Consider the following 57,671-nt stretch of genomic DNA (forward strand, 5'->3'; position numbering starts at 1 on the left):
AGGGGGAGCTGGTTGTGCGTGTCCATCAGCTCGTGGATCTGCCGCAGGCCGTCGGCCAGCTCCCGGACGTGTTCGGTGCGGTCCGCGCCCGAGCGGTGCAGTTCGGCGACGACGTGGCCGAGCGCATCGGGTTCGGTGGCCGGCGGCTGGAGGCTGGTGAGCAGCATGCGGCGGGCGATCAGCAGGTCCAGCAGGGCCCGGGTAGTGGCGGTGTCGAGGTCGGGAAGCTCGGCGGTGAGCTTGCGGACCACGTCCTGGTACGGCACGGGTGTGGCCGTGAGCTGGATGGCGGCACGCACCGCGGCCGTACGGCGCAGGGAGACCTCGTGTACAGCGGTGCCGACGGCATCCGGGCGGCGGGGTTGCCAGGGCAGGACCAGGCGTTCGCCGCGGATCTGTAAGACGTTGTTGGCCACCACCCGCAGCCGCTGCCGGACGTCTGCCATCTCTTCCATCTGCTGGATGAGGTCGGCCAGCCATGCGCCTTCGGCCCGCACGACCGCTCGGTGACCGGTGCCCCAGCGCGTGTGGGTCCGTTCGCCGAACGCGCCCTGGTTCACCCCGGCGAACAGACCGAAGGGCGTGGGCCGGTGCAACAAGCGCAGGGTGTAGCCGATGAGCGGGAGGAGCACCCGGCGGGCGGCCGCCGCGGAGGGCGAGGTGTCGTTGGCGACGAGGCGATCGAGATCGCGCCCCAGCGCCGGGCTCGCGTGCCGGATCGCGTCGGCCACTTCCGGGATGCCCCAGACCTCCCGCGTCCAGGCGCACCAGGCCCGTACGCCCGTCGGCGTGGCGTCGGCAGTGTTCGGCCATGCTGGGAGCTGCACCCCGGTGTGGTGCACAGCGCGCAGCATGACGTTGGGTTGGGCGCTGTATCGCGGTCGGCCGGAGCCCATTTCTCTCCTTCTCAGCGGGCAGGCTGGGCTGCTGGTGGTTGTTCGCGGGTTCAAGGGGAGCCGAAGAAGATCCCGAAGGCATTTGCCGTTCCGGGCACCTCGACTTCCTGCACGTCCAGCGCGTGGTCCAGGGAGTGGAGGGCTTCTGCGTCGGCTCGCGCCTCGTCGCGTGCAGGACCAACCGCGGGGGGAGGCGGCTTCACCGGAATCTCCTGCCGGAGGCGGCCGAGGGCCTGTATCGGACGACGGCCGCCCCGGGGGCAGCAGAGGGCCGCCACGATCGGGTGGAGCATCAGCGGCGGGGTGAGCAGATGCCCGTCACTGCGGCTCCGTACCCACCCAGTCCCACTACCGGACGTATCCCGTGTCAGGCACGAGGGCGGCAGGGTCACCTGGGAACCGGAACGGAGGTACTGGACGCGCGCGGGCCAGGGCGGGACATCGGACTCCGGCGGCAGGAAGAACCCCCAAACGCCATGAATGGCGAAGACGGCGCCCACCGGGTTAGTAGATAGCGCATCGAGAGCCAGAACGGCCCGGCGGGCTACCTGTTCGGGCACCAGGACCACGTCCCAGCCAGGGCCCACCTCCCGCTGCCAGGGGGCGTCGTGGAGGTCCACGGTCGGCGCACGCAGGACCTTAGGCGCGCTTCGAGGGGAGACAGGGCCGTTGCTCATGAGGCTGTTCCCCGCTCGCAGGCGTGTGCAGCGGCGTTCATGGACACGCTCGGCCCGCGAGGGCCGAGTTCGGCAGCGATCGGCACCTGTCCCCATCCGCGCAATAGGTTGTTCAGTACGCGGACCGGCTCTCCGGAGATGGTGAGGTGGGTGCAGCGCGTGGCGAGCGCGCGCAGGACGGCGCGGGCCTGGAGTTCGGCCAGGGGGATACCGGCGCACAGGTGCGGTCCGCCGCCAAAGGCGAGGTGGCGGTCGACGCGGCGTCGGCGGATGTCGAAGGCGTCGGCGTCCGCCCCCCACTCGCGCGGATCCCGGCCGGCCGAACCGTAGAGCAGCCAGATCTGCTCGCCGGGTTCGATGCGCACGCCGGCCACGTCGGTGGGCCGTGCGACGAGCCGCCCGAATGCCTGGATCGGGGCCTCCAGCCGCAGTGCCTCGTGGAATGCCGCGGTGGCCCTGGTGGGCTCGCGGCGCAGCAGTTCCCACTGCCGGGGGTGCCGGGCGAGCTGGGAGATGGCTTCGGTGATGCCGAGGATCGTGGTGTCCATGCTCGCGGCCGTGTAGGCGGAGGCGAGGGGGATCGCGTCGCTCTCGTCGAGGTGGCCGTCGTCGACCGCTTGGAAGATTGCTCCCATCCAGGACTCGGTGGCGACGGTCTCGCGGGTGACGGTCTGGTGGAGGAACTCGACCATCCGGCTGGCGACGGGCAAGGCGCGCTGGAAGCGGGCGTTGTCGGGCCCGAAGGCGTCGAAGGTGGGGGCGGCTCCGGTGAGCAGGGGCTCGCGCGCCTCCTCCGGAAGACGCATTTGCTCCATGACGGTGTCGCTGACCATCCGCCGGGCCAGGACCGCGGCGTCGAACTGGCCCGCTTCGAGGATCTCGTTCACCAGTCGTTGCGCGCGGGTGGTGACGGTGCCGACGATGTGCCGTATGGCGCGGGGAGCGAGCTGTGCGGACAGCACACGGCGCAACTGCGTGTGCTTGTCTCCGTCCGAGGCCAGTACGGTGCCGGCGAGGATCTGGCTGTTGGCCAGTTCCGTCAGGGCAACGCCACCCTCCGAGGGGTAGATGTTCGGGGTGTGCAAGATCTCCTTCACCTCGCGGTGGCGCGGGATTGCCCATACCCCGTACCTCTGAAGGCGGATGGCGGGGCCGACGGCGCGCAGGGCCTCGTAGGTGGGGTAGGGGTCGCGCAGGGCGGCATCGGTGAACAGATCGACGCTGGAGGAGGGAGCGACACCGGCTGTGTGGGACACGGGAGATTGGCCTTTCTACGCGTGGGCGGGCTGTGACCGGTCGATGAGGCGGTCCAGGAAGGCGAGCAGCACGTTGCGGACCTCCTCGCGTTTGCGGGCGTCGACCATCAGCACCGGGATGGCGGGGTCGATGTCCAGGGCGGAGGCGATCTGCTCCTTGGTGTAGTCCTGCTGGCCGTCGAAGCAGTTGGATGCGATGACGTAGGGCAGGCCGTGCTTATCGAAGAAGTCGACGGCGGCGAAGGACCGCTCGAGGCGCCGGGTGTCGACCAGGACGATTGCGCCCACGGCTCCTTGGATCAGGTCTTCCCACATGAACCAGAAGCGCTCCTGCCCGGGAGTCCCGAACAACAGCAGCTGGGCGGCGTCCAGCGTGATCCGGCCGAAGTCCATCGCCACCGTTGTGGCGCTCTTGTCCGGGGTGCCGGTCAGGTCGTCGACACCGACTCCGGCCGCGGTCAGCATCTCCTCGGTGCGCAGCGGCTTGATCTCGCTGATGGCACCGACGAGGGTCGTCTTCCCGACGCCGAAGCCTCCGGCTATGAGGATCTTGAGCGTAGGGGGCGGTGCGGCGGCTTCCGCGCCTGCTTCAGATTTGCGCAAGACCGTTCCTGACTCTCCAGAGCAATTTGACGTCTGCCGACTCGTTGGCGGACATGGACGGCTGGTGGGTGACCAGCCCATGGGCCCGCAGCTCGGTGAGCATCACCGTGGTCGGCGTGAGCCTCATGTGCAGGCGGGCGCTGATCTCCGCCACGGCGATGCCGGTCCCGGTGCACCACCGCAGGACCGTCTGCCACTCCTCCGGGATGCTCCCGGCGGCTTCGACGGGAACAGCTGCGCAGATCAGGGATTGCATCGTGATGCGCTCCCCGGCCCCTTGGCCGCCCTGGACCGCCGCCTGCGCGGCGGTAAGGGCGAAGGTCCGCGTTCGGCGCGGCCGCGGGCCGGTCATCACTGCGCCTGGGCGTCCGGGCGGTGGCCGGTGCTCAGCTGCGGGCCGAAGGCGCGGGCGACGCGGACGGTCTCACGGATGCTCACGCCGATGGCACCGTTCGGCTTGATGTAGGCGACGAGGTTGCTGCCCTCGCCGCAGGCGGTGACGACGACGTGCGCGTGCTCCAGGGTCACGTTGGTGTGCGTCACCGCTCCTCCCTCCACGGGGAGAGAGAGGCCCTTGCCGAGGCTGGCCAAGCCGGAACAGGCGGCCGCGACCGTCTGCACCTCGGCCAGGGAGAGGCCGTAGCCGCACTGGGCGATGCCGTCGTTGGACAGCAGCACCAGCGCGAATACGTCGGGCACGTCGTCGAAGCGGTCGCGGAGGCTGTCGTATGTGGCGGCCCACCCGGGCGTCTCGGCGGTGATGACGTTGGTCAGCTGCTTGAGGCTCATCGGGTCTCTCCGTTGAGGGTGTGCGTGATGTCGTCGAGGGCGCTGAAGATGTCTTCGATCTCCTCCAGCGGGCGTGTGTCAACGGCCTGCCGGGACGTTTCCGGCGTGGTGGTGTCGGCCCGCAGCTGCTCCACCAGGTGGGTGCCGCGTCGGCGCTGCGGCAGCCTGGGAGGAGCTTTCGCGCCGGGCACGGACTCGGCCGTGGGTGGTGATGTCTGAACCGTCGGCGGGGCGGGAGGTTCCCGGCGTCCGGACTCCTGCGGGGCGGGGGACGCGGGCGGCTGCTGAGGAGCGCCGCGGGAGGGCATGCGCTTGACCAGACCGCTGGCGGTGGTCGTCGCCTCCGGCACCGGCTGGCGGCGCTCCGGGCCTTCACCGGCCGTGCGGGTGGCGGGCATCTGCTCCAACGGCTCGGGCGCTTGTGTCAGCAGGGCGTAGGGCACCAGAACGGTGACCAGGACGCCGCGGTAGCGCGACTCGCTCAGGGTGACGGTCACGCCGAGCCGCTGGGCAAGGTGGCCGACCACGAACAGACCCAGCTGGTGCGAAGCCCGCGCAAGTGTGCCGTAGAGGGGAAGTTCGCGCAGGCGGGCGTTCAGCTCGGCCAGCTGTGCGGGCCGGACCGGCTGCCCGCGGTCCTCGACCTCGATGGCCACCCCGGCGGACGCCTGAACCGAACGGACGGTGATTTCGTACGGTTCGGGGCAGAAGGTAGTGGCGTTGTCGATCAATTCGGCCAGCAGGTGTGTCAGCTCCCCGGCCGCTTCCGGGGCGAGCCAGGCTTCGACCCGGAAGTCCTTCACGACACGCTTGAAGCCGATCGACTCGCCCGCCGCGTCCATGAGGAGATTGGCGACGTGGACCGGCCGCTCGTGGGGGTGTTCGAGCTGGCCGCCCGAGAGGATCTGGAGGTTCTCGATCAGCCTCCGCAGGCGCACGGTGTGGTGGTCGAAATCGTAGAGGTGGCCCAGGAGCTGGGGGTCATCGCCGTAGGTTTGCTGTAGCTGGTCCAGGAGCGGAAGGAGCTTGTGGCCGACGATGACAACGGCCCGGGCGCTGACGCCCTCGGTGAACGCGGCGAAACCGCGCCGCTCGTCGTAGACGGTCTCCGCCGCATCGACAGCCTGTTGCGCGAGGAGAGCAACCGCGTTGGTGACGTGGTCGAACTCATCGCGCGTGTGCGGCTGCGGTTGCGGCAAGGGGGAGCGATCGGCCCGCTGGCCGTGTTGAAGGGCCCGCACGATGCCCGGCAGCAGGTCCTGGGCGACGGTCAGGGCGCTGGTGCTGACCTCGCTGGTGCGGCGGATGACGGTGCGGATGATCCCGACGATGAGCACGGCCAGCGCGATCACGATGGCCAACGAGATGCCCAGCTGCACGTACACCTGAGTGCGGATCTCGTCCGCGCGCTCGTACCCGTGGGCCAGCAGGCCCTGCGTCCGCGAAAGGTTCAGCCCGGCGACCTGCCGAGCCACCGTCCCGTAGGCGGCGTCCCACTGTTCCACCGAGCGCGGCAGCGTCTCGATGGAACCGGTGCTGTTGCTGGTGGGGGCGCTGATCAAGTCCTGCTCGATGCGCTGCACGGTGCGCCACGCCTTGCTGGAGACGATCCGGTCGTAGGTGGCGCGGTCCTTCTCGGGCAGGTACGGAGCGATCCACCGCCGGTACATCACCCGCTGCGAGCCATACGCCTCGGCGATCGCGCGGCGGTGTTCCGCACTCATCCCGCCGGCGGCCCGGGCCTGCGCCACCAGTGCGTCCTCCTGGCTGGCCCCCTCCGACGCCCAGAACAGCCCCACCAGCGGCCGGGTCTCCTGCGTGAGCCCGGCGTCATCCATCGCGCTCAGCGCCTGGTAGAACTCGACCATCGTGGACAGCAGGTCCGTGTAGTACCCAACAGCGGCGTCCGGATCGCCGCTGCCCAGGTCGACTGCCCGGCGGTTCTCGCGCAGAGCGTCGAGCTTGGAGTAGACCCGCTCCACGTACTCCCACTTGTGGCGACGGCTGGTCTCCAGCTCGGTGCCGGACAGGTGGCGGAAGGAGGCAACGCCCCGGTCGGTTGCGGCGCGCTGCTTGCCGAGCGCCTTCTTCGCGGCCGTCGTGGGATGGGCCAAGTAGGCGGCTGTCAGCCGTCGTTCAGCCTGCGCTCCGACGAAGAGCGGAAGGCTGGCTTCTCCTCCCAGCTCGCCCGTCGCCGAGTCGTTACGCAGCCGGGTCTGCTGCTGCCAGTCCCCCCACGCGTCCACCGCCACGAAGCCGAGAAGGGCCGTGATGGAGACGCCCGCGACGAGCATGAGGCGGGTTCGTACGGTTGGCCGACGGCGCGGTGCCCGGTGAACGGCGCGGTGTGCGGAAGTCATGGATCCTCGAAGATCGAATGCGGAAGGTGGGAGCTGGGGCGGTGGACCGGCCCCCGCGGGATCTCTTGGGACCCGCGGGGGCCGGGAGGGCACAGCCCGGAGGCTGCTCCTCACCCGGGGCCCCGGGGCCGCACGGCGCCTGGTGGCGCCAGCCCCCGGGGGATAAAGGGAGCCCCGAGCCCACGAACGGACGTCGTACAGCGAACCGGAGGAACCGGGACGCCATCGACGGGATTGTTTCGCGCCTAGGTAGCGGGAGGTCTCTGGTCGAGCCGGGCGCCGAAGGTGGTCTGGACGACGCGCGCGAGGCGGTCGACCCTGTGGCGTAGAGCAGGCACCCGGGCTCCTCCGGAATCGGCAGTGGGCGGGGGCGGCCGATGTGCCGGGGGAGGAAACGGCGTCGCGGGGGCAGGTTCGTCCACCACGTGGTTCGGCGCAGCGGGGATCGAGAGAGCACCCTGAGCTGTCGCGAGGAGGTCCTGCGCCACTTCCGCCAACCGGACCACGAAAACGCAGCAAGGGATGTACTTGGCCGGTATCGGGGTGCGCCCCAGCTTGTCCGACTGCCGCAGGAGGCGATGACCAACCGGGATGTCACCGTCAGTCGTAGCCTGGACGGCCGCCTGCGCGAGCGGCTGGAGCTGGTGGCGGAGCACCACCGCGAGGGCCTTCAGTTCGCCCTGGTCGCGAGGCAGGGGCGTCGTGATGCATTCGATGTCCAGGACACGGTGGATCAGGACGCGAATCTCATGCTCACTCCCGACCGCCTGTCGCGGCCGCCACCAAACCGGCGTCGCTGCGCCGTCGGCAGGTGGAGACTGCCGGACCGGAGGTGCGGGTGCTTGGGTCGGTGACACGAGGCGGTCTCCAAAGGTGGCGGCGTAGTGGTAGCGGCGTGGCCCGGACGCTCCGGAACCGAGTGCCACGGACACTCCGTGGGGGGAGGAACTCGACGCTCTTCTCCTGCGGTTGGGGAGCGGAGGAATATCGTCTTGACCAGCGAACCGTGAATCGCGGCGTGGGGGCATCCTGTAGCGGGCGTGGATGCCGTCAAAGCCGTCAAAGATCATTTCGGGATTGGGGGGGCGCATCATGGCGCGCACACGCAACACCGCGCTCGCGGCCGTCATCAAGGAAACGGGCTGGCCGCAGACCCAGGTGGCCGCCCACTTCGTCCGGGTGGCCGCCGAGCACGGCGCGGACGAACTGTTGTCGGTGACGCGCTCGCATATCGCGATGTGGATCAGCGGGACACGCCCCGAGGGCTGGGCAACCCATATCTTGTGCGAGACGCTCTCGCGCCGCCTTGGGCGCGTCGTCACGCCGACGCAGATCGGGCTTGCACCGGTTGAGGCGGCGGTGGCCGCTCGCGGTTGGGACGTCGGCATGGACACAGTGGCCGCGCTGGTGGATCTCGGGGACGCATACATGGACATGAACCGCCGACAGGCGCTGAAGACCTCTGCCTACTCGCTCGCGGGAGCCGCACTTCCGCCGGATCGCTGGTGGGGCGAGTCCCTCGACAGGGCGCGGGCACGCAAAGCTGTCTCCCGGCTCACCGTCACCGACGCCCACGTTGAAGGCGTCCGCGCGGCAATGCGGTTCTACAGCCGCCAGGACCAGCGGCTGGGAGGCCGGGCGGGCCGCGACGCGCTCATCGCATACATACGCTCCGACGTCGCGTCCTACATGGGCGCGCGCTTCCCGAACGATCAGCTTCGCCAGGACTTCGTGGCCGCTGCCGCCGAGCTGGTGTACTTGGCGGCGTGGATGGCCTTCGACTCCTCCGAGCACGCCATCGCCCAGCGCACCTTCGCCCTCGCCCTGCGGCTGGCCGCCGAGGCAGGCGACGCCCCTCTGGCCGGGCACATACTGCGTGCCGCCGCCCACCAGGCCGTCGACCTCGGGCACCCGGCACGGGCGATGGAGCTGGCCGACGGCTCGATGGACAGCCAGCGGTACTCGCTGGCCAGCCCACGGGAGAAGGCATTGCTGGGCGTGGTTCACGCCCGGGCCCTGGCCGCCGACCGGCAGAAGACCGCAGCGCTGGCCGCGCTCCGGCGCGCCGAGGACGACCTCAGCCACGCTGACGGCACGGAGGAACCAGCCCGCGTCTTCTTCTTCGGCGAAGCCTCGCTCGCCCACGAGACGGCCTGCACCCTCCGAGACCTGGGCGACTTGAAGGGCGCCGAGGCCGAGTTCAAGCGCAGCGTGCGCACCCGGGCCCTGCCCATCGCGGCACGGACCCACGCGGTCACCCTGGGCTACCTGGGCGATGTACAAGTGCGGCAGGGGCACCTCGACCTCGCCTGCGCCACCTGGTCCACGGCCCTGGACACCATGACCGGCATCCAGTCCGGCCGCGCGCGCGACACCGTCGTCCGGATGCGCCGAGCGCTCTCTCCCGTACGCCTTCGGGGAGGCAGCACCGCGGCTGTGCTGGACGAGCGAGCACGGGAAATACTCCGCGGCATAGGCTGACGCGACCAGGATGACGGGGCGGCGCGCACAAGACCGTGCCGCGCTCCACCTGCAACAGGAGATGAGGGACAGCTTGTGAGCGAGCAGGTCATCACGGTGCCCGTGATCGGTACGGTCGTCGGCGGTCACACGGGTCGCCTGGACGACTACAAGGGCGGCGTGGAGTCGATCATCCGGCTCGCTCCCGAGTACCCGCTGGAGACGCTCCAGGGCATCGAAGCATTCAGCCACCTCCAGGTGACCTGGTTCTTCAGCGCGGGCTCGCCCGACGATGTAGCCCTGCACGCCCGGTCCCCCCGAGACAATCCCAACTGGCCTGCCACGGGGACCTTCGTCCACCACAACCATCGTCGGCCGGCCCGAATCGCCACCTCGTTCCCGAGGCTGCTCGGCGTGGACGGACGCGACCTGCGCGTCACCGATCTCGACGCCGACGTCGGCACCCCGGTCATCGACCTCGTGGCCGCCTTCCGGGAGATGCTTCCGCGCGGCCCCGTGACCCAGCCATCTTGGCCGACAGAGATGCTCGCGCACTACTGGGCCGACGCCAGCGAGCGCCCCCACGAGGGGTAACCGCAGACCGGGGCTAGCAGCAGCACTGCGTTGGGGCCGGGCGTTCAGCGACAGCCGACCGGCCTTCTCGCCACGGCGGACGATGAAGCATCCTGCGGTGTTCATCGCGCCTCTCCTGCGGGGACGGCGATGGTTGCCCAGGTCGTCCTCCCATCGCGGCTGACCCCCCAGCCCTCGGAGATCATGGCAACGAGCCTCAGCCCGCGGCCGTGCTCGTCGGTCTCGTCCGCCTTCCGCATCAGGGCCGGAGCCGAGTTGTCGTCGGTGACCTCGATGCGTAGTGCGTGAACCTCATAGATCACCTTCAGCGCCACCGACCCGCGGCCATGCTGAATGGCGTTGGTGACCAGCTCGGAGACGATGAGTGTGGCGCTGTCGACGAGCATCGCCAGACCCCAGTGCCGAAGCCGAGCTGTGGTGATCCGCCGCATCTGCGGAACGCGACGAACCTCCGGGGGGAAGTCCTCCTCGAAACAGCGCGGCACAGCCTGGTGTGCAGCTGAGGGCACGGCTGGTGTGGCGGTCATCGGTAGCCTCCCATGCGGTTCGCGAAGGCCGCGGAGGCACCCCGGGGGTGCTGCGGCTCCTGCTCTTCGACAGCACGTGGATGCATACGTACGCGCGGCACCCGGCACCCGGGGCGTAACTCCGCGTCGAATGCGCACCCTTGGTCCGTCCAGGTAGTCGATGTCCTGCGGGCGGTGCTCTCGCGCATTCTGGCCTCAGCTTCGTCAGAAGGGTGCCTACCCCGCCGTCCGTGACCGGGGCCCGGACGGGAGTCGCGGCCGAGTGGGGGCTCGACCGCACAGCCGACGGACACCAAGCGGGTGGTGAGCCCGGTCACAACCCGTCGGACCCTCAGCTTGCTCCTTTTGGCGGTTGTCGCGCAACCATGAGGGTGAGATTCACAAAAAGAGGAACAGGAGTGCGCATCGCGAACAGAGTCGACGACGTGCAAAACTGCGTCCATGACGCAGAAGCGCGCGACCTCGACTATCTGGAGGCGCAGAGTTGGCGCTCAGCTCCGTCGCTGGCGCGGCCCGGTGATGAAGTCGGGCGACGCAGCGACGGCAATGGGCTGGGACAAGACCCACCTCAGCCGGGTGGAGACGGGTCAGTACCGAATCTCCGCGGACGATGTCCAAACGCTCTGCGCCCACCTCGGAGTTGACGACCAAGCCGCAGTGGATGAAGTGGCACGCGTGGCCGAGAAGCCTCTCGGGGGAGGTTGGTGGGCGCCGTACGCGGGACGGATCAGCGACGAGTACCTCGACTTCATCGAGCTAGAGGCCGAGGCAAGCTCAATTCGCATCCACCATCCCGTCGTCATCCCCGCACCACTGCAATCAGCAGGCTACGTTCGAGAGATTCTGACCCGTGCGGGGACCAACCTGACCCTGGACCGGGCCGAGATGCTGGTATCCATTCGTATGGCACGCCAGGAAATCCTCACACGTGTCGAGAGGCCGGCGGAGCTGCACGTCTTGGTTCCGGAGCCCGCTCTCCACGCGACGTTCGACAGCGGCCGGACGGTCATGCGGGATCAGATCCGCAAGCTCATCGACGCCACTGAGATGCCAAACGTGAAGCTGCAGCTCGTGCCGCTCACAGCGCACCCGGCGTTCGTAACCAAGGGCCCGCTCACCCTGCTGTCGTTCCGCCATCCATGGGTGCCGGTCGGAAGCGTCGACAACCCCATGGGCGGCACCCATACCGAGGAACCGGAGAAGGTCTCCTGGATGGAGGAGGAGTTCGACCTCATCTCCTCCATCGCCCTCCCCGTGGACGAGTCACGGGGACGCCTCAACGAGTACCTGGAAGGACTATACGCGTGACCACACCCACTCATTTGATGGCACGTCAGCTCAAAGGCGCTGTCTGGCGGAAGTCGAGCTACAGCGGAAGTAGTGAGGGACAGTGTGTCGAGTGCGCCGACGTCAGTAGCACGCACTCCGGCATCGCCGTTCGTGACTCGAAGGCCCCTGAAGGGCCCGCTCTACTGTTCGCTCCCGAGGGGTTCAATGAGTTCATCACGGCTGTGAAGAGGAGCGAATTCACCCGTCGCTGACCTGGAGTTCATACGACGAGCGGCCCGTCTCTCCCCGCCCGTAACAGGGGGAGACGGGCCACTCGCAATGCAGTACCCAAGGGTTGGGGGATCGTACCCCGTCGACGTCCGCAGCTTCGCTGGGTAGCTATGGCAAGTCGCGTAGGAGGTCCCGAGCGTGCCCCTTGAGGGGTTCGGCGAGCTGTGGGTGGTCGCCGAGACTGATGCGGTGCAGGAGGCGAGCGGTGACGTAGAGCTGGGCGCGGTGTCCATCCGCGGTGTCGAGGACGGGGAAGCGCGCGCGGACCTTCTGCCCGAGGTCGGGGGCGGTGAGGCCGTAGCAGTAGAGGGTGGCCGCGTCGGTTCCGGCGGGGCCTCGGCCCCAGAGTTCCCAGTCGAGGATGGCTAGGGGATTCAGCAGGTTCGCCCAGTGGAGGTCACCGTGAACCGTTTCCCAACGCTGGATACGGCAGTCGACGTGCGCTCCGAAAGCAGCGTGGACGCGGTGGTCGACCTTGGCCTGGTCGGTGCTGACGCGTTCGGTGGGGACGCTCGCTAGGTGCTGGAGGCCCTGTTGGAGGTCCTGCCACCAACGGTCGGGCAGGTTGAGCTCGGGCTGGGCGGTGTCGGTGGGCGAGCAGCGCACACCCGGCACGTGGGTCATGACCTCGGCGCGTTGCCGACGCCAGTCGCCCTCTTGCCATTCGTGGACTCCGAGTACGTGGGGTTTGGGCAGGCCGCTCAGCGTGTTGGCGTCGGCGTTGCCTGTCCATCCTCGCCCGTGCGCCCACTGGGGCTGCTCGGAGACTACCCGGAGCCAGCGCGGTCCTTCCGGGCTGTTCGCCGGGGCGCTGATCGAGCGGTATCGCCAGCCGAAGACTGGCTCGCCGGTGATGCGGAGGTGGAAGTGGTCGGCCGCGTACTCCAGGTTCTGGTGCATCCAAAGGCGGAAGCGGCGATCGGCTTCGGCGACCTCGTCGGAGCCGGGGGCGTCGGTCACTGGACGATGTGGCGCAGGTAAGCGGTTGGGTTGCTCATGTAGCGGCGCCAATGGTCGACCAGCTCCAGGTCCTCCCATTTCACCCGGTGGAAGCCGTCGTCGCCGATCTCGATGATGTCCGCGCCGGGGGTGCTGGCGAGAATGGGGGAGTGGGTGGCACAGATGACCTGGGCTCCGCTCTCCCCAAGCTGGTGCATGGCCCCGACGAGCTGGAGACAGGAGGTGAAGGACAAGGCGGCCTCTGGCTCGTCCATGACGTAGAAACCCGGCGCGGCGAACATGGCGCGGAACATGGCGAGGAAGCCCTCGCCGTGACTCATGCGGCTGGTGTCCTCCTCCCAGTACCCCGGTACGCCGCCGAGGTTCTCGGTCATGTCGAACGCGGTCTCGGCTCGGAGGAAGAAGCCCTTCTTGTTCTTGCGGGGCCCGGCGAGCATCCGTGCCCCGGCCCGGGTGGTGTCCGCCCGCAGGACCTCGCCCAGCGGAGTCTTCGTCGGATCGGGCCGACCGTGGGCCCGGGCCAGGCGACCACCGTAGGCGTCCAGCTTGAAACTCTCCGCGATCGCCTCGACCAGGGTCGACTTGCCTGAACCGTTGTCCCCTACCAGAAAGGTCACCGGCCGGGTGAAAGCCAGGTCCTCTTCGAGGAGCTGGGCTACCGCTGGCACGGTGAACGGCCACCGCTCGCGTTCGCCGCGCCCGGGCATCAGACCCTCCGGCACGTACACCCGGTCGACGAACACGCTGCTCCTAGTCGTAGTTCGGCTGGCAGCCCCCGTTTGGCGTACAAGGGCCCGCTCCTGTTGGCCAGCAGGACGGCGAGCATGCCGGTCCGCACGACGGCCCACACGCGGGATCGCACGGCTTGGGCGGTTTTGGCCTTCCCGCCATGCTCACCTCACGTGCAGTGAAGTCCGCCGCCAGTTCTTCAAGCACCTGGTGGGCTTCAGGGCTGCCCAGGATATCGGCCAGAGCTGCCTCCAGCACGTTCCCCACTGGCAGCCACCGGGAGAAGACGCACGGCCACACCGATCCATCGGGTGACACCGCGATCACTCCGGAGGTGCAGCGACCGCACAGCTGGGACGTGTCTGGACGCTCGTCCCGCACGCCCCGGCCGACCTGCCGCAGCCGGTCCGTGCCAATCTGCCGGACCCCGAGCGTCTCCAGCTCCCGCTGGCCGGCAAGCACCCGCTGGCCCTCCTGCACATTGATGACCCCCGCCCGCAAGGGGATGTCCCGCCGGACGACCTCGGCGATGTTCGCCCTGGTGCGCGCGTGGCTCGGCCGACCGGTGACGGCGGCGTGCTCCGCGGGGTCGTCCGAGTAGTAGCTCGTCGCCAAGGACACGCCGTCCCGCTCCAGCACGGTCCACAGGTCCGGGGGCACATGGACGAGGTTGGAAAACACCTCCACCCGCAGACTCCGGTCGAGCGCAAACCTGATCAGGTCAGCCAGATCGGGGTGGAGCATCGGCTCGCCGCCGATGAACTGAACCATCGCGACGCCCTGCTCGGCAAGCTGCTCGATCACCCGCCGCCAGTCATCTGCCCGCATGGCTCCGTGTGTGCCCTGCGGGCCGGAATCCGCGTAGCAGTGGGCACAGAGCAACTGGCACTTTCCGGTGATCTCCAGCCAGGCGAAGCCGATTTCACGCACAGCGGTACCCCCAAGAGCCGACTGAACACGTCACATGAGGCGCTACCCAGAGCCCGCGTGCGTCACTCTCGGTACCGGACCGAAACAGGAGCAGTTCAAGAGCGCACCTGCCCTGGTCCTCAAGCCCACCTTCGGCAACGAGTGGTGCAGTGACGTATTGCCGGCATCGCGGTCGCCCAGTCCCTTCACTCGGATGAACTTCACCTGGACCACATCGCTTCCGCCGCCATCCCGAGCTATCGACTCGCCAGAATGCTCATTCGGTCTCCCAGTCCTGGCCGTCGAAGTACGCAGCCCCGCCGGTGCGCCGGGCCTCCATCACCAGGCACAGACGCGCGAAATCACGGGACGGCATCAGTGCCTCCCATTCGGCTAGGGGCAGGACGCGGGCCTCGTTGTGTTCGTCTGGGTCCAGCGTGATGCTGTGGATCTGTGCAGCAGTGAGTCGGCCGCCGTCGAAGATCGATCCCATCGTGCTGTAGGGCCATTCGGCGCCGGGCGGGCCGAACACCGTTGCCAGGAGGCGCGGTGGTCCGGTCGGCGTGATGCCGGTCTCCTCCTGGCATTCGCGGACAGCCGTTTGCCACGGGCGCTCGCCGGGCTCCATCGTTCCGCCGACCAGTTGCCAGGGATGGGCAGAGGAGTAGACGGAGTGCAGCTGGAGGGGATGGCCTTCCTCGTTGGTAAAAGAGATGCACGCGAAGCCGGTCATTTTCATCACAGTCTCGGCGTACTGCTCGGGTGGCGCCCAGGAAGGGCCGCCCGCTCGCTCACTCCGCGTGTCCCGGTTTTCGAGGCGTGTCATCCGCATCAGCGCTGGACTTCCCGCGAATCCGAGCTCTTGGTATAGCGGCGCTGCTTCCACGCTGGCATGGAGCTCGAACAGTGTGACGTGCTCGGCGTGGAGGTGGTCGAGTAGCGCGGTCACTGTCGCCCTGGCGTGGCCGCGGCGCCGGAGGTCGGGATGTGTGACCACGGCGTGCACGCGGGCCGCCAGGCCCTTGGGGTAGGCAGGTGCTGGCAGTACGGGGTGGATCAGGCCGAGGGCGCAGGAGGCGAGCGAGCCGTCCGGGGCGTCGATGACGAAGGCCCGCGCGTCCCCTGCCGGGGTCAGCCGCGGCGCCAGCTCGCCGGTGCACCGTTTGATCCACTCCTCGCTCAAGGGCTCAGGCAGGATGTACGCGGAACGCAGTCGGACGATGCCCTCGGCGTCGGCGGGTGTGGCCAGGCGAACCTCCGGTCGCCCGGTCGATACTGGCGTGCCGATCTCGGCGGCGGGCGAGAGGTCACGGTTCACATTGCTTCTCCTCGCGTTGAGCGGTGCGGAGGGGCGGCCGCTCTGCCGGTGACCAGAGGCCGGACGGGAGCGCACCGAGGTCCCAGCGCAGCCGTGGGCTCCGCTATGCGAAGGCCAGCTGGCGGAAGCCGTTGCGGATGTCGGTGAGCGGCTGCCGGTCGCGGGTGTAGTAGAGCTTGTTGGTCAGTAGAACTGCCCACCGGTTCTGGGAGGGGGAGATCCACATGCCGGTGCCGGTGAACCCGTAGTGGACCCATACGTCGGCATCGTGGTGAGTCAGAGGGGCCGGGTGCCAGAACAGGCCGCGCTCGGGCTGGAGGCCGCCGGTGTGGATGGCCAACGAGTGGTCGGTCCACTTCGTGCCGAATCCGGCCCCGGCGGGGGCAGTTGAGGTATCGAGCATGTAGCGCAGGAAGGCCGCGAGGTCGGTGACGTTGGTGAAGGCGCCGGCGATGCCGCACACTCCGCCCAGTAGACGGGCGGAGAAGTCGTGGGCTGTGCCTTTGAGATGAACGTTGGTGTCCTGGTCGAGTTCGGTCGGAGCACACGTGTCGGCGATCGCGGGCGGCAGGGGGCCAAAGCGGGTGGCGTCCATGCCCAGCGGCTGCCAGGTCCGTTCCGCGGCGACCTGGTCCAGGCTCTTTCCACAGAGGTGTTCGGCGAGGTAGCCGAGGATGAGGGCGGCCCGGTCGGTGTACTCGACGGCTTCGCCGGGCTGCCGGTGAAGGGCCTCGTGCAGCACTCCGGCCCGGATGGCGTTCGGGTCGGTGCCGTAGAGGTGTTTCAGCTGGGACCGCAGCGGCACACCGGCGGTGTGGGTCAGCAGCTGCCGGGCAGTCACCGCGCCGAGCGGGTGGTCGGCGACTTCGTCCCAGAAGGTGCCGAGCGGGGTGTCGAGGTCGAGGACACCGTCCTCCCACAGGGCGCCGATGCATGACCACACGGCGAGGATCTTGGTGAGGCTGGCGGCGTCGAAGGTGGTGTCGAGCTGCATCGTCACCTCCGGCTCGTCGGGATCCAAGACGCCTGTCGCTCCGGAGGCGTGAATGTGGGCGGCGTCGCCGACGGCCCATACGGCGCCGGGGTAGACCTTCTCCCGGACACCCTCGTCCAGCAGAGCTTCGATGCGGTCGGTGCGGTACGTCATGGTCTCGTCCTGTTCGCCGTCGGTGTCCCGTTGGGCAGCCTAATGATGCTGACGAGTCCTCACACGCAGTGGCGCGGGGGGGGCCCCCCCCCCCGGGGGGGGGGGGGGGGCCCGCCGCCGGAGGGGTGTTGGAGCCAGCTCTCCGTGGCCATCCACTCCCCTATGACCAGGCCCGCAGCGGCCAGGAGCCGTCAGGGCTGAACGAGAAGGGCTTCGCTCAGGTCAGCTGGCGGCCGAGGTCGGCCAGGGACTGGGCAGTCGCTGAGAGGGCGTAGCGGGCGGCGTTCGCCTGTCCGGCCTGTCGCAGGGCGAGTAGCAGTCCGGGGTCGGATCGCAGCCGCTCGATGTCGCAGGCGAGCGCGGCTGTGTGGGTGAAGTCGGTCGCCATTGCGGAGACGGCCAGGGCCTCGCTGAGACCTGGAACCGGCTGGTAGAGCACAGGCAGACCGCAGGCTTGGGCTTCGAGTGCCACCAGGCCCATGGCCTCCAGCGTGGTCGACGGCATCACCAGCACGTCGTGCTCGGTGAATGCCCGCCACAGCTGCGGGCGGCGCAGCCAGCCGAGGTAGCGGACCTGCACCCCAGCTCGTTGTAGCAGCGGAGCGAACACTTCGAACTGGGCCCTGGGGGCGGCGATGCTCAGTTCGACGCTCGGGTTCGCGGCCATGGTCTCGATCAGACGTTCGGCACCTTTCTCGGCTGTCAGCCGTCCCGCATACAGCAGCCGCAGGTGGCTCATCGCCATGCGGGGCGGCCGGGGCGGTGGGGCGGCCAGCAGATGGTCCGGGATGCCCCACGGGATGTGAGCGATCTTGCGGCGGTCGATGTGCGGGGAGAGCTTGAGCAGCCGGTCGGCCATGGCGTGCGTGGGCACCACGATGGCGTCGGCCGCGCGGGTGCTGTCGTGCAGGATCTGCAACTGGTCGGGGTGGGCCTCGGCGAAGAGCAGGTCCGTGCCGTGGACCAGGGCGATCCGCGGGTGGTCAGGCAGGGCCCTCATCAGGGCCGGGGTGGCGCCGAAGGCGAGATGCTGCAGATGCAGGACACCGATGCGGGCCGGGTCGAGTACTGCGGTGAGGGCCTCGCGGAGGTCGGCGACGTACCGGCCGAAGGCGGGTCCTTCCAGGCACTTGCCCGCGACGGACAGCACCTCCAGTCCGGCCGGAAGGCGGGGGCGGGTACCGGTGGGGGCGAGCATGAACGCGCGGGCAGGGATAAGCGGGCGGTCGCCGGTGTAGAGGTCGAGGAAGAGCTCGACGCTGCCGCCGGGACTGCCGGCAGGAAGATCCAGGAAGGTCGCGGTCAGCGGCCCGGACGGCGGAGTGGCAAGGGGGCTCATCGGGGGCCTCGTGCGATTTCCTCATACAGGCGGGAGATGTCGATGCCGTCCGTGGCCGCGTACTTCGCGGCCTGCTGCTGGTAGCTTTTGGCGGCGCCGAAGGCGGTGAGGAAGACCAGTTTGCCGAACGTCATGCCCGGATAGATCCGCACCGGCTTGGCTGCGCGGATCTCCAGCGTCCAGCGGATCGCGTGCCCCTGATGGCCCAGCGGTGCGGAGACGTGCACCCAGATCCCCAGGCAGCCGGTGGTGCGGTCGCCGTTGAGCAGCTGCGCGTACCGCTCCGACCCGGTCTTCTCCATGGTGACGCCGAGGTAGAGCAGGCCGGGCATGAGATTCAGGCCGTTGTCGGGAATCGTCTGTTCGGTGAACACGGTGGGGGCGGCGGCGTCCAGGCTGCCGTCACAGATGCGGATCGTGTCGCCCAGCCGCCAGTCGTAGGCATTCGGCGAGAGGCGGGCCGGGTCGTACGGGTCGATGGTGATCTCGCCTGCGGCGACGGCCGCGGCGATCGCGGGACCAGTGAGGATCACAAGGCCACCGCTGCCTCGACCCGGGCGGCGTCACGCCAGTAGCGGGAGGGCTGTGGGCCCTGGGCGGCCTGGTACTTGCCGCGGTAGAGATCGATGCCGCCGCAGGCGAGGAAGAACATGATCTGTCCGATCTTCATCCCTGCGTACACCCGCAGCGGACGGATCGGGGAGAGCATGAGCGTCCACTGGCCCAGGAAGCCGATGTCGCCGATCGGGGCCGTGATCTCGACGAACAGGCCGAGCCGGCCGACCGAGGACCGGCCGAACAGCAGCGGCACGAAGGTGTCGGAGCCGACCGCTTCGATGGTGTGGCCGAGGTAGAGCTCCCCGGGCTGCAGCACATACCCGTCCTCGCCAATGTCCACCGTGCGGGTGGGGTTGGGCTGATGGGCGTCGATGACACCGTCGGTGTAAGTCAGCAGGGTCGGTCCGAGCCGGACGTTGTAGCTGTTGGGATTGGCCTGGTCGGGCTCGAACGGGCTGATGGTTAATCGGCCGTCGCGAACGGCGGTGGTGATCTCGGGGCCGGTGAGAATCATCGGCTTTCCCTTTCAGGCTCTGCGGCGGTGAGGGCGCGGCGGACGCATCCGCCGAGCGTGAGTCCCGTCTGGCGGGTGCGTCCGCCGAGGTAGGTGTCGGCGAGGTAGTCGGTGGTCAGCACGCTGACCAAAGGTGCGGGCAGCGGGCTGGGGGCGGAGGTCACCGGGCCGGTCTGCTCGGTCAGGTCGGCGATCAGGCGAGCCGGATCCTGGTCGTACGGTGCGGGGAGGAAAGCGTGGACGAGCCGGTTGTCGAACGGCTCGATGGCCAGCAGGTCGGCCAAGGTGAGCACGTCACCGACGACGGTGGTGCGCAGTGACGTTTCGTTCAGGACGACGCCGGCCCCGAGCCTGGTGTGGAGCCGGCCGGCGAGATCTGTCAGCAGACGGCGCCGGTCCAGCTCGCCGTTGCGGTAGGGCTCCTTGACAGCGCCGAGCGGGTCGGCGAGCCGTCGGCCCAGAGTCGAGATTTGCTCGACCACGCCGACGAGGGGGCCCGGCACGGGGCCGGTAACGGGGAAGGCGTCGGTGTGGGCGGTCCAGCCGGAGTCGGCTGGTTCGGCGACGGCGTATCCGGCGCCGAGCTCGCCGCCCTTGACCACGAGCGTGTCACCGACGGCGACGGGACCGTAGGTGTCACTGTGGCAGTGCCCGGCGAAGACGACGTCGAGGAACGGACAGGCCCTGGCGAGGCCCAGATCCTCGGCGAAACCGGAGTGGGATAGCACCATCCAGGAATCCACGTGATGATGATGTTCCAGCATCAGCTCGCGCAGGGCGGCGGCCGGGTCGATGACGCGGTGTCCGGCTCGCTGGTGGGCGGGGATGCTGTGGAACGCCTGCGGTCCCATGACTGCGGTGACGGCGACGCGGCGGTCCTGTACGTCGACGATGCGCAGACGGTCGAACAGCGGCGTGCCGCTGTCGGCGTCTACGGTGTTCGCGCACACCGTCATCTTGTGCAGGCCGGACTTGAAGTAGTGCGGCCAGCCGTGGTTGCCCGGGGCGAGGATGTCGTAGAGCGTGGTGAGGATCTCCCGCTCGACGTGGCCGCCGCCGAGCCGGTAGTAACCCGTGCCCTCGAAGAAGTCCCCGCAGTCGGCCATCAAACATGTGTCCCGCAGCCGATGCAGGTGGGGCAGCAGACCATCGGCGCGGTCCAGCGCGGAGTGCACATCGGTGGTGGCCACGACCCGGTGGAAGGTCCGTGTGCTCATCGCGTTCCCTCGGCGATGTCGGCGCCGAGCGCGCGGAGCTTGGCAGGCAGGTCGGCGTGTCCGCGGCGCAACTGGTCCAGGCCGGTCACGGTGGTGCTGCCGCGGGCGTTCAGGGCGGCGATCAGCAGAGCAGAGCCGGTGCGGATGTCGGTCGCCCGCACCGTGCCGCCGGTCAGCTGCTGCGGCCCCGTAAGGCGGCACTGAGTGGGGGTGATCTCCTCGACGCGAGTGCCGAGCGCGGCGAGTTGGGGCAGAAGGTTGCCGTGACGGCCGGGGTTGATGGCGTCGGCGAAGTGGTGGGCGCCGGGCAGCGTCAGCGCCAGCGCCATCAGGGGCGGTTCGAAGTCGGCGTCCAGACCGCCGGGGTCCAGAGAGGCCAGGGCTCGAAGCGGCCGCCCAGTGGGCTGGACGGCGCCGTGCACGATGAGGGCATCGGGAGTGAGGGTGACAGGGACGCCGATCCTGGCCAGCACCTCGGTCAGCGCTTCGACGTCCGGGCCGTGGATGCCTTCGATCCGGCCCTCACCACCGCTGGCCGCGATCGCGCAGGCCAGAGTGCCGGCCTCGATCTTGTCGCCTGAAACGGCAAGCGACAGGGGCACCGCGCCATCCGGGAGGTGGGACGGTGGTGCCAGGGTGATCTTCTCCTCGCTCACGTGGGTCTGCCAGCCCGCCGTACGCAAGGCGGCCAGCACCCCGATGGTCTCCGGGGACAGGTTCGGGTTGCCCAGCTCCAGACGGCTGCCCGCGGCAATGGCCCGGAGAATCGCGGCGATGCTCGCGCCACGCGAGCGAAACGGCAGGGTCAGAGCGACAGTGTCGCGGCGGGACCCGGACCGGACACGGTAGCCACCCTCGGTGAGGGTGACGATGTCACCGAACAGCCGGTACACGTTGAAGTGCAGGTCCATCCCGCGCTGGCCGATCCGGCAGCCGCCCGGCCAAGGGAGATCAGCCTGCCCATACACGGCCAGCAGCGGTGTCACCAGGTAGTAGGAGGCCCGGATACGGGCGGCATCCTCCAGATCGCCCGCCGCGGCGCTGCCGTCCTGCGGATGGATGATCACGGCCCGTGGTTCGGTGACCGGATGGGCGACACGGTAGCCGCTGCGCTGCAACAGGCCGAGCATGAGCTGGACGTCCGCGCTGCCGGGGACGTTGGACAGGTGCACGCTGCGGCGCAGCGAAGCGGCGGCAGCCAGCAACGGCAGGGCCGCGTTCTTCGAGCCGTCCACTCGCACCGTGCCGGCCAGCGGGCGGCACGGTCGGACAATGACGGCATCGGTGTCCGACACGTTGAGGGGGGCGAGCGTCATCAACAACCTCCAAGGACGTGCGCAACGAAGCAGTGGCGTGGTCTCGACAGGGCGGGCACCCCAGGGCAACCACCAGGGCACTCCGCGCTGCTGGTCATGCCGGCGCCCCCGGGGCACCGGACCCGCAGAGTCGGTACAAGACATCGGCGTACGCCACGAAACCCAGGCTCAGCGGCTGCGGGTGCTGTCCTTCGTGGGAACGGCAATGTCAGTCAGGAGGTGCAGAAGAAGCAGGTGGATCCTGGTCCCAGGCGGCAGCCCACGCGCCGTAGGCGTGTCAGGACTCTCAACGGGAGCGCTCGGCGACCGGTAGCGCGGCTGACGGACACCAGGAAAGCGGGGTGTCCGCAGAAGAGGGAGGCTCACAAGGGGGGCTGAAAACTCACAAGAGGGCCGACAGGCCCGCCGCTTGTTCTACGCTCGGTGAGGACACGGTGACACCCCATCAGGACGTGAGGATGCTGTGACCCGATCACCCAACACCTCACTGGCCAGCCTCATCACCGCATCCGGTGCCAGCCGCAAGGCCATAGCGCACCGCGTCAACCAGCTGGCCGCTGCAGCTGGCCGACCGACCTCCTACACACACACCAGCGTGGTGAACTGGATCGACGGCATGATCCCGAGACATCCCGTTCCCGCTCTGCTGGCACAGACGTTGGGGGAGCGGCTGGGCCGCGCGGTGGACATCACCGAGATCGGCATGGCCGCCCCCAGCCGAGACGACGCCGGCGGGCTGGAGCTTCCACGTGACCCTGCCGACGCCGCACAGCGGGCGGCCGACTTCTGGAGAGACATGCACCGCCGCTCTTTCATCGGACGGGCGTTCGCCGTCAGCGCCTTCACCGTCCCCGTCACCCGCTGGCTGATCCAGCCGGCCGTCGCCGCCCCCGCCCGCGGGGGCGGCCGACGCGTCGGACAACAGGAGCTCACCGAGCTGTGGGAGCAGGCAGAGCAGGCCCGCCAGTGGGACGCTCGCTACGGCGGAGGGAACTGGCGCACCGGCCAGGTCGTGGACTGTCTCACCACCCGTGCCGCCCCTCTGCTCTCCGGGAGGGCCTCAAAACAGCGGATCGCCGACGGCCTGTATTCGGCCGCCGCCGAACTGTCGCGACTTGCGGGCTGGACGGCGTTCGACGCAGGTGAACACGCCATTGCCCAGGAGCATTTCGTCCAAGCCCTGAGCTTGGCGCGGGCCGGCGGCAACGCCGAGCTGGGCGCCTACGTCTTGGCCACCATGGCGCTCCAGACCATGCGTCGCGGCTACCCGAACGAGGCAATCGACATGGCCCAAGGCGCCTACGAACGGGCCCGTGACGCCGCGCACCCGCGGGTGCTGGCCTTCGCCCGGCTCATCGAGGCCCGAGCTCATGCCCAGGTCGGCGACGAGCGGGCGGCGGCTCGGGCGCTGTCCGGCTGCGAGCGACTGCTGGATGCCGCATGCGAGGTGGAGCCCCCCACCTACATCGCCTACTTCGGCCCCGCCCGCATGGCCAGCGACGCGGTTGAAATCTACCGCGACCTGAGAAAACCGCATGTCGCCGCCGGATGGGACGCCCAATGCACCATGCCCGCCGGACACACCCGGGCCGTCGGGCTGCGGCTGTCCGTCACCGCAACCGCGCACCTCCAGGCCCGAGACCTCGAACAGGGCCTGGCCGTGGGCCGCCGCGCGGTGGACATCCTCGCCGGCGTCGCCTCCGCCCGAGCCCGCGAATACGTCGAGGACATCCACACCGCCCTCGCCCCCTGGGCGCGAGAGCCCCAAGTGCAGGCATGGCAGAGCCGCGCCCGCCGCCAGCTGAACGGTGACATGGGAAGCTGAAACGCCAGGCTGAGGTCGTGCTGCTGGCTACCACCAGATGTCCCACGTTTCAAGGGGCGCAGGTGGAGGAGCCCGCTGCAGGGGTCTTCTTCCCTTCCGTTGGCGAGGAGGAACCCCTGCTTGGTTCATGGTGTCGGCCGACCGGACGGAGGCGCCGAATGCCATGAGTAGCGGCTGGCCCATTTCCATCGCCAGCCGGTCAAGTGCTCTGTCCGCCCGTCAATGCTGCGCCTTCTCGAAAGGGCGAGGTCGCGTTGCGGCTGACGACCATCCGCAAGTGATACTCCTGCCGCTCTCGACTGTCCCTTTTGCTGGGGCCGATACGACTGTGCAACCCCTACATGAGGAGCAGCATGGGAACCCTGAAGATCTTGGCGACTGGAGTGGCGGCAGCGGCGGTTATGGCCGGTACAGTGCCATCCGCGGCAGCGGACCCCGGCCAGACGGTGACAACGACGCTGAGGCAGGCGATCAACGACCTGCCGATCATGGACGAGGATCGAACGGGTTACACCCGCGACAAGTTCCGGCACTGGGTGGATGCGGACCGGGACGGCTGTAATACCCGCGCGAAGGTACTGATCACGGAGGCGATCGTGCCGCCGACAGTAGGCCCTGGGTGCGCGATCAGCGGCGGGCTCTGGCACAGCTATTACGACGACATGCAGCAGACGGTGGCCCGCTCTTTGGACATCGACCATATGGTCCCGTTAGCAGAGGCGTGGGATAGCGGGGCCTCGACATGGACCGCGACGCAACGGCAGGACTACGCCAATGATCTGGGCGACGAGAGGATGCTGGCGGCGGTGACGGCGCGCGAGAACCGGAGCAAGGCGGATCAGGATCCAGCGCAGTGGCTGCCCTCGGACGCCGGGGCGCGCTGTCAGTATGTGGGGGAGTGGGCCGCGGTAAAGACCCGCTGGAAGCTCACGGCGGACTCGAGGGAGGCGAACGCCTTGGCGCAACTCGCGGCCGGGTGCCCGGACGAGCAGATCACCGTCGAACTGGCCCACTGACCCCCGAAGGCAGAAGCCCCTGCCAGTTTCTACGGAGGCCGTAAACCGGGAGCATCGTGGCCGCCGGGCGGCGGCCTTCAATGAGCCTGCAAAGCTCCCAACGGACCGACGACACCATGTGCCGTAATCCCGTGCAACCGGGGCGGCACGAAGCGCGCAGCCGGGGACGCGTCGCTGGAAGAAATAATGTGTCAAGCACCAAGTCAATCAAGGGCAACAGCGTTCCATCAACCCTCGCCAACCAGGACAAGGGGGCGGGTACTTAAGGCGTGACCGCTACACTTCAACCCCCACGCTTAGGGCTTGCCGGGAATCAACACGTTGGTTTGATCATGGTCTTGTCCGGGTCGAGGAATCCGGCGATGTCGGCTGGAGTGCGGAAACGGGCCGTTGAGGCGGGGATGTAGGGGCCGTGGGCTTCCAGGAGGGGGCGGACATCACTGCACGGCTGATGGTCATGGCGGTGGTGTTGAAAAGCTGGCCGAGAAGCTCCTGAAGAGCGTGTTTCCGCAGGTAGAGGATGGTGGCCAGGATCTGGTCGTCGGGAGTGAGGGTAGGTTTGCGGCCCGTGCCGCGGGCGACGCGGCGTGGTCCGCCGCGGGCGGCGTGGCGGACCTGCTCGCAGTGCTCTTCCAGCGCGGGGATCAGGGTGTGGGCCAGGTCCCTGAGTTACTTGCGGGACATACCGGTCAGCTCTGGGTGCTGCAGGTTGTGGAGCGTGAGGGGGGCGAGAGCCGTCGGCTGACCGCCCGCGTTGTCGGGGAAGGTCTGGGCGCGGTTGGTGATCTGCGGGGTGAAAGGTGTAGTTCCAGTCTCCGTGGAAGCGGTGGCGTGTGATCGGCAAGGCGGCGATGGCGTCGTCGCTGATGCGGATGCCGGTGGGGTACTCACCGCTGTCGAGTTCGGAGTGCCCTGTCAGGCCGGTGCGGCTGGTCGTCGTGGAGATGGCCCGAAGCATGACTTCATGGCTGGTCAGGGGCCTGCCGCGCAAGTTCATGGTGATGTGGGAGAAGAGCCTGTGTTCGATCTTGTTCCACTTCGATGTGCCGGGCGGCAGATGGCACACGGTGATCTCCAGGCCGGTCTCGCCGGCGAGGTCGGCCAGGTGGGTCTTCCAGCCGCGGGTGCGGTAGCCGTTAGAGCCTCTGCCATCGGCGGTGATCAGCAGCTGGCGGGCGCGGGGATAGTCGTGCCGGCCGCGGGCCTGCCACCAGCGGCGGATCGAGGCGACGGCGAACGCCGCGGTGCCGTGATCGGTGCCGATGGTGATCCAGCCGGTGTTCGCGGCTATGTCGTAGATCCCGTACGGAATCGCCTTCTCGGCCTGGCCGGGGAAGTCGTGCGTGTTGGCCTCCACGGGCTGCTTGGAGGGCCGCCACTCTCGGGTCGTGGTCCGGCTCCGGATGCGCCGGTACTTCTGCGACCGCAGGCATGCTCCCGCAGGACGTTCGTGGAGTAGCCTGGCGGGCTGACCGAGCGGCACCGCCGCTCCAGTGTCGGGTTGACCGGCTGGCTGCGGTCGATCGCAGTAGAGCTGGGTGGCCGTCCGGCCGTGGGCTGTGCAGCGGCTGCGGCTGGCCGCAGGCCGGACCCGCCTTCTGCGACCGCTGAAGGGGCCAACGGTACCGGATCGAGCCCGGCGGGTACTGGGAGTGGACGACTTCGCCTTCCGCAAGGGCTGCACCTATGGAACCGTGCTGGTCGACGTCGAAGCCGGCCAGGCCGTGGACGTGCTGCCCGACCGCATCTCGGAGACGTAGCGGCCTCGCCGAAGTCGCTGGGGTCAACGCCCGCTTCTATCCTGGGGGTGGAGGAGGAATTGGTTCGTCGTTGATTTTCGTCCAGTGCTGTCCGCTGAACCCGCCGGTCTGGGCAGTGCGCGTCAGTTCGGTGGAGGAGGCGCTGGACGGCGCGTTGAGGGTCAGGGTGCCCTCATTGCGGATGTCTCCCAAGGGCACGTCCGCCCAGCTTCCGGTGAGCTGGTTGCCGTCAAGTACTCCATGGAAGATGTTGCTGAAGGCATGGCCTCGGTCCCGGCTCATGCCGAGCCACCACACTGTTGAGCCCATCTGGCGTACGTAGTAGGTGCCGACATCGGAGCAGGCCCATACCCCTGTCAGGTCAAATGGCGTGCTGTGGGGATCGCGCACGACGTCGATGTTGTAGACCGGGTGCAGTTCTACGTTGTTCTTATTGGCGTTGTTCTCCTCGCAGTCACCGCCATGACAGTCGATGGCCAGGAAACCGGTGATGCGTACGCGGGTGCCGGGAGGCAGGCCCTGGTTGAACACGCGGACTGGGATTGGGCCTGAAGGATAGACGTCGACGTTGCCGTCGATCGGGTGACCGTTCCACAGAACGCTGTTGCCGTCCATCTCCATCCAGCCCGGCAGCAGCGGCGGGACGGCGCCGGGGCAGTTGAGCTTGCCGGCCGGGCGCCCGTACATGATGACCTCGGGGTGGACGAGGTTGCGTTCCCGCGGGGCGGGTTCGTCTTCGTCCTGGTCGCTGTTGTCGTGGTCAAGTTTGGCTCGGATTTGCGCCGGGTCGTTGAGCCACTCGTTCGTCCAGAAGTCGGGTTGCGCGTCCAGGTCAGCGCGGTCGATCACGATGTGGAAGACCAGGTCACCATCGTATTCGTCCTCGTCGAAATTCCCGTCCTCGTTGCACATGAAGTTGGCGTACCGTCGGCTGACGTTGTTGGGCGGGCAGCTGGAGCCGAGTCCGTCGATGACGGTGCCGAACATGACCACGTTGTCCTTGTACATCTTCAGGTGGTCGTGCATGCTGTCCCCGTCGTTGCGCTTCACCCGGCCAAACCTTTCGCCGATGCTGGGTTGAGCAGGCAACGTCGTCCGGCGCCATTCGGTGGTGCCGAAGCCTCCGCTCTGAGCGCGGAGCTTGAGCAGGTCGGGACTGATGATGTCCACATCGACGGTGCCGGAGTTTCGGAACCGTCCGCGTGGGACATCGGCCCAATCGCCTCGCGCAGTACTGTCCTCGAACTGGCCAGCGAATACGTTCGCCCACCTCAAGCCCAACTGGAAGTCATGGCTGCCGCGTGGCGAGGCTGTGCTCACACCGGTCCACCACAGGTGGTTCCCGAGCTGGCGCAGGAAGTACAGACCGTCTTCGCCGGCTGCCCATGTGCCCGTCAGATCCATCTTGCCTCCGTATTCCGCGTTACTCGATGCCCGTTGTTGCGCCGGGGATGGAGGACGACCCGGCGCACCGGGTGGTCCGCCGCCGTCGTACGGTCGGCGACCCGGCCGGTACCGCATGAGCTTGGGAAATAGGGTTCCTGGCCAGCCCGGCTGGAGGTGACCTCGTTATTGGTTGTGCTGGCCCCCGTCATCAGCTTCGTCCCGCCAGACGAGCCATGCAAATCGGGAGGCCGTGTCCAGCGAGCAACGCCCAGGAAACGACGTTTTTCTCATGCCGAACCATGCTGCCCGCGACTCCCGGATCATCAAGAAGTCGCGCTTTGGGCAGGGAAGCAGAGTCGGGGAACGGTGACGGGCCGCCTACCCGTCCCTCGTACGAAAGTCGCTGCAATGCAGCCTTGTTGGCTGGATACCTGCACCCGGCGATGAAGGCCCTTTACCTTCCCCGGGAACGTCGCTGCCTCCGTTGGCCGATGAGGGCGCGCGCGGGGCAGTGAGCGGGGCGAGGAAAGTCAGCGGACGACCCGCGCCGTCTCGAAAGCACTGAAGTCAGCGCGGCGTTCGTCGCTGCCGCCGGAGAGGCCGAAGCAGTTGGTGGCGCGGCACCGGCTCAGAATTCCCTGGGTTCGTCGCTGTCGGAGCGTACTGACGCCCGCCGCCGACATTGACCTGCTGGCGCTGTGTGACTGGCGTCAGGATCCGGAGACCGGCGTGAGGCGGTCGGCGAATCAGTTGGCGGCCAGCGCGTCGCGCTCGGCGGCGTGGTTGTAGAGCGTGTGCTCGCCGTCGGGCCAGGTCCGCAGCACCCTTCGAGTACCGGCTGGCTCGGCGAAGTGGGCCAGGGCCGCGGGGGCGGGGGCGAAGGGAGTGGGGCTCGAATACTCATCGCTGCGCTTCAGGCGGCATACGGGTACTCGTCGGATGGTGTCTGACTTCCGGCTCGGTGAAGCAGACGTTTCTGGGCATTCCCCTGTACTGGCGTCTCTCTGGTGGGTTCTTGTCGGATGTCGCCAAGAGATGCATGATGGAAGTGGAAGCGAAGCTGGCTTTTGGAGGCACTGTCGTGGGGACCATTTGGGGACCACACGATGTGCGCGACCCCGCACAACTCAGGCGTTACCGCACGTATTTCGCCTGCTGGGTAGCGCCGTAATTCCGGGGAATTCGACGTTCGCACTTGACTGGGGGTCAAGGGGTCGCAGGTTCAAATCCTGTCGTCCCGACCAGCGTTTTCGCAGGTCGGAGGCCGTTTGCGCGGGTAGCGGAGGCGGCCTTTGTCGTGTCTGGGCAGGGAGCGATGGGGAGCCCTCTGGGAGCCCTCGTGCTCCCAACTCGCGGACGTGTCAACGGTGTCCGATTCGTCCGTCACCCGATCCGGTAGACCTGCGGTGCCGTACCGAGCCCCTGTGCGCCATCGTCAACCGTAGGCCCCTGAGATCACCCCATTGATCCGGATGCCCTCTGCATCGAGAGGCATAAGAACCCCTTGTCGGCTCCCGACCCTCTTTCGGGGTGGGAGCACGGCACCGTGCTCCCCATGCGACAGGGGTGGGGTGGACTACGAGTGATCTCTCCGGGCCGGTTTCCGCAGGCAGCTCTCGCGCGGGTGTCCTGGCCGTCGTGGAGTGTCTGCGTCAAGGCGCGGCAAAGCCCCTTGGTGTCTGCCGGCAGATAGGGCACTCCCAGGGCGTGAGCGCTGTATCCGGCTCTGGGGCGCCGTAGGGAGACTGTTCGTGGAGGCCTGGCAGGAAGAAAAAGTGTGCCAAGCGAGCGAGAATGATGTCCCCGCTGTGTGTGCGCTTGGCGTGGTGGTCGGGCGAGCACTGCTTGCCTGTGTGTCGCTCGAGTGCGGTTGTAGGTGCCAAGAACTTCGTCCGTGCTGGTCACGCGGCATGTCGGTACTCGTGCAGGAGGCCGCCGAGGCGATCGCGTCGATGGATGTGGAGATGGGTGAGTTGGTCGGGGACGGTGATCGGTTCGGGTAGGGGGTGGAGTGGCGCGGCGCCTGCGAGAGTGCGGTGAGGTCTGTGCTCGTTGTAGAACGCCTCGTACTCGCGCAGTGCGTGGAGGAGATGGCTCTGGTTCCAGATGAGGGTGCGGTCGAGGAGTTCGGTTCGGCATGACCGCACCCAACGCTCCATGATCGCGTTCATGCGCGGCATCCGGACGCCGGTCTGGACGACCTCGATACCCTCGGCTTGTAGGACAGTGTCGAAGGATGCCGGGTAGCGAACGTCCCGGTCCCGGATCAAGAACTTCACTTTGGTGCCTGCGTCGTGGAGGTCCATAGCCATGTTCCGGGCGAGCTGAGTGATCCAGGCGGCGGTGGGATGTGCCGTCGCGCCAAGGATCCGCACGCGGCGGGTGGCGTGCTCGATCACCGCGAGGACGTACAGCGTCGCTCCGTTGAGAGTCTTGGTCTCGAAGAAGTCGGTGGCGAGGATGGCCTGGGCCTGGGAGCGCAGGAAGGTCGCCCAGGCGGTGTGGTGGCGTTCGGGTGCTGGGTCTATGCCGTGCTCCTTGAGGATGTTCCACACGGTGCCGGCGGCGAGCTTGATGCCGAGGGAGGCGAGTTCGCCGTGGATGCGTCGGTAGCCCCAGCTGGAATTTCTCGTGCCAGCCGTAGCACCAGGGCGCGGATGGATCGTACGGTGCGGGGTCGTCCCGGCTGTTTGGGGCGGGAAGCCTTGGCGTGGCGGCGGCGCAGCAGTTCACGGTGCCAGTGCAGCACCGTGTCAGGTGAGACGGTCAGATGTAGTTGGCGAAGACGTACACGGGGGAGGGAATGCAGGAGGGCAGCCAGTAGTGCGCGGTCTGGCCAGGTGAGCTTCGGTTTGTCGGTCTGTCGCTGCAGCACGGTGAGTTGGTGGCGCCAGGATCTCGGCGTCTTTGTCGTGGTCACCCCTCGGTAGGAGCCGTATCAGGGTGAACATGCTCGTCAAGGTCAGGTAGAGCAGTCGCAGCAGCACTCCACCATGCTGGTGGGGGAGAGGCTGGGTCGGCAACGAGGCCGGCGGGCCCACAGCAGCGCTCGCCCATCATGACCAGCACGGATGGGGTTTCTGGCACCTACACGGCTGAGCTTCTCGTCCTCCGGCACGAAAACGCTGTGCTACGACGCCAGATGCAGGGGCGGGTACGGTACGAGCCGGCGGACCGTCTCTGGTTCGCCTCCCTGTCCTCGCCGATCCCTCGCCGCCGCTGGGCCAAGGTCTTCCCGATCACACCGAGCACGCTGCTTGCCTGGCACCGCAGGCTCGTCGCCCGCCGATGGGACTACTCCCGACGATGCCGAGGTCCCGGACGGCCGCCCACGCAGGCCACCGTCAAGAACCTCGTGCTGCGCCTCGCCCGCGAGAACAGCCGATGGGGCCATCGCCGGATCCAGGGTGAACTGGCCCAGCTCGGACACCCGATCGCCGCCTCGACCGTCTGGCAGATCCTCCACACCGCAGGAATCGATCCTGCACCCCGCCGCACTGGCCCAACCTGGCGCGAGTTCCTCTCTACGCAGGCCACCGTCCTCATCGCCTGCGACTTCCTCCACATCGACACCATCAGCCTGCAACGTCTCTACGCTCTGATCTTTCTCGAGCACCGCACCCGGCGCCTGCACGTCGCCGGCGTCACCGCACACCCGACCGCGGCCTGGGCCACCCAGCAAGCCCGCAACCTCGCCACCGACCTGGGCATACGCATGGACTCGCTGCGCTTCCTCATCCGAGACCGCGACAGCAAGTACACCGACGCCTTTGACGCCGTGTTCCAGGCCGAGGACATCGAGATCATCAAGACGCCGATCCGGGCACCAAAGGCCAACGCCTACTGCGAACGCGTGGTCGGCACCCTCCGCCGAGAAGTCCTGGACCACATACTCATCCTCGGCGAAGCCCACGCACGTCAGGTCCTGGCCACGTATCAGAGGCACTACAACGCGCACCGCCCCCACCGCGCCCGATGCCAACTACCTCCCCAAGCTCACGGACACCCACCTCCGGTCCTGGAGCCGACCAGCCGCAAAGTCCTGCGCACCCGTATCCTCGGCGGCGTGATCAACGAGTACAGATATGCCGCTTGACCAGGAGCGATAATTATTCGAGCCTCACACGCGTCGCCCGTCACCAACGCGCCGGGACAGCACAGCTAGGCCTCCGCCCAGGGCGGATGACATTCTCGGCAAGCGCAGCTGTCGCGAGGGTCTCGAGGTTTGTCGTCACAAACGAACCAACGAGACCCTCGCTTCATACGACGGAGGCTTCGGACTTGCTCGTCCAGTCCCTGGCTCTTCAGGTATTCCACCGTGTATTCGAGCAGTCCGGAGCGGGCACCTTCTTCGACGTACCCGCGTGGCTGTCGTTCCACCAGCACATGGTCGATCCGGCGCCGGCCAGGGCCACGGCCGTCACCAGGCCCGCAGGGCCGACTTTATTGCCGACCTTGTTTTTATACGTGCCGGTGGTCAAGGGGTACGGAGGCGTCGCAGGGCGCCTTCGAGGAGGTGCCAGGGGTCGTTGGGCTCCCACTCGCCCTCGGCGACCCGGTCGAACAGCTCGGCGAAGCAGGCCAGGTAAACGCGTTTCCGCTCTGCTGAACCAGTCTCCTGCTCGAGGCGGCGCATCACACCCTCTTGCAACCCGCCGCCGTGGTGGACGGCGATTTTCTTACGCCATGCGATCGACTGCGGAACTCGCGTGCCCATTGCAGTGCGTAGATGGAACTTCTCCCTGCCTTCACGGACCTTGCACTCGGGGGCCGTCTCCAATGCGACGCGCATGACCGGCCAGGACCAGAAGGGGTGGTGGGTAGTAGTGTCGTAGGCCAATGGCATTCGGTTGGCGAGTTCGTTACTGCGTCGGGTGCGGTCGACGGCTCCGATGACTTGATCGATCAACTCGTCGCGGTGGTCGAAGGGCCGATACAGACCTGCGTTGATGAGGTCACTGCCGTAGCCGGTGAGCAGCACTCGATCCTTCGGGATGGATTCGAGACGCTGCACCGACGTGGCGGTCAGAGCGACCTCGATGACCTCTGGGTCAGCCACCCCGAGCCACCGCACGGCATCCGGGATAGACGCGATGATGTCGTCCTCGCTCAGCTGGATCGGAGCTAGGTCGAGGCCTAGCTCGGCGCAGAGCTCGCCAGCGTCGGTGAGCTCGTCGCCCCACGGAGTGGCGACGCTGTACGGGGTGATGTCAAGGTCGGACGTCGCCGCCAGATAGGTAACCGTGCCGGAGTCGATTCCGCCGGACAGAAGCGTGGCGTACGACTTCGTGCGTGGGGTTGTGGCATCGATGCGCGCTATCTCCCCGGCCAGCGCCTCCAGTTGAGCCTCTCCCGCGGCCAGTGGGTCTTCTCGATGGGGGGAGCGGAACGAGCCGAGCGTGTCGTACTCGTCCCGTGTGTCCATCAACCAATGGCCTCCGCTGCGCCGGGTGCAGGCGACGATCCCGTGGCGCAGTCGGTTGACGCCGTGTACGAGCGTGCCCCGTTCATGGGCGGGGCCCCCGTTGATCAATTCGGCCGGTATGCCGAGCGCCGGCAGAACGACTGGTGCGAGGAAGAGGTCGGTGAAGTACGCAAAGGTGCCGCGCATACGGTTTGCAGCGTAGTAGACCGGGTCCTCATTGAGGGCGGAGATCCGGACGGTGACGAGGTCGGGAGCTATCTGCAGGACGGAGCGACCTATTGGACCCGGTGCTGTGCCGCCCGACGCGGCGTCAGTGAGAATCGACAGGGTGCGTACGTCGATGGTGAAGGGTGGCTCCGCCGCGAGCTGTATTTCCTGGGGTCCCCGGTAGTACACCTGCAGTTCGCCGAGGTCTGCGTACTGTGACGGTGATGAGAGGGCGGGAACGGAGACGTTGGCGACCACGCACCACTTGCTGGTCGGCGTCATGGTCAGGCCTTTCCAATGATGCGGCGCATGCGCTGCTGTGCCTCACCGGCCGAGAATGCGGTTCGGTGCGAGCGCTTGCCCTCCTCCTGTACCCGTCGCAGCCCGGCTACGTACGGGCCGTTGACCCGGGCACGGGTCGACTGGACGGCCGCGCTCGTGTAGGACGCGATACGCCGAGCGTGCTTGACCGCGGCGTCCAACAGCGCTGCGGGAGCCGCTACTTCGTGCAACAACCCGTCCCGCAGCGCTCGGTCGGCTTGCCACTCGTCACAGGTGTAAAGCATCTCCTGCATGACGCTGCGCCCCACCACCGTCTCCAGCATGTAGCCGCCGAAGTTGCAGGCGATTCCGACCTGGAATTCGGGCATGACGAGCCGTGCCGCCGTGCTGCCAATGCGGAGGTCGCAGCAGAGGGCTATCTGCAGGCCGACGCCTATCGCGTGCCCGTCAATGGCACCCACCACGGGCTTGGTGATGCCAGCGATGGTGCTGTAAAGGTCCGTGATGTCGTCGACCCAAGCGTCGACCTCGTCGCCCCCGGAGAACTCCGAAACCTCGTTGAAGTCTCCCCCCGCGCCGAAGGAGCGTCCCGCCCCGCCGTAGAGAACGACGGCGCCTACCTCGGGGTTCTGATCCAGGTCGGTCAGCAGGCGGGTCAGCTCCCGCATGCGGGCTCGACTGAACGGGTTCTGGTCGTGGGCATTGGTGAACTCCACAAGGGCGACCGCCTCTTGCAGGACCTCGCACCTCATGCTCGTTGTCGTCGTGCCACTCATCGAAACTCTCCTTTCGCGATCACGGGTGTATGCATATGTATGCATTCCGGAGTCGGTAGGTTGATTCCGTGCCGCAGGTGCATATCGGACATACTTGGGCATTAGTCGAGCTTGAGGGCTCGCGATCACGCCCGGTGTAGTTTGCATGTACGGTGGGTTGCAACTTCATCCATCTGCTGGGGGGCTGCTGTGAGGTGGACCTCCATGCCGTTCACGGAGGCGTGAGCCATGCAGCAAATGACCCCCCGAGGGTTTCGCGGCACGACGATGAACATGGGCCTCAAGGACGCGGAGGACGACTTCGCGGTCGTCGTCTCTGAGGTCCCCGCCCGCTCGGCGGCTGTCTTCACGCGGTCGCGGTTCGCAGGTCCGAGCGTGACACTCAGCCGGGACGCCGCGGCGGCTCAGCGCAACCGCGGCATGGTTGTGCTCTCGCGTAACGCCAACGTAGCGACCGGCAGGGTCGGCGCGGAGAACGCGGCGGAAGTGCGGCGCAGGGTGGCTGAGATTGTGGGCATCGCCCCCGACGAACTGGTCATCGGCTCCACGGGAGTGATCGGCCGCCCGTACCCGATGGACAGCATCAGGGAAGGCATTGGCACGCTGGCCTGGCCGTTCCCAGAGGCGGACTATGCCGCTGCATCGAGCGCGATGATGACGACCGACACCCGGCCCAAGCACGTCAGTGTGCCCATGGGTGATGCTGTCCTGACAGGGATTGCCAAGGGCGTCGGCATGATCGAGCCGAACATGGCCACTCTGCTGACATTCTTCTTCACCGACGCCGATGTCACTGCCCAGGACCTGGACGAAATCTTCCGGCGCGTGATGGATAAGACATTCAACGCGCTGAGTATCGACACGGATACGTCGACAAGTGACACGGCCGCGATCTTCTCCAACGGGCTCGCAGGACCAGTGGACCTCGATGAGTTCGAGCAGGCCTTGCACACATGCGCGCTCCGCCTCGTACGGGATATCGCCTCCGATGGCGAGGGCGCGACGAAGCTGATCGAGGTCCGCGTTCGGGGGGCCCGCGACCATGCGCAGGCCAAGCGGGTCGGCAAGAGCATCATCAACTCGCCTTTGGTGAAAACGGCGATGCATGGGGCTGACCCCAACTGGGGCCGGGTCGCGATGGCCATCGGCAAACTCGAGGACGAAGTTGACATCAAGCCGGCGGGCGTGAACATCGCGTTCGGTGATCTGCCCATGTATCCCGAGGAGCCGAGCGACGAACTTCTGGAGAAGGCGGCACGGTACCTGAGGGGCGACGAGGTGGTCATCGACGTAGGGCTCGGCATCGGGGACGGGGAGTTCACGGTCTACGGCTGCGACCTGACCGAGGGGTACGTCAAGGTCAACGCCGACTACACGACCTGATCGGCCGCGGGCGGGAAGAGGCACGGAGAACTTCCCGCCCGCCAGGCCTGGCACCGCCCAGAACTGCCGTGGTGGACGATACGAGGGGGAAGTATGACGAGCGCCGAATGCGTTTGCGGCGATGTGGAGTGTACGGCGGAGGAGCTGCGTAAACAGGCCGAGGAGCTTTTTCTGAGCGGCCACGCGGACGACGCCCTTGCGATGCTGTATAAGGCAGCCTCCCCGCAGGAGGGTGCAAGGAGGAGTTCCCGAGCACTGCTCCTCGAAAGGTTGGGGCGTTATCTGAACGCGGCCAGCTCCAGTTGGCACCACGACTACTTCGAGCGGTCGTTGGTCGAGCTGGATCAGGACGAGTCTTACGACACCAGGGTCCAGGTCCTGTGCTCCGTCGGTGTCGCGTTCGTGTGCCAGGGACGGGCAGGGGAAGGCATGGCACTCCTCGACGAGGCGCTGGGCCTGGTGCAAGACTCCGGCGACACCGTGTGGGACGCGACGGTCGGTACGGCCATGACCGAAGCGTTGCTCGTGTTGGGCAGGCTGGATGACTGCCTCATCCATCTCCGTCGTGCACGGTATCTCGCTATCGAATCGACACGTCACCAGCTGGTGATCCGCTCCTACGTCAACGAGGCACGGGTCACTTACCTGCAGACTGGCAACGTGTGCGATGCCATGCGCATCCGAAAGGTGGGACTGCGCTACGCCACCGACGTTGGAGAACTCGCAACGGAGGAGGGCAACACGGTTCGGCTCGGTCTGATCAAGGACTTGATCGAGATGGGGCAGTGGCCAGAAGCACTGCAACTCTTTGAGCCGGACGAAGGCTTGGAACCCTCCTCGCGCAACGACGTTGAGGAGCAACTGGTGCGATGCTGGCTGCATTCCTGTCGTGGTCAGCCGGCCGAGATGATGTCGCGTTTCGGAGAGATCATTACGTCCAGCAGTCCTTTCTATCAGGCCTATTTTCTGAGCCTGGGGCTCGCGACAGCCTGCCGGCTCAAGGACTACGCCACGGTGGAGGAGCTGACCGGGCGAGCGCTGCGTCTGGCCCAGGGACCTGTAGCCCCGCCCATCAGCCGCCTTTACATCATCGATGCGCTTGCTTCGGTAATCGAGGCGCAGAGCAATCTGGACCACGCCTTGCTGCACTCCGACACGGCCCCTCAGCAACTGCTCAGCATTATGGAACGTATCCACCTCGAGGAGCGCCACCGCGTGCCCGCCGAACTGGAGCTCACTGACGGCGTAGTAGCCGAGGCCCGGGCGCACTGTGCAGAGCCACAGGACGCGGCCGTTCACTGGGATCGAGCCATCGTGGTCTTTCGCCGCACACACGCACGCGCCCGCCTCGTCACGGCTCTGCTCGGCCGCGCCGCCCACCGTGCCCCGGGGGACACCGATACTCGCCGGGCCCTGTTGCTCGACGAGGCGGAGCGCATCGCACGGCAGATGTGTGCGACGCCGCACCTGGAGCGAATAACCCAACTGCGCAGCAGGGAAGCCGAGCCTGCGTCTGCTCCCGCACCGGTGACGCTGACCGCGCGGCAGCTTGAGGTCGTGGCACTGCTCGCCGAGGGGCGCACCGATCGCGAGATCGCTGGATCTCTCCGGATTAGTGTGCGCACGGTGAACGCGCATGTTGTGCAAATCCTTACTCGTCTGGATGTACGCAACCGAGCTGAGGCGGCCGCGTGGTTCATTCACGCAGGCCCCTTACGAGACGGCCCGATGGCCGGCAACTAAGTCATCGGGTTGAGCCTCTTCTGCCCTTCTGCGCCCGACGAGCGTCATCGGTCTGGCCTGCACGTGGCGGCAGGCCCCTGCGTACACCAGCAGACCTCCCCCAGTAGCCGAGGGTCCGGTATCGGCTGGCAGTTGGCACCGCATCGACGTGGTGCCAACTGCCAGCCCAGGTCTGCGCCGCCGCAAGCCGAACGCCGCGACGTGGAATGGACGGGGTTCCGTATGCGCTCTACTCATGCGGAATCTTCAAACAGCTTCGGTGAAGTTGTAGCAGCTGATTCCAAAGCGGTGCATCGGTAATATTACCTAGGTGATGTAAGTAGGTAATTCTCCTTACCCGAACTGGCGTCTCGAAATATGGAAGGATCTTGTGTTGAGTTGAAGGTTGTGATTGCGTCACCCCGTCCGCCAAGGTCTAAGCAGAGGCAAGGCTGCATTGGGTGGGGCCAGTCGTCGACCTCTGGGTAGTCAGCCGTGTAAAGAAGTTCGCGAGCACCAACGGCCCCCCGTACAGGCGCAAAGGGCATGACGAGGGACTGAGAGATCGTGTGTACTGTGTTTTTCCGGACGCGCCCTGGTTGGCCGAGCGCGCTACTTCTCGGTGCTGTACGTGATGAGTTCCTGGATCGGCAGTGGAAGCCGCCCGCATGCCACTGGGGCGAGCCCCACAAGAATTTCGAGGGAGGCCTTGACCTTTCAGCCGGGGGAACCTGGTTAGCCCTTGACCGGTCTCAACCCGCCGTAGCCGTCCTGGTCAACGGAGTGGAGTCCACTCCCCAGTCACCTTCCGGCCAACGCAGCCGAGGCGAATGTCCACTGAGGGCCCTGGCCGGCGGATTTCCTTTGAGTCGGGCAGAAATGCTTGGCATGGGTGGCTTCCACCTTCTTCTCGGACGCCTCAGCGGCGCCGAGCTGTGGAGTTGGGACGGGCAGGAGCTGCGCCATCAGATGGTGTTACCCGGAGATCACGTACTCACCTTTTATGGTCTCGATGACAGGAACCATCGGCGTGCCGCAGGTGTCTTGCAGGGCCTGAAGGCCACTGCAGACGCGAGCCCACGGCCTGGTGAGCGTACGGATGAGGCATGGGGAGACTGGCTGGATCTGTTCGGGGATGGAGAGCCCGCAGACTGCAACCCGCAAAGCCCTCTGGTCAGCCGGATACTCGATGGCCGTACCTACGGCTCCACGTCCGCATCCCTGATCGCACTCACCTCAGAACACAGTCGTTTCGACTTCACTGGCGATCCCTGGCAACGGACGTACTGGTACGAGATCTGATGCCCGCCGTCATCGCAAACTGCGGCAACTCGTCCGCTCCCCCTGAAACCTCTACACCGAAGGTGCCCCATGCTCACAGAACCTTCTGAACCTCAGACTGTGGCCAAGGTTCCGGCGTGGATCGGTCGCCACGAGTACACCAGTTCTCAACACAAGTCACTGACTGGCTTCGATGGGCGACCCCTGGCGCAGATTGCCCAGCCCAACAAGTTGGTTCAGCACAAAGCCGTTCAACTTGCCCGCAGGGTCGCTGGTGACATTCGAGAGATCGACGACGCCACCTGGTTCGGCTACTTTCACCGTGCTGCGGACGTGGTGGAACGAGAGCAGTCCGCAGGCAATCTGATACCGATCGCTCGTGCGATATCGGAGACCACCGGGTTGCCGCTGTCCAGGGTGGAGCGCGGTATCACAGCGGTAGCCGCCCACATGCGCCGTATCGAGGACATAATGGAGGTCCAAGCGCCGCACAGTGACATAGCTGCCTATCGCACGGGCAGGGTGAATGCGGCATGGGCGTGGCTTCCCGCGGGGCGTACCTGCATGGTGCGGGTACCAGGGAACTTCCCGACCATTCAGATTGAGTGGCTTCAGACGCTCGCTGCCCGGCGACCCACGTTGATCAATACCTCTGAGCGCGACCCGTTCACCGCAGGCATCTTCGTCTCCGCTCTTTACGAAGCGGGGCTACCTGACGGAGCCATCTCGATGTGCCACGGGGACGTCAGTACGTGGGTTCGTCTCGCGGACCAGGTCGTATGGCCTGGTGAGCACGCGCCGAGGCTGGAACCGTCGCGATTGAAGACCTACCACTTCGGGAGAAGTAAAGCCGTACTGCTCGACGACCACCCCGACCCGCAGACTTGGGATCGTTTGGCTCGACTTGCGTTCCAGGGCTCCGGCAGGCTGTGTACCAACGTAAGTGCACTTGCAGTGACTGGAGATGCTGAGTCCGCGGCTGAGCAGTTGGCCAAGGCGTTCAATGCTTATCCTGTCCTGCCGCTCACCGAGCAGGGGGCACGAGTTCCCGCGTTCCCCGACAGAAACCTTCTGTACGCGCTGGTGCGCCAGATCGAGCGCGAAGTGGCGGGCGGAGCCGTTGACATGACTGGCCGTGGCTCTGACGTGCCGTTCGTTGTCGAGATTGATGGGAGCGCCTTCTTGCGTCCCACTGTGCTGCTGACGAGTGCTGATTCTCCGTTGTTCCGGACCGAATTGCCCTTTCCCTTCACGGCTGTGGCGCAAGTTGATCGCCGCATCCTGGACAAGGCATGCGCAAATTCGCTGATTGTGTCGGTCATCGGCGATCACCCAGAGGTGGCGGGAATCCTCGGCCAGGAGCCCACCATCACCAAGGTCTTCGCCGGTGACCTGTTCGACCGGGGCTATGACCCGGTCGACCCCCAAGAGGGATACCTTGCCGATTTTCTGTTTCAGAAGAAGGCGATCCTTCCGCAGGCCGCCACGTGACACCCAAGGATGCGCTCATGCCGTTCCGAGAATTGCCCTCACCTCTCCGCGCCGTCAGTGATGACCAGGTTCGGCGCGTTGTACGCCGGCATCTGCACCCGGAAAATGGTTCGCCGTTCTGGCTGGAGCGTGACCGCGAGCTGAAGGCGAACGCCTATGAGAAGGTTACTGGCGTCGCCGAAGCGGTGCGACTGGTTGGGCTGCAGGACGCCGCCGACCAGCAGCACTATGAAGAGGCAGTCCGCCGCCGGCCTGTGGAGGACTTCATTCCTCGCGATGTCCTGGCCAAGGAGAAGTTCCTGTGGGCAGCGCAGACCGGCGGTACCACGGGTCCGCCCAAGCACGGTACCTGGGGATCCTCTTATTGGCGGGATGTCCTCGAATGGTCCGACTACTTTCTTGACCTTCATGGCGTGCCGCGCGACCAGAACTGGCTCTTCCTAGGGCCCATGGGGCCGCACACGACAGGTCGCCTCGTGGTCTCGTACGCAGAGCGCCGAGGTGGCCGGTGCTTCTCGATCGATCTTGATCCGCGGATTGTCAAGGTCTTCGGCGAAGAAGGAATGAGCGCAGCCGCTGATCGATATGTTCGGCACATCTGGGACCAGACTGAGGCAATTATCCGCTCGCAGGACATCGGTGTAATGTTCTGCACTTCCCGCCTGTTGGAGATGCTGCCCGAACACTTGGACCCGTCACTCTTCGCTGGTGTCAAGGCGATCGTCCATGCGGGCACCACGCTGGAGCCGGAAACTCATCGCATTCTACGAGAGGACCTGTTTCCTGGAGTTCCTGTAGTTGGACTGTATGGCAGCTCTACCACGAGCGTCAGCTGGCAGAAGCCGTTTGAACCCGAGGACGACTACCGCGTTATCTATGTCCCCAGTTCGCCGCATGTCCTCTTGGAGGTCGTGGACGAACAGGGTGTAGAGGTCGACTTCGGGCAAGAAGGCTGGGTGCGGGTGTGGCGGTTCACGGAGGACCAGCTGATTCCAGGCTTCCGCGAGCGTGACCGGGCCCGCCGCGTTCGCCCGTACGGTTCAGCGGCTGAAGCGCATCCGTGGGCTTGGGTCGGCGACCCGTACAGCCCTGAGTTCACCGAGCTGGGCAGGACTGAAGGCGTGTACTGAGCAGCCTCATTGAGTGTCGACAGCCCCATGACGTCGGGTCCGCAGTAATGGACTCGTTCCCCAAGAGGAGGAGTAGCCGTGCGAATATTGCTTGTGTGGCCACGCAACGAGCGGGCCGTTCTCAGTGACGAGCTCAGCTGTTGTGAGCCGCTGCCCTTGGAGTACTTGGCGGGCGCGCTGCGTGGCCACCATGACGTCACCATTCACGATCTGCGCCTTGACCCTCCGCTGGCAGAGTACGCCGTGACCAACGAGCCACCGGATCTCGTCGGAATTGCTGTCCCGTACACCACCAACGTGCCGGTCAGCCGTCAGGTGAGCCATGAGGTGAAGCGGCTGTGGCCTCACGTGCCCGTCGTGCTTGGCGGTCACCACGTGACTGTGTCCAGTGAGTGGATGGATGGGTTCGCCGCGGACTACGTCGTGGCCGGCGAAGGTGCCGACCCCCTGGTCACGCTGATCGGCCACCTGGAGCGTGGAAGTCGGGTCGAGCCAGTGACTGGCCTCATGCCCTACGAGGCCAGGGCAGCGCTGCGCCGGACCGTCAAACCGGAACCAGCCACGTTGAACGCCCTGCCACGCCCTGACCGGTCTCTGTTGGCCCGGCACCGCAACTCCTACTTTCACTCCGTCTACAATCCGGTCGCCTTGGTGCGCTTCAGCGCTGGCTGCCCTTTCCAATGCCACTTCTGTTCACTGTGGCGGATCACCGACCGGCGCTACTTGGTGAAGGAAGCCGAGCGCGTGGTCAGTGAGATCGAGGAGATAGAGCAGCGGAATCTCTATGTCGTTGACGACGAAGCATTCATCCAGCCTGCTCGGATGTTCGAGCTGGCAGATGCCATTGATCAAGCGAAACTGGATCGTCGATACCACATGTATGTGCGTACTGACACCGCGCTCCGGCGGCCAGATGTGATCACACGCTGGGCCGAAATCGGATTGGATTCTGTTCTCGTGGGAGCGGAGTCCATGACGGACGACGAGTTGACGGGATACCAGAAGGGAACCAGTTCTCAACAGACCCGAGAAGCTCTCGCTCTTTTCCGAGAGTTGGGAGTCAAGGTGCGTGCCAACTTTATCGTGCATCCTTCCTGGGGTGAGGCTGACTTCGACCAGTTGAGTCGCACAGTTGAGGAACTTGGGGTGGATATGCCGAGTTTCTCGGTCCTGACTCCTCTGCCAGGTACCGATCTGCACGACGAGGTGCGGGATCAGCTGATCGATGACGACCCCGAGCTGTTCGACTGCTATCACACGCTCTTCCCCACGCGGCTCGCTCCGGAACGCTTCTACGATCGTCTTTCTCGACTGCTGGTCGATGCGGGCTCGCGCGGAGGCGAGGGGAGCGACGATCAGTCGGTCTTCTACTACTCGACCAATGACGCATTCGGCCGCATGGTTCGGGCCGTCCGCAGTGGCGGGTTCGGCGATCGCGTAGCAGCAAGTCAGTGAACATGCCCACCGGAGCCAGCGCAGTCCTGTGTCGGATCCAAATGGGAAGTGCGTTAGGCGCGTTCGGCAACGGGTTGACTGTTCCGTTTCTGTTCGTGTATGTAGCGCAGGTCAAAGGGCTCGGTGCAGGAACAGCAGGGGTTGTTGTTGCGTCCTTGGCTATTGCTGCGCTGTTGGTACTGCCCTTCGCCGGTCGTGTCATTGACCATCGAGGACCGCGTACGGTAATCATTGTCGGCGTGCTCGCCGCCGCTCTCGGCTCATGGGGAGTGGCGCTGACGAGTAGTCGATGGCCTGTCATCGTCATGAGCGGGCTTCTCGGCGCGGGCATGGCAGTGGTCCAGCCGGCGCTGGCCACCATGCTCGTTCGATACACGCATGCGACACAGCGGTCGACAGCCTTCACGGTGCAGTTCTTCGTCCACAATCTCGGGCTCGGGGCAGGCGGCTTGGTCAGTGGTCTGGTCGTGGACACCAGCCGGCCCTCGAGCTTTCTGACGCTCATGGCAGTTCAAGGGATTATGTTCCTCTTGCTCGGAGCCGTGGTCGCCGCAGGGCGGGTTCCTCGGGCCGAGGAAACTGCCCCACTTGGCGACAGCATGGATCGTGGGTGGGGAGAGGTCTGCCGTGACAACTCGATGGTGCTGATGTGTCTGCTAGGTTTCGCCCTGTTCTTCGCCTGCTATGGACAATTCGTATCCGGCCTATCGGCCTACGCGCTTGAGGTGACCCGGGTTTCGCCAGCGATGCTCGGTGCCGCGCTCGCCGCTAACACGGCGGTGATCATGCTGTTGCAGTTCTTCGTGCTCCGGCTCGTCAAGCTGCGGCGACGTAGTCGAGTTATCGCTTGGACTGGCATTGTCTGGGGGCTGGCGTGGGCCATGGCTGGGGCTTCTGGCTTGGTGCAGGGCGACAGCCAGTTCCTGGCGACCACGCTCTTGATGTCGACTTACCTGCTCTTCGGAGTGGGCGAGTCGATGTTGGCTCCGACGGTTGGACCGCTGGTTTCGGACTTGGCGCCGACTCGACTGGTCGGTCGCTACAACTCAGCTTTCGCCCTCGTCAAACAGCTGGCCTTGGCCATTGGGCCGGCGGTGAGCGGTCTGATGGTCGCGGCACAGGCATACGCCGCGTACATCCTGATGCTCGTCGCGTGCTCCGCAGTGAGCACCCTCCTCGCCTGGCAGCTCGGTCGAAGGCTCACCGTTGAACAAGAGGGCACGCAAGAGATGCTGGCGGAATCATTGCCCGAGTCCGTTGCACGCCAGAAAACGTGAAGGGGCGGCAAACGAGATCCACCAATTGAACTCGCGCTCCTATTTGTTCTGATCGCTTCTACATACCGACCGAGGGAAGGAAATACCGCTATGACCGAGAAGCTGTGGGGTGGCCGCTTCGACGAGGACATCACCTCCGATGTGCTCGACTACACCCTCACCACGGACGTAGACGTTCGCCTGGTCTTCGCCGACCTCTGGCAGGACATCGCGCACGTACTGATGCTCGGGAGGCAGAGCATCATCCCAGTCGACACTGCGCGGGCGATCCTCGGCTCGCTGCTGAAGCTGTGGGAGCGCCACGAGCGCGGCGAGCTGAAGCTGCGCCCCGAACTCGAGGACGTCCACTTCAACATCGAGCAGATGGTCATCGAGGACCTCGGCCGCGAGGTCGGCGGACATATGCACACCGCCCGGTCACGCAACGACCAGGTCTCCACCGACGCCCGGATGTATATGCGCCGCGTCCAGCTTGAGGCCGTGGCCGCGAACCTCGCGCTGGTCAAGGAGTTGCTCTCCTTCCCGGACGAGCAGCTGCTCGCGATCCTGCCCGGCTACACGCACAGTCAGGCTGCCCAGCCGGTCTCCGTGGGGTTCTGGAAGACCGCGCACGCGAGCATGCTGCTGCGGGACGTCCGCCGGCTGCGGGGCGCCTTCGACCGCACGGACGAGTCGGCGCTCGGTGCCTGCGCGCTGGCGGGAACCTCCTTCCCGCTGGACCGCGAACTCACCGCCCGGCTCCTCGGCTTCAACGGCGTGCTGAGCCACGCCCTCGATGCCACCAGCGCCCGTGACTACCTCGTCGAGAGCGCCTCGGCCTTCGCCATCGGCGGCAACAACCTGTCCCGCATGGCCGAGGAGATCGTGCTCTGGAGCGGCCACGAGTACAGCCTCGTCGAGGTCTCCGACGCCTATGCCACCGGCAGTTCGATCATGCCGCAGAAGAAGAACCCGGTGGTCGCCGAGCTCACCCGGGGCCGTTCCGGCCGCACCGCGGGCACCCTCGTCCAGCTGCTCACCATGGCTAAGGGAGTCACTCTCGGCTACAGCTGTGACCTGCAGGACGACAAGCCGTACCTGTGGGACGCCATCGACACCTACCTGTCGACGCTGCGCATCGTGGCGGGTCAGACGCTGGGGCTGCGCTTCAACAGCAAGCGCGGTGAGGACCTTTGCTGGGACAACTTCTCCACCGCCACCGAACTGGCCAACTACCTGGTCTCCGACCACGGCGTCGCCTTCCGTGAGGCCCACCACGTCACCGGCACGCTCGTCTCCGCCCTGATCAAGCGTGACGCGACCCTGCGCGACACGGCCGCCGGCGCCGAGATCCTGGCCGAACTCGGCTACCCGATCGAAGAGTCCGTACTCGCGCGGATCTTCGCTCCCCGTACCGCGGTGACCAGCTACACCAGCCCGGGTGGCACCTCCCCGCAGAGCGTCGAGACGGTACGCGCCGAGCTGCGCGACGCCGTGGCGGCACATACCGAGTGGCTCACCACGGTGCGGCAGCAGCTCGATACAGCGCACAGCGCCACCTTGCGGGCCGCCCGCGAGATCGCCGACGGGGCGGATCTCGCCAAGGCCCTGGAGACCGTCACCGCCGAGCTGCCTGCCTTGAACCAGCGCTGACGGCGATGACATCACTCATGATCCGTCGGCCTCGGCTCACCCTGGAGAACTCATGAAGATCGTGCTCGCCTACTCCGGCGGCCTCGACACCTCCGTGGCCCTGCACTGGCTCAAGGAGCGCTACGACGCCGAGATCATCGCCTTCTGCGCGGACATCGGCCAGCTGGAGTCCCTGGAAGCCGTCAAGGAACGGGCGCTGCGCACCGGCGCCTCGAAGGTCTACATGGAGCCGCTGTCCGACCGGTTCCTGAAGGACTTCGCGCTGCCCGCCCTGCAGGCGCACGCCCGCTACGAGAATAAGTACCTGGTGGCCGCACCACTGTCCCGGCCGCTGATCGCCCAGCGGATGGTCGAGATCGCTCACGCCGAGGGCGCGGATGCCGTGGCCCACGGTGCCACCGGCAAGGGCAACGACCAGGTGCGCTTCTACACCAGCGTCACCGCCCTCGACCCGAAGCTGAAGGTGCTCGCCCCCGTCATCGACTGGGAGCTGACCACCCGGGAGTCCGAGATCGCGTACGCCCGTGAGCACGGCATCGAGGTGTCGGTCACGAAGGAGAACCCGTACAGCATCGACACCAACATCTGGGGCACCAGCATCGAGTGCGGTGAGCTGGACGACATCAGCCGGCCCCCGCCGGCGCGCGCCTGGCAGCTCACTGCCGACCCCAAGGCGGCCCCGGAACAGGGCGAACAGATCACCATCGGCTTCGAGGGGGGCGTACCCGTCACGCTCGACGGTGAGAAGCTCGGCCTGACCGAGCTGGTGAGTCGGCTGACCACCGTCGCCGCCCTGCACGGCGTGGGGCGCACCGACATCGTCGAGAGCCGCATCGTCGGCTTCAAAACGCGCGGCATTTACGAGGCGCCCGCCGCGACCGTACTCATGGCCGCCCACGAGGAGCTGGAAGCGATCGTTCTGGATCGCGAGACGCTGCACCACAAGCAGTCCCTCGGCCTGCGCTACGCCGAACTCGCCTACTACGGCTACTGGTTCTCGGACCTGCGCCGCGGTCTCGACGGCTTTGTCTCCAGCCTGCAGCCGCAGGTCACCGGCGAGATCACGATGGAATTCCACAAGGGCTCCTGCACGGTCGTCTCCCGTACGTCACCGAACTCCCGCTATAGCGGCGCACTGGCCACCTACGAGGCGGGCGACAGCTTCGACCACAACGCGGGAGCGGGCTTTGCCTACGTGTGGTCCCTGCCGCTCACCCGACCGTAACCAGAAAGGCAGCACATATGCGCGTCGTCTACATGGGCTATCAAACGTGGGGCCACCGGGTCCTCGAAGCCCTTCTGGATTCCGAGCACGAAATTCCGCTCGTCATCACCCACCCCTCGAGCAACCACGCCTACGAGACGATCTGGAACGACTCTGTCGCCCACTTGGCGGAGCAGCACGAGATACCTGTCCTGGAGCGCAAGTACGCCAATGACGACGAGGTGGCCGAGCTGCTACGCGAGCTCAAGCCGGACCTCCTGGTCTCTTCGGACTGGCGCAGTTGGGTTGCTCCCCACATCTACGCCCTGGCCACCTATGGCGCCATCAACATCCACGATGCGCTGCTTCCCCGCTACGGCGGCTTCGCTCCGCTCAACTGGGCGCTGATCAACGGTGAGCCTGAGGTCGGCGTCACCGTGCACTTCATGAACGAGGACTTCGACCTCGGAGACATTGTGGTGCAAAAGCGCGTCGCGGTGGAGGACAAGGACACCGTCACCGATCTCTTCCATAAGACGGTCGACCTGTTCGCCCCGGCGATTTTGGAGTCCCTGGAGCTCATCGGCTCCGGCCGCACCGACTGGATCAAGCAGGATCCGTCCCAGGCAACCTTTTTCCATAAACGGTCGTTGGAAGACAGTCGAATCGACTGGAACTGGTCTGCCAAGGACATTTCCAATTTGGTCCGGGCCCAGGTTGACCCGTACCCGAACGCGTTCGCGTACTACAAGGGTCAACGGATCCGCATCGTGGCCGCCTCGGTGTCGAGCATGCGGCTGGGGGGCAGGGTGGGCCGAGTATTCCGTCCCGAGGGCGAGGGTGTCGCCATAGTGTGCGGTCCTGACGCGCGCAGTGGCGCGGAGTACGGGCTCGTTGTGGAGCGAGTACGTACCGAAGACGGCACCCAGTACAACGGCGTCGACTTCTTCAGGACCATGGGCGGTTATGTGACGAGCCGTCCACAGTAGTCCAGTCGCACCGTGGGGCGGCCCACGCGTGGGCCGCCCCAGCTCTCGCCAACAAGGAGTCTTTGGTGAACCTCTTCCTGGCACTCGCCTCGGCAATGGTGCTCGGGTCCGCTGACTTCGTGGGTGGTCTCGCTACTAAAACTGCCCGCGCCGTCGTCGTGGTTGTATGGTCCAACGCTGCGGGCCTCGCCACCGCTCTCATACTCGTCGGGTTGCTCTCCAGTTCTGGAACTGGCTGGAACGAGGCCTTGTGGGGCGGCCTCGCCGGTCTGTGCGGGAGCGCCGGCGCCGTTCTGCTCTACCACGCGTTGGCCAACGGAGTGATGAGCCTGGTCGCCCCGACCACGGCAGCTGCTGCGGCCGCCCTGCCAGTTATGGCGGGTGTGCTCACGGGCGACCGGCTCTCCGCGCTGGCTGTCCTCGGCGTGGTGTGCGCGCTGGCTGCCGTCCTGCTTGTCTCGCTGACCGGTGGGTCGGATCAAGAGTCGGATGGCAGGCGGAAGATGCTGCAGAGTGTGGGCCTGGCTCTGCTCGCTGGCGCCGGGTTTGGTGCCTTCTTCGTCTTCCTCGCTCACACGCCAAAGGACGCGAGCCTGTGGCCGCTTGTATGGGCCCGCTGCGCCTCGCTGAGCCTGCTTCTGGTTATTGGATTCGCCCGGCGTACCTCGCTCCGCCTGCCCGCTCCGCCCGCCAAGCTCGCTCTGCTGTCCGGAGTGCTCGACATGGGCTCGAGCGCACTCTTTCTGATCGCCGTCAAGAGCGGTGGAAGCCTGGCCATCATGGGGCTGTTGGCGTCGCTCTACCCGATCAGCACCGTTCTCCTCGCGCGGATGGTCCTCAAAGAACGCATCCGACCGGTTCAGCAGCTCGGTGTGGCACTGGCCGTGGGAAGCGTCGTCCTCCTTGCCTGGAACTGACTTCCATCACGTACCCCTTCCCCGTAATCGGAGATCGCCGTGCCTGCCACCGACCCCATCTTGCCACGGTCGACCGGAGCAGCCGGAGGGCATCAAGCCGCTGCAACTGACCGGTCGAACACCTCCCTTCGGACGGTGTCTCTCGACGCAGTCGCTGCCCGGAGGGCACGCGATCTGCCGCCCGCCGTCCGCTACGAACTCAAAGGCTTCTTCTTCACCTTGCCCCCTTTGAAGTCACTCCCTATCGACCTACGTGAGCGGATCGACGGCGACCTCCTCGGCATTTTGCAGGTCGCGCTGGGCGAGAACCAGATCCAGGAAATGGTGACGGCGGGCTTCACACTCAGCGACCTCGAGGTGATTTGTGAGGACTGGTGTCGTCGCAATGGCACGAAGCCGGAGTTCGGCTCGATCTTCCATGCGGCGTCGGCCCACACAGACTCTTACCTGGGGCACTGCGGGTGCCGATAATCATCCGCGCAGCTCAGGCGGCGTGCTGGTCCTGGTGGAGGGTTCCGCCGAGTCGGTCTCGTCGGCGGACTTCCAGGTGGGGGAGCTGGGCTTGTTGGGTGATGGGTGTGGGTAGCGGGCGGCAGGGGGCGGCTTGTTCCAAGGCCCTGTGCGGGCGGTGCAAGGATTCGTACTCGCGCAGTGCGTGGAGGAGGGGTGCAGCAGGTCGGTATCCAGCCCTCTGTGAGCGAGTTCATCCGCGGTATCCGAATGCCGGTGGTGACGGCCTTCATGCCGGCATCGGACATCACGGCCGCTTTCGATACCAGCAGCACGACAGATCATGATGCCGCCCCGGCCCTTTGCGGGTGAAGGCACTTGGGCGAATGTCGAGTAGAACCGAAGATCCGTGATCAGGCTCCCGACCTGCGTGGATGATGTATCGGCACCCGCAGAGCTGCGCCCGCTCGGTCATCGGGTTGCCGCCGCTACGGTTCGGCGCGTCCTGCGCCGTTCTGGTCTACCGCCCGCACCGCAGCGAGCCGCCCAGCAGACCTGGCGCTCCTTGCTTCGCTCCCAGGCCCACACGCTGCTGGCCTGCGACTTCATGCACGTGGAGACGGTCTTCCTAAAGCGTCTCCACGTGTTCTTCGTCATGGAGATTGTCACCCGGCGCGGCCATGTCCTGGGCGTCACCGCCCACCCGACCGGTGCATGGGTCACGCAACTCGCCCGCAACCTGCTCATGGACCTCGGCGACAGGGCTGGGTGCTTCCGGTTCCTCATACGGGACCGGGACAGCAAGTTCACCGCCGCATTCAACGCCGTCTTCGCCGACAACGGCACAGCCGTCATCCCAACACCGCCTCAGAGCCCACGGTCCAACGCGTTCGCCGAACGTTGGATACGCACAGTCCGCGCCGAATGCTGTCGGGCTCGAAAAGTCATCGCTACTGGTCAAGCGGCGTAGTGGTACTCGTTGATGAGGCCGCCGAGGACGCGTGTGCGCAGGAGTCTGCGTGCGTTGAGGTTGTGCACGGTGATGGGCTGCTGCCCGGCGTCAGGAGGTAGCTGGTCTCGGCTTCGATGAGGGCGATGTGTGTTGTAGTGCCGCTGGTAGGCGGCCAGGACCTGTCGGGCGTGTGCCTCGTTCGTGATCAGGATGTGATCGAGAGCCTCGCGCCGGATGCTGCCGATCACCCGTTCACAGTGGGCGTTCATCCGCGGCGTTCGTGGCGCGCTCTTGATCACCTCCATGCCATCGGCTTCGAAGACGGCGTCGAAGGACTGTCCGTACTTGCCATCGCGGTCACGGAGCAGGAATCGCAGGGACTCCATACGCGTGTTCAGGTCGGCGGCTACGTTCCGGGCCTGCTGCACGGCCCATTCCCGGGAGGGATGTGCCGTGACGTTGGAGATATGGAGGCGCCGGGTGCCGTGTTCGAGGAAGGCGAGCGCGTACAGTCTGCGTCCGAACACGGTGTCGAGATGGAAGAAGTCTGCCGCGATGATGCCCTCGGCCTGGTTCGTGAGGAACTCGCGCCAGGTTGGGCCGGTACGGCGTGGGGCTGGATCGATGCCCGCGGCTGTCAGGATGTTCCATACGGTGGATGCGGCGATCGGGTGCCCCAGGCGAGCCAGCTCGCCCTGGATCCGCCTGTGGCCCCACCTCGTATTTTCCCGGGCCAGTCGCAGTATGAGCTTCCTGAGCGCCGCCCTGGTCGGTGGTCTCCCGGCCGGGGCGCGTCGCGCGCTGTAGTCCCATTTCGCCGCGATGAACCTGCGATGCCACGCCAGCAGGGTGCCGGGCGTGATCGGGAAGACCCCACGCCACCGGCAGCGGGGTATCAGCCCGGACAGCGCAGCCAACCAGAATCGATCAAAGGGCTCATACCGGACTCGGCCGTGGATCTGACGCCTCAACACCGCGTTCTCGTGCCGCAACACGAGCAACTCCGCGTCCTTCGTGGCCTGGCTGCGCAGCAGTATCCGGGGGATGGACAGTAGCTTGCGCACGACCTTGTACACCAGTGAGACGGTCACGCGGACATGCTCTCAGCCGAGGCCGAATACCTGACGTCACCTGCAGCGACGACTTTTCGAGCCCCACAGGGACGTGAGCGAGTTTGTCGCGCAGTGCGATGGGACCGCTGTATGCCTGTGTCACAGTGCCGTGAGATGCCTGTTTGAGCATTTCGCCGAAGGTGAGCATGCAGTAGGCCAGGGCGAGGAGGCGCTCATTCCCTGGCTTGGGTGTTCCGTCGCGGAGGATTTGAGCGCGCTTGGTCGAGTGCTGCCGTTGCGTCGGTCAGGCGTAGCAGCTCCCGGTTCTCCCGGTCCGTACGTGTGTTGGTCACGCCGCCCCGCGCAGGTCGTTCAGAGGTTCGGTTTCTTCGACTTCCACTCCGGGGCCGCGTGGGACGACTTCCACGAGGGCGCCGAGGATGCTGGACAGGTCTGATTCGAAGCTGGTGATGTCGAAGTAGGAGCGGTCGGCGTCCAGGGTGGCGACAAGTTCCCCGGGCTCGGTGCTCAAGGCGAAGGAGTGCAGGCCATGCCGACGTCCGAGCTGGCGAATGGTCGTGGCATTGGCGCGGAGCTTTGCGGTGGTAGCCGGCCTCACGGCTCATCCTCCCTAGCGCTTTCGGGCACCGGAATCGACAGGGGCCAGAATATAGGAGTGTGGCAGCATGATGGGCCTGCTCGGGAGGGGCGCAGGGAGCGGTGTCCTCTTGCTCCGTACGGCGGTGTACGACCCCGGGTCTTCTGCTACAGAGTGGTACGGCTCGTTGCGGAGAGTTGCCACACCGCTGGAGGTCAAGGGGTCGCAGGTTCAAATCCTGTCGTCCCGACCAGCGTTTTCGCAGGTCGGAGGCCGTTTCCGCGGGTAGCGGAGGCGGCCTTTGTCGTGTCTGGGCAGGGAGCGATGGGGAGCCCTCGTGCTCCCAACTCGCAGACATGTCAACGGTGTCCGATTCGTCCGTCACCCGATCCGGTGGACCTGCGGCGCCGTACCGAGCCCCTGCGTGTAGTTGTCACCCGTAGGCCCCTGAGATCACCCCATCGATCTGGGTGCTCTCTGCATCGAGAGGCATAAGAACCCCTTGTCGGCTCCCGGCCCCCTTTCTGGGTGGGAGCACGGCATCGGGCTCCCCATGCGGCAGGGGTGGGGTGGGTCACTGGTGATCTGTCGGGCCGGTTTCCGCAGGCAGCTAGCGCGGGGGTGTCCTGGTCGCCGTGGACGGCCTGCGTCAAGGCGCGGCAAAGCCCCTTGGTGTCCGTCGGCAGATAGGGCACTCCCAGGGCGTGAGCGCTGTATCCGGCTCTGGAGCGCCATAGGGAGACTGTTTGCGGAGGCCTGGCTGGAGGAAAAAGTGTGCCAAGCGAGCGAAAATGATGTCCCCGCTGTGCGTGCGCTTGGCGTGGCGGTCGACGAGCACTGCTTCCCTGCGTGGCGCACGAGTGCGGTGCTCTTGTCGTTCATGGATTCGGTCTGGGTGGCACGGGAGGCCGGGCAGCCTGGGTGGCGTCTGACCCGTGGGTTGGCTTGAGGGGCGCTGGCGTGAACCGAACCTTGTCCTTGCCGAGTTGGCGTTCCAGCACGGTGATCTGGTGGCGCAGGGTGAGGATCTCCGCGTCCTTGTCCCGGTCGGTCATCGGCAGCAGACGAAGCATCGCGAACGCGTTCGACACACCCAAGTAAGCCAGTCGCAGCAGCACGATCGATCATCATGACGCGTGAACCACCGACTACGCGAGAGCGCCTACTCAAGCGACGAGGCCGACGACCGCCAGTCCCGATACAGCCCTCCGACCAGGGCGGATGACATTCTCGGCAAGCGCAGTCCCCCGCCTCGGTGTCCCCGACCGGAGGTCGCCGCCGCTGGACCGGCCGTTGGCGCAGCCTGGACCTCTCGGGAACCGCTCACTGTCCCGTTCCCGCCTCCAGGCGTGCCGTGGTCTCCATGAGTGAGACGGTGAAGGGGTGCTCCGGTGCGGTCAGTACGCGGGAGGCCGTCCCCTGCTCGACGAGTTCTCCGGCGTCGAGGACAGCGATGTGGTGGGCGAGGGCCGCGATGTCCAGATCGTGGGTGATGAGGACCAGCGAAAGGTCATTACGGTCCTGGAGCAACTGGGCGAGAAGCTCCAGCAGGCCGCGGCGGTTGACCGTGTCGAGGCCGGAGGTGATCTCGTCGCAGATGAGGACGCGGGGCCGGGCGAGCAGGGCGCGGGCGAGAGCGGCGCGCTGGAGTTCGCCGCCGGAGAGCTGACCGGGGTGCCTGTCGGCCAGTTCCTCCGGCAGGCCGAGGCGGGTCAGGGTGGCCAGGGCCTCCTGCCGTGCCGTGTCCTTGTCGGTGTCGCGCAGGCGTATCGCGGTGCGGGCGACCTGGTGCAGGACGGGCCGGTGTTCGTCGAAGGCGGCGCGTGAGTCCTGGAAGACGTATTGCACGGCCGCCAGTTGCGCGCGGTCGCGGGTGCGCAGCGTGCGGGGCAGAGCGGTGTCGTCGAGGATGATCTTCCCTTCGTAGTCCCGGTGGAGTCCGGCAAGGCAGCGGGCGAGCGTGGTCTTGCCGCTGCCCGAGCGGCCGACGACGGCCAGGCACGCGCCGGGGTGCAGGTTGAGTTCGGGGACGCGCAGCACCGTGGTCGGGCGGCCATGGGCGCCGCCGTCGCGGTGGCGGGCGGTGAGGCCATGTATCCGCAGGACGGGCTCACCGATTCCGGCTGAGGGGGTGGGGGGCGTGAACTCCGCTTTGGCGGTGAGTAGTTCGCGAGTCCACGGGTGGCGGGGCGCGCTCCACAGGCGTTCGGCGGGGCCCGATTCCACGATCTTCCCGGCGCGCATGACCAGGACATCGTCGGCGAGGGCGCGGGCCACGTCCAGGTCGTGGCTGAGCAGCACGACGGCGATGCCCCGTGCGGCGACGGCCGCCAGCTGGTCGACGATACGGCGCTTGGTCAGGGCGTCTTGTCCGGTGGTGGGCTCGTCGGCGACGATGACGCGGGCTCCGAGCAGAAGCGCCTGGGCGAGGACGACGCGCTGCTGCTGGCCGCCGGACAGCTGATGCGGGTAGCGCCGCAGCAGGGCCTCGCCGCCGGGGATCTGGGCTTCCTCCAGGGCCCGCAGGACACGTTCGCGGGCCGCCGCCCGGCGCCGGGCGCGGGGAAGGTGGCGTACCTGGGAGCGGGCGATGTCGGTCAGGAGGGCGGAGACTCGGCGGGCGGGGTTGAGGACGGCCGCCGGGTGCTGGGGGACGTAGCCGACCGGACCCTCGGCGGCCAGGCGGACGTCGCCGCCGACCCGCGCGCCGGGCGGGTACTCGCCGAGCAGGGCGAGGCCGGTGGTGGTCTTGCCGCTGCCGGAAGCGCCCACCAGGGCGGTGACCTTGCCGGGCAGGGCCTTGAGATGCACGCCGTCGACGATCGCCCTGCCGCCGATCTCCACGCGAAGGCCGCGGATCTCGGTGGCGGGCCGGGTGCCGAGGCCGAGGGGCGCGGTGGGGTCTGTGGTGTCGTTGTCGTGGTTCACGGACGTGGCTCTCCTGCCCGGTTCCGGTTGGTCCTGGTCTTCTCGCCCTGGCCTCGGGTGCGCCGTCGGCTGCCCGCGAGTGCGGCGTCGAAGAGGAGGTTGGTGCCCATCGTCAGGGCGACGATCAGTACGGCGGGGACGACCACGGCCCACGGCTGGACGAACAGACCGGTGCGGTTGCGGTCGACCATGACCGCCCAGTCGGCGGCGTCCGGCGCGACCCCGACGCCGAGGAACGCCGCTGTGGCGACCAGGTACAGCACGCCGGTCAGCCGGGTGCCGGCGTCGGCGGCCAGGGTGCGCAGCATGGAGCGTCCGACGTAACCGACGGCCATGCGCCACCACGTCTCGCCCTGCATGCGCAGGGCCTCGACCGCCGGGCGGGCGGCAGTCTCGGCCGCGGTGGCCCGCACGATACGGACCGCGTCGGGCACGTTGACCAGCGCGACCAGCAGGGCGAGGCCGACGGCGCCGGGGGAGAACACCGAGGCGACGAGCAGGATCAGCAGCAGCGACGGCACGGCGAGCAGCACGTCCAAGGGCCGGATCAGCAGCTCATCCAGCCAGCGGCGGTGGGTGAGCGCGCAGACCAGGCCCACCGGGAGAGCGACCAGATAGGAAAGCGCGGTCGCGCCGAGCGCGGTCACCACGACCGGACGCCCGCCGTGCAGCACCTGCCGCCACACGTCCCGCCCCACGAAGTCGGTGCCGAGCCAGTGGCCGTCTCCGAGGGTGAGGGACGCGGCCCGCGGACCAGGGGCGCCCGCGAACAGCGGGCCGAGGAGGGCGAGTACGAGGGGTAGGGAGACGACGGCGACGCCGAGCACGAAGCGGCCCGTACGCCCTTTCGCCTCATGGCTGGGCATCGGCATCGGGCGGCCCTCCTTCGCTCGGTGCGCGCTCCGCGACGGGAGGGAGGCTCACGCGGCCACCCCCGCCCGGGGTGCCAGCCGATGGGTCACCAGGTCGGCGCCCAGGTTGAGGACGACGGTCAGGACGCCGAAGACGACGGCGAGGCCCTGGACCACGGGCACGTCCCGCTCGGCGACGGCGTTCAGCAGTACGGTCCCGAGGCCCGGGATCACATACAGGGCCTCCACGACGACGACCCCGCACAGCAGCCAGTCGATGGTGCGGGCCAACTGCTGGGTGGCGGGAGCGAGGGCGGCCGGCAGGGCGTGGGCGTAGCGGACCCTGGCCCCGGAGACGCCGTAGCGACGGGCCTGCGCCACGTACGGGGAGGCGAGCGCGTCGACCATGCCCGCGCGTACCAGTCGGGACAGCGAGCACACCGGCCGGGACAGCAGGACGAGCACGGGCAGCACGAGCGCGGCCGGGTGGCCGAGGAGGTCGGTGCCGTAGCCGACGGCGGTTGGCGGCAGCCATTCCAGCCGGAGCGCGAGGACGGTCACCAGCAGACTTCCGAGGGCGAATTCGGGCACCGCGTACACGGCGAGCGTCACGGAGCTGACCAGCCGGTCGACCAGGCGGCCTTCGTACCGGGCGGCCAGCACCCCGAGGCCGAAACCGGCCGGAACGAGCAGCGCCACGGCGAGCGCGGCCAGCAGCAGGGTTGGCCCGAAGCCGTCGGCGAGGTACGTACTGACCGGGCGGCCTGAGGTGAGCGAGGTTCCCAGGTCGCCGTGGAGCAGGCCCACGGCCCAGTTGGCCAGCCGCTCGTAGGCGGGCCGGTCCAGGTGCAGGGACTCACGGATGGCGGCGATGCGCGCGGGGTCGGGCTGGTCGCCGGCCAGGGCGACCGCGGCGTCGCCCGGCAGCGCCTCGGTGAGCGCGAAGACCAGCAGCACCACGGCCACGGTCTGCGCGACGCCGAGCAGCAGCCGCCGGGCGACGAAGGATCGCAGTGGGCTCATGCGAGCCACACCTTGTCGAAGCGCGCCCAGTCGAGGGTGTTGGCGGGGGCCTTGGACTCAACCCCCTTGACGTTGCGCGCGGTTCCCAGGATCGAGTCGGCGAAGCCCCACACCAGGAAGCCGCCCTCGGAGTACAGGCGGCGCTGCATGCGCTCGTAGACGGCGGCGCGGTCGGCCTTGTCCTTGGTGGACTGGGCCCGCTGGTAGAGCGCGTCGAAGTCCTTGTGGTGCCACTTGGTGGCGTTCGTGCTGGAGTCGATGAGCAGCCGCTGGGAGATGTGGGCCTCGATGGGCATGGCACCGGAGCGGTAGGAGCACAGCGTGCCGCTGTCCAGGATGTCGCTCCAGTACGAGTCCTTGCTGCCCGTCTTCACCTTGATCGTGACGCCCGCCTTCGCGGCTTGGTCGCGGAAGATGCTCGCGGCCTCGGTGAACCCGGTGGCCACCGCCGAGGTGTCGAGGGTGACCTTCAGCTTCTCGGCACCGGCCGCCTTCAGCAGGGCGCGGGCCCGGCCGAGGTCCTGTTCGCGCTGCGGGAGGCCGTCGGCGTAGTACTCGTAGCCCTTGCCGAACAGATCGTTGCCGATCACCCCCGCGCCCGACAGGGCGCCGTCGATCAGTTCCTTGCGGTCGGCGATCAGGAAGAACGCCTGGCGCACCCGCTTGTCGTCGAAGGGGGCCCGGTCGGTCTTCATCGCGAAGCTCTGCATGTCGCTGCCCCGGAGCCGGATGACGGTGATCTGCCCCTTGCCCTCGTGGGCGCGGGCGGTGGTGGGATTGAGTTCGTGGGCGTACTCGACCTGCCCGCCGAGCAGGGCGTTGACCCGGGCGGACTCCTCGTTGGCGATGACGAACTCCAGCTCGTCGAGGTGCGGGGCGCCGTCCCAGTAGTCCTCGTTGCGGCGGAAGACGGCCGACCGGCCGGGAGAG

The 57,671-nt window shown here is 67.0% G+C and carries 48 protein-coding genes, 1 tRNA gene and 2 pseudogenes (2 of these 51 running past the window's edge); 22 read left to right on the forward strand and 29 right to left on the reverse strand.

Annotated elements, in window-relative coordinates:
• The 6 genes from ACH4SI_RS16460 to ACH4SI_RS16485 all read right to left on the reverse strand — a co-directional run.
• Positions 1-854: the start of a lantibiotic dehydratase gene (locus ACH4SI_RS16460; protein ID WP_398296401.1), read on the reverse strand. The gene continues 2,224 nt to the left of window position 1, outside the view; only the first 854 of its 3,078 coding nucleotides appear in the window; it begins with the start codon at positions 852-854; its stop codon lies off the left edge, out of view.
• A gap of 715 nt (positions 855-1,569) precedes the next feature.
• Positions 1,570-2,829, reverse strand: coding sequence for a cytochrome P450 (locus ACH4SI_RS16465; RefSeq protein WP_398296402.1), 1,260 nt, complete (start codon positions 2,827-2,829; stop codon positions 1,570-1,572).
• A gap of 15 nt (positions 2,830-2,844) precedes the next feature.
• Positions 2,845-3,432, reverse strand: a complete 588-nt coding sequence (locus ACH4SI_RS16470) for a GTP-binding protein (RefSeq protein WP_398296403.1) — start codon at positions 3,430-3,432, stop codon at positions 2,845-2,847.
• Positions 3,419-3,784, reverse strand: a complete 366-nt coding sequence (locus ACH4SI_RS16475) for a DUF742 domain-containing protein (RefSeq protein ID WP_398296405.1) — start codon at positions 3,782-3,784, stop codon at positions 3,419-3,421. Before ACH4SI_RS16475 ends, ACH4SI_RS16470 begins: the two co-directional genes overlap by 14 nt.
• Entirely contained in the window at positions 3,784-4,221 is a 438-nt protein-coding gene (locus tag ACH4SI_RS16480; protein WP_398296406.1) for a roadblock/LC7 domain-containing protein, read from the reverse strand. The genes ACH4SI_RS16475 and ACH4SI_RS16480 overlap by 1 nt, the downstream gene beginning before the upstream one ends.
• Positions 4,218-6,515: a nitrate- and nitrite sensing domain-containing protein gene (locus tag ACH4SI_RS16485; protein ID WP_398296407.1), complete on the reverse strand. Its 2,298-nt coding sequence runs from the start codon at positions 6,513-6,515 to the stop codon at positions 4,218-4,220. Before ACH4SI_RS16485 ends, ACH4SI_RS16480 begins: the two co-directional genes overlap by 4 nt.
• A 1,158-nt stretch (positions 6,516-7,673) precedes the next feature.
• Between ACH4SI_RS16485 and ACH4SI_RS16490 the strand changes: the two genes are divergently transcribed.
• Both ACH4SI_RS16490 and ACH4SI_RS16495 read left to right on the forward strand, forming a co-directional pair.
• Positions 7,674-9,062 (forward strand): Tat pathway signal protein, encoded by a 1,389-nt coding sequence (locus tag ACH4SI_RS16490; protein WP_398296408.1) that lies wholly within the window; start codon positions 7,674-7,676, stop codon positions 9,060-9,062.
• A gap of 75 nt (positions 9,063-9,137) precedes the next feature.
• On the forward strand, positions 9,138-9,635 hold the full coding sequence (locus tag ACH4SI_RS16495) for a TrmO family methyltransferase (protein WP_398296409.1): 498 nt from the start codon (positions 9,138-9,140) through the stop codon (positions 9,633-9,635).
• A 101-nt stretch (positions 9,636-9,736) separates the two neighbouring features.
• Here ACH4SI_RS16495 and ACH4SI_RS16500 read toward each other — a convergent pair whose 3' ends face one another.
• Positions 9,737-10,162, reverse strand: coding sequence for an ATP-binding protein (locus tag ACH4SI_RS16500; RefSeq protein ID WP_398296410.1), 426 nt, complete (start codon positions 10,160-10,162; stop codon positions 9,737-9,739).
• Positions 10,163-10,603: 441 nt separating this feature from the next.
• On the opposite strand from ACH4SI_RS16500, the gene ACH4SI_RS16505 reads away from it, so the two are divergent.
• Positions 10,604-11,470: a helix-turn-helix domain-containing protein gene (locus tag ACH4SI_RS16505; protein WP_398296411.1), complete on the forward strand. Its 867-nt coding sequence runs from the start codon at positions 10,604-10,606 to the stop codon at positions 11,468-11,470.
• Between the two features lie 17 nt (positions 11,471-11,487).
• A complete protein-coding gene (locus tag ACH4SI_RS16510) occupies positions 11,488-11,703 on the forward strand; it encodes a DUF397 domain-containing protein (RefSeq protein ID WP_398296567.1) in 216 nt (71 codons plus the stop codon).
• A gap of 127 nt (positions 11,704-11,830) precedes the next feature.
• On the opposite strand, the gene ACH4SI_RS16515 is transcribed toward ACH4SI_RS16510, so the two are convergent.
• The 10 genes from ACH4SI_RS16515 to ACH4SI_RS16560 all read right to left on the reverse strand — a co-directional run bounded on the left by ACH4SI_RS16515 (position 11,831) and on the right by ACH4SI_RS16560 (position 21,729).
• On the reverse strand, positions 11,831-12,682 hold the full coding sequence (locus ACH4SI_RS16515; RefSeq protein WP_398296412.1) for an aminoglycoside phosphotransferase: 852 nt from the start codon (positions 12,680-12,682) through the stop codon (positions 11,831-11,833).
• Positions 12,679-13,425, reverse strand: coding sequence for an AAA family ATPase (locus tag ACH4SI_RS16520; protein WP_398296413.1), 747 nt, complete (start codon positions 13,423-13,425; stop codon positions 12,679-12,681). The genes ACH4SI_RS16515 and ACH4SI_RS16520 overlap by 4 nt, the downstream gene beginning before the upstream one ends.
• Positions 13,426-13,432: 7 nt before the next feature.
• Positions 13,433-14,341, reverse strand: coding sequence for a radical SAM protein (locus ACH4SI_RS16525; RefSeq protein ID WP_398296415.1), 909 nt, complete (start codon positions 14,339-14,341; stop codon positions 13,433-13,435).
• Positions 14,342-14,597: 256 nt separating this feature from the next.
• The gene (locus tag ACH4SI_RS16530; RefSeq protein ID WP_398296416.1) at positions 14,598-15,638 is read right to left on the reverse strand and encodes a GNAT family N-acetyltransferase; all 1,041 of its coding nucleotides are present in this window, start codon (positions 15,636-15,638) and stop codon (positions 14,598-14,600) included.
• A 103-nt stretch (positions 15,639-15,741) separates the two neighbouring features.
• A complete protein-coding gene (locus tag ACH4SI_RS16535) occupies positions 15,742-16,785 on the reverse strand; it encodes a serine hydrolase domain-containing protein (protein WP_398296417.1) in 1,044 nt (347 codons plus the stop codon).
• A gap of 217 nt (positions 16,786-17,002) precedes the next feature.
• Positions 17,003-18,124, reverse strand: a complete 1,122-nt coding sequence (locus ACH4SI_RS16540) for a glycosyltransferase family 4 protein (RefSeq protein WP_398296418.1) — start codon at positions 18,122-18,124, stop codon at positions 17,003-17,005.
• Entirely contained in the window at positions 18,121-18,657 is a 537-nt protein-coding gene (locus ACH4SI_RS16545; RefSeq protein WP_398296419.1) for a dCTP deaminase domain-containing protein, read from the reverse strand. Before ACH4SI_RS16545 ends, ACH4SI_RS16540 begins: the two co-directional genes overlap by 4 nt.
• The gene (gene dcd, locus ACH4SI_RS16550) at positions 18,654-19,196 is read right to left on the reverse strand and encodes a dCTP deaminase (RefSeq protein WP_398296420.1); all 543 of its coding nucleotides are present in this window, start codon (positions 19,194-19,196) and stop codon (positions 18,654-18,656) included. Before dcd ends, ACH4SI_RS16545 begins: the two co-directional genes overlap by 4 nt.
• On the reverse strand, positions 19,193-20,413 hold the full coding sequence (locus ACH4SI_RS16555; RefSeq protein ID WP_398296421.1) for a bifunctional metallophosphatase/5'-nucleotidase: 1,221 nt from the start codon (positions 20,411-20,413) through the stop codon (positions 19,193-19,195). Before ACH4SI_RS16555 ends, dcd begins: the two co-directional genes overlap by 4 nt.
• Positions 20,410-21,729 (reverse strand): UDP-N-acetylglucosamine 1-carboxyvinyltransferase, encoded by a 1,320-nt coding sequence (locus ACH4SI_RS16560; RefSeq protein WP_398296422.1) that lies wholly within the window; start codon positions 21,727-21,729, stop codon positions 20,410-20,412. Before ACH4SI_RS16560 ends, ACH4SI_RS16555 begins: the two co-directional genes overlap by 4 nt.
• Before the next feature lie 463 nt (positions 21,730-22,192).
• Between ACH4SI_RS16560 and ACH4SI_RS16565 the strand changes: the two genes are divergently transcribed.
• Both ACH4SI_RS16565 and ACH4SI_RS16570 read left to right on the forward strand, forming a co-directional pair.
• Positions 22,193-23,554, forward strand: a complete 1,362-nt coding sequence (locus ACH4SI_RS16565; protein WP_398296423.1) for a sporulation protein — start codon at positions 22,193-22,195, stop codon at positions 23,552-23,554.
• A 353-nt stretch (positions 23,555-23,907) separates the two neighbouring features.
• On the forward strand, positions 23,908-24,570 hold the full coding sequence (locus tag ACH4SI_RS16570) for an HNH endonuclease family protein (protein ID WP_398296424.1): 663 nt from the start codon (positions 23,908-23,910) through the stop codon (positions 24,568-24,570).
• A 313-nt stretch (positions 24,571-24,883) separates the two neighbouring features.
• Here ACH4SI_RS16570 and ACH4SI_RS16575 read toward each other — a convergent pair.
• Together ACH4SI_RS16575 and ACH4SI_RS16580 are read right to left on the reverse strand one after the other, a co-directional pair.
• Positions 24,884-25,954, reverse strand: a pseudogene (locus ACH4SI_RS16575) (ISAzo13 family transposase); the annotation flags it as partial.
• A 412-nt stretch (positions 25,955-26,366) separates the two neighbouring features.
• The gene (locus ACH4SI_RS16580; RefSeq protein ID WP_398296425.1) at positions 26,367-27,734 is read right to left on the reverse strand and encodes a hypothetical protein; all 1,368 of its coding nucleotides are present in this window, start codon (positions 27,732-27,734) and stop codon (positions 26,367-26,369) included.
• Positions 27,735-28,872: 1,138 nt separating this feature from the next.
• Between ACH4SI_RS16580 and ACH4SI_RS16585 the strand changes: the two genes are divergently transcribed.
• Positions 28,873-28,960 (forward strand) — tRNA-Pro (locus tag ACH4SI_RS16585).
• 657 nt (positions 28,961-29,617) lie between these two features.
• Here the strand turns inward: ACH4SI_RS16585 and ACH4SI_RS16590 are convergent.
• Positions 29,618-30,703, reverse strand: a pseudogene (locus ACH4SI_RS16590) (integrase core domain-containing protein).
• 368 nt (positions 30,704-31,071) lie between these two features.
• On the opposite strand from ACH4SI_RS16590, the gene ACH4SI_RS16595 reads away from it, so the two are divergent.
• On the forward strand, positions 31,072-31,812 hold the full coding sequence (locus ACH4SI_RS16595; RefSeq protein ID WP_398296426.1) for an integrase core domain-containing protein: 741 nt from the start codon (positions 31,072-31,074) through the stop codon (positions 31,810-31,812).
• A 381-nt stretch (positions 31,813-32,193) separates the two neighbouring features.
• On the opposite strand, the gene ACH4SI_RS16600 is transcribed toward ACH4SI_RS16595, so the two are convergent.
• A complete protein-coding gene (locus ACH4SI_RS16600) occupies positions 32,194-33,630 on the reverse strand; it encodes an asparagine synthase-related protein (RefSeq protein WP_398296427.1) in 1,437 nt (478 codons plus the stop codon).
• Between the two features lie 2 nt (positions 33,631-33,632).
• On the reverse strand, positions 33,633-34,406 hold the full coding sequence (locus tag ACH4SI_RS16605; protein WP_398296429.1) for an enoyl-CoA hydratase/isomerase family protein: 774 nt from the start codon (positions 34,404-34,406) through the stop codon (positions 33,633-33,635).
• A 228-nt stretch (positions 34,407-34,634) separates the two neighbouring features.
• Here ACH4SI_RS16605 and argJ point away from each other — a divergent pair, with 228 nt between their 5' ends.
• The 14 genes from argJ to ACH4SI_RS16675 all read left to right on the forward strand — a co-directional run bounded on the left by argJ (position 34,635) and on the right by ACH4SI_RS16675 (position 50,307).
• Positions 34,635-35,789 (forward strand): bifunctional glutamate N-acetyltransferase/amino-acid acetyltransferase ArgJ, encoded by a 1,155-nt coding sequence (gene argJ / locus ACH4SI_RS16610; protein ID WP_398296430.1) that lies wholly within the window; start codon positions 34,635-34,637, stop codon positions 35,787-35,789.
• Between the two features lie 93 nt (positions 35,790-35,882).
• Entirely contained in the window at positions 35,883-37,532 is a 1,650-nt protein-coding gene (locus ACH4SI_RS16615) for a response regulator transcription factor (RefSeq protein ID WP_398296431.1), read from the forward strand.
• 555 nt (positions 37,533-38,087) lie between these two features.
• Positions 38,088-38,813, forward strand: a complete 726-nt coding sequence (locus tag ACH4SI_RS16620) for an NRDE family protein (protein ID WP_398296432.1) — start codon at positions 38,088-38,090, stop codon at positions 38,811-38,813.
• A 99-nt stretch (positions 38,814-38,912) separates the two neighbouring features.
• Entirely contained in the window at positions 38,913-40,283 is a 1,371-nt protein-coding gene (locus ACH4SI_RS16625; RefSeq protein ID WP_398296433.1) for an aldehyde dehydrogenase family protein, read from the forward strand.
• 17 nt (positions 40,284-40,300) lie between these two features.
• A complete protein-coding gene (locus ACH4SI_RS16630) occupies positions 40,301-41,413 on the forward strand; it encodes an AMP-binding protein (protein WP_398296434.1) in 1,113 nt (370 codons plus the stop codon).
• A 78-nt stretch (positions 41,414-41,491) separates the two neighbouring features.
• A complete protein-coding gene (locus tag ACH4SI_RS16635; protein WP_398296435.1) occupies positions 41,492-42,868 on the forward strand; it encodes a B12-binding domain-containing radical SAM protein in 1,377 nt (458 codons plus the stop codon).
• 2 nt (positions 42,869-42,870) lie between these two features.
• Positions 42,871-44,145 carry an MFS transporter gene (locus ACH4SI_RS16640; protein WP_398296568.1) on the forward strand — a complete coding sequence of 425 codons (1,275 nt, stop codon included), beginning with the start codon at positions 42,871-42,873 and terminating at the stop codon, positions 44,143-44,145.
• A 90-nt stretch (positions 44,146-44,235) separates the two neighbouring features.
• A complete protein-coding gene (gene argH, locus ACH4SI_RS16645; RefSeq protein ID WP_398296436.1) occupies positions 44,236-45,777 on the forward strand; it encodes an argininosuccinate lyase in 1,542 nt (513 codons plus the stop codon).
• A 52-nt stretch (positions 45,778-45,829) separates the two neighbouring features.
• Entirely contained in the window at positions 45,830-47,002 is a 1,173-nt protein-coding gene (locus ACH4SI_RS16650; protein WP_398296437.1) for an argininosuccinate synthase, read from the forward strand.
• Positions 47,003-47,019: 17 nt separating this feature from the next.
• Positions 47,020-47,970, forward strand: coding sequence for a methionyl-tRNA formyltransferase (locus ACH4SI_RS16655; protein WP_398296438.1), 951 nt, complete (start codon positions 47,020-47,022; stop codon positions 47,968-47,970).
• A gap of 65 nt (positions 47,971-48,035) precedes the next feature.
• A complete protein-coding gene (locus tag ACH4SI_RS16660; RefSeq protein WP_398296439.1) occupies positions 48,036-48,887 on the forward strand; it encodes an EamA family transporter in 852 nt (283 codons plus the stop codon).
• A 135-nt stretch (positions 48,888-49,022) separates the two neighbouring features.
• Positions 49,023-49,358 (forward strand): hypothetical protein, encoded by a 336-nt coding sequence (locus ACH4SI_RS16665; protein ID WP_398296440.1) that lies wholly within the window; start codon positions 49,023-49,025, stop codon positions 49,356-49,358.
• A gap of 222 nt (positions 49,359-49,580) precedes the next feature.
• Complete coding sequence (locus ACH4SI_RS16670) at positions 49,581-49,709, forward strand: hypothetical protein (protein ID WP_398296441.1); 129 nt, start codon at positions 49,581-49,583, stop codon at positions 49,707-49,709.
• A 58-nt stretch (positions 49,710-49,767) separates the two neighbouring features.
• A complete protein-coding gene (locus ACH4SI_RS16675; RefSeq protein ID WP_398296442.1) occupies positions 49,768-50,307 on the forward strand; it encodes a hypothetical protein in 540 nt (179 codons plus the stop codon).
• On the opposite strand, the gene ACH4SI_RS16680 is transcribed toward ACH4SI_RS16675, so the two are convergent.
• The 7 genes from ACH4SI_RS16680 to ACH4SI_RS16710 all read right to left on the reverse strand — a co-directional run.
• Positions 50,295-51,380 carry an integrase core domain-containing protein gene (locus ACH4SI_RS16680; protein WP_398296443.1) on the reverse strand — a complete coding sequence of 362 codons (1,086 nt, stop codon included), beginning with the start codon at positions 51,378-51,380 and terminating at the stop codon, positions 50,295-50,297. The two genes, ACH4SI_RS16675 and ACH4SI_RS16680, sit on opposite strands and share 13 nt — an antisense overlap.
• A gap of 310 nt (positions 51,381-51,690) precedes the next feature.
• Positions 51,691-51,873, reverse strand: a complete 183-nt coding sequence (locus ACH4SI_RS16685; RefSeq protein ID WP_398296444.1) for a hypothetical protein — start codon at positions 51,871-51,873, stop codon at positions 51,691-51,693.
• A gap of 944 nt (positions 51,874-52,817) precedes the next feature.
• Positions 52,818-53,057, reverse strand: a complete 240-nt coding sequence (locus ACH4SI_RS16690) for a hypothetical protein (protein WP_398296445.1) — start codon at positions 53,055-53,057, stop codon at positions 52,818-52,820.
• 205 nt (positions 53,058-53,262) lie between these two features.
• Positions 53,263-54,867 (reverse strand): ABC transporter ATP-binding protein, encoded by a 1,605-nt coding sequence (locus ACH4SI_RS16695; protein ID WP_398296446.1) that lies wholly within the window; start codon positions 54,865-54,867, stop codon positions 53,263-53,265.
• Positions 54,864-55,739, reverse strand: a complete 876-nt coding sequence (locus tag ACH4SI_RS16700; protein WP_398296447.1) for an ABC transporter permease — start codon at positions 55,737-55,739, stop codon at positions 54,864-54,866. The genes ACH4SI_RS16695 and ACH4SI_RS16700 overlap by 4 nt, the downstream gene beginning before the upstream one ends.
• A 48-nt stretch (positions 55,740-55,787) precedes the next feature.
• Positions 55,788-56,741, reverse strand: coding sequence for an ABC transporter permease (locus ACH4SI_RS16705; protein WP_398296448.1), 954 nt, complete (start codon positions 56,739-56,741; stop codon positions 55,788-55,790).
• On the reverse strand, positions 56,738-57,671 hold the 3' portion of the coding sequence (locus ACH4SI_RS16710; protein WP_398296449.1) for an ABC transporter substrate-binding protein. The gene runs 686 nt beyond the window's last position; 934 of the gene's 1,620 nt are visible here — the last part of the coding sequence; the start codon falls outside the window, past its right edge; the stop codon is at positions 56,738-56,740. The genes ACH4SI_RS16705 and ACH4SI_RS16710 overlap by 4 nt, the downstream gene beginning before the upstream one ends.

Source organism: Streptomyces sp. NPDC021212, from assembly GCF_044332925.1.
Lineage (GTDB): Bacteria > Actinomycetota > Actinomycetes > Streptomycetales > Streptomycetaceae > Streptomyces.

Bases quoted from the DNA above. Each gene is read 5' to 3' on its own strand.
- ACH4SI_RS16475 (WP_398296405.1), bottom strand. From the start codon at position 3,784: ATGACCGGCCCGCGGCCGCGCCGAACGCGGACCTTCGCCCTTACCGCC.
- ACH4SI_RS16480 (WP_398296406.1), bottom strand. From the start codon at position 4,221: ATGAGCCTCAAGCAGCTGACCAACGTCATCACCGCCGAGACGCCCGGG.
- ACH4SI_RS16485 (WP_398296407.1), bottom strand. From the start codon at position 6,515: ATGCTCGTCGCGGGCGTCTCCATCACGGCCCTTCTCGGCTTCGTGGCG.
- ACH4SI_RS16490 (WP_398296408.1), top strand. From the start codon at position 7,674: ATGGCGCGCACACGCAACACCGCGCTCGCGGCCGTCATCAAGGAAACG.
- ACH4SI_RS16500 (WP_398296410.1), bottom strand. From the start codon at position 10,162: ATGACCGCCACACCAGCCGTGCCCTCAGCTGCACACCAGGCTGTGCCG.
- ACH4SI_RS16505 (WP_398296411.1), top strand. From the start codon at position 10,604: ATGACGCAGAAGCGCGCGACCTCGACTATCTGGAGGCGCAGAGTTGGC.
- ACH4SI_RS16510 (WP_398296567.1), top strand. From the start codon at position 11,488: ATGGCACGTCAGCTCAAAGGCGCTGTCTGGCGGAAGTCGAGCTACAGC.
- ACH4SI_RS16535 (WP_398296417.1), bottom strand. From the start codon at position 16,785: ATGACGTACCGCACCGACCGCATCGAAGCTCTGCTGGACGAGGGTGTC.
- ACH4SI_RS16540 (WP_398296418.1), bottom strand. From the start codon at position 18,124: ATGAGCCCCCTTGCCACTCCGCCGTCCGGGCCGCTGACCGCGACCTTC.
- dcd (WP_398296420.1), bottom strand. From the start codon at position 19,196: ATGATTCTCACCGGCCCCGAGATCACCACCGCCGTTCGCGACGGCCGA.
- ACH4SI_RS16555 (WP_398296421.1), bottom strand. From the start codon at position 20,413: ATGAGCACACGGACCTTCCACCGGGTCGTGGCCACCACCGATGTGCAC.
- ACH4SI_RS16560 (WP_398296422.1), bottom strand. From the start codon at position 21,729: ATGACGCTCGCCCCCCTCAACGTGTCGGACACCGATGCCGTCATTGTC.
- ACH4SI_RS16570 (WP_398296424.1), top strand. From the start codon at position 23,908: ATGGGAACCCTGAAGATCTTGGCGACTGGAGTGGCGGCAGCGGCGGTT.
- ACH4SI_RS16580 (WP_398296425.1), bottom strand. From the start codon at position 27,734: ATGGATCTGACGGGCACATGGGCAGCCGGCGAAGACGGTCTGTACTTC.
- ACH4SI_RS16600 (WP_398296427.1), bottom strand. From the start codon at position 33,630: ATGACGCCGACCAGCAAGTGGTGCGTGGTCGCCAACGTCTCCGTTCCC.
- ACH4SI_RS16605 (WP_398296429.1), bottom strand. From the start codon at position 34,406: ATGAGTGGCACGACGACAACGAGCATGAGGTGCGAGGTCCTGCAAGAG.
- argJ (WP_398296430.1), top strand. From the start codon at position 34,635: ATGCAGCAAATGACCCCCCGAGGGTTTCGCGGCACGACGATGAACATG.
- ACH4SI_RS16615 (WP_398296431.1), top strand. From the start codon at position 35,883: ATGACGAGCGCCGAATGCGTTTGCGGCGATGTGGAGTGTACGGCGGAG.
- ACH4SI_RS16630 (WP_398296434.1), top strand. From the start codon at position 40,301: ATGCCGTTCCGAGAATTGCCCTCACCTCTCCGCGCCGTCAGTGATGAC.
- ACH4SI_RS16640 (WP_398296568.1), top strand. From the start codon at position 42,871: ATGCCCACCGGAGCCAGCGCAGTCCTGTGTCGGATCCAAATGGGAAGT.
- argH (WP_398296436.1), top strand. From the start codon at position 44,236: ATGACCGAGAAGCTGTGGGGTGGCCGCTTCGACGAGGACATCACCTCC.
- ACH4SI_RS16650 (WP_398296437.1), top strand. From the start codon at position 45,830: ATGAAGATCGTGCTCGCCTACTCCGGCGGCCTCGACACCTCCGTGGCC.
- ACH4SI_RS16655 (WP_398296438.1), top strand. From the start codon at position 47,020: ATGCGCGTCGTCTACATGGGCTATCAAACGTGGGGCCACCGGGTCCTC.
- ACH4SI_RS16700 (WP_398296447.1), bottom strand. From the start codon at position 55,739: ATGCCGATGCCCAGCCATGAGGCGAAAGGGCGTACGGGCCGCTTCGTG.
- ACH4SI_RS16705 (WP_398296448.1), bottom strand. From the start codon at position 56,741: ATGAGCCCACTGCGATCCTTCGTCGCCCGGCGGCTGCTGCTCGGCGTC.